This window comes from Phenylobacterium sp. (assembly GCF_041913825.1).
In the GTDB taxonomy this organism is placed as follows: Bacteria; Pseudomonadota; Alphaproteobacteria; order Caulobacterales; family Caulobacteraceae; genus Phenylobacterium.
The window spans coordinates 56,609-110,749 of record NZ_JAYSEO010000014.1; the positions used below are offsets into that span (position 1 = coordinate 56,609).

Here is a 54,141-nt window from a genome sequence, read left to right on the forward strand (position 1 = left end):
TGACGCCTGCGTCATCGATTCCGTTCTGCGGAAATCCAGGCGTCGACCCGGGCCTCCAGCACCGCCATCGGCAGCGGGCCGGCCAGCAGCACGGCGTCATGGAAGCGGCGGATGTCGAACCGGTCGCCCAGCGCCTGGCGGGCCTTCTGGCGCAGCTCCACGTACTTCCGCTCGCCGATCTTGTAGGCCAGCGCCTGGCCCGGCCAGGAGACGTAGCGGGCGAGCTCCACCTCGATGTTCAGGGGGCTGAGCGCCGTGTTCTCGGTGAAGCAGGACCGCGCCTGGTCGAGGCTCCAGCCCTTCCAGTGGATGCCGGTGTCGGCGACCAGACGGCAGGCGCGCCACATCTCGTAGGAGAGCTGGCCGAACCGTTCGTAGGGGGTGCGGTAGATGCCCATCTCGCCGGCCACCCGCTCGGAATAGAGGCCCCAGCCCTCCACGAAGGCGGTGAAGGCGAAGGTCTCGCGGCGGAAGGCCGGCACGTTCTCCAGCTCCTGCGACAGGGCGATCTGCAGGTGGTGCCCCGGCACCGCCTCGTGGGCGGTAAGCGCCGGCAGCTCGTGCAGGCCGCGCTGGTCCAGGGCGTAGGTGTTGACCATGTAGCCGCCGGCGACGCCGAGCTGGGGCGAGCCCTGCCAGTAGCGGCCGGTGGTGTAGGCCTGCTCCAGGTCGGCGGGAACGGGGCGGACGCCGTAGGTCAGTCGCGGCAGGGTGCCGAAGTAACCGGGAAGCTTGTCGTCGATCCGCTTGGCGATCTCCGAGGCCTTCTCCATCAGGTCCTCGCGGCTGGTGGCGTAGAACCGCGGGTCCTTGCGCAGCATGGCGATGAACCCGGCCCGGTCGCCGGTCCAGCCGGCCTCCTTCATCGCCACCTCCATCTCGGCCTGGATGCGGGCCACCTCGCTGCGGCCGATCTCGTGGATCTGGTCGGGCGTGAGGTCGGTGGTGGTGTGGTCGCGGACCACGTAGCGGTAATAGGCCTCGCCGTTCGGCAGCGAGCGGGCGCCGAGCTGCGGCCGCGCCGCCGGCAGGTACTCCCGCTCGAGGAAGGTGACGAACTCGCGCCGCACGCCGCGGAGGGCCTCGACGGCCGTGCGGGCGCGGGCCCGCAGCGCCGACTGCTCGGCGGCAGGAACGGTGTCGGGCAGGGCGGCCAGCGGCTGCAGCAGCGGGTCCTGGTCGACCGGCGCGGCGAGCGCCTCGCGCATCTGCTTCAGCACCACCTCGACGCTGGAGCGGGGCTGGGTGAAGCGGGTCCGGGCGCCGCGGCGCAGGTTCTCGATGTTGTCGCGCCAGTTCTTCGGCGTGGCCTCCAGGCGCGCCACCAAGGCGCGGGCGTCTTCCGTCGTGCGGATCGGGGTGGTCTGCGCCAGGTAGCCGATGGTGTCGTAGAAGCCGCCGTCCGAGGAGATCTGGATGCGGGCGACGTCGAAGGCCAGCGCCTGGAGCTGGCTGTCCACCACCCAGGCCAGCAGGTCGCGGTTCAGCCTGGCGTCCGCCGTGAGGCCGGCGTCGGGGATCGCCTTCAGCCGCTGCTGGAAGCCGGCGAGCGCGGCCTTGCGGCGGGCGTCGGCGGCGGGGGTCACGTCCGGCAGCCTGGCGAGCGCGCCGCGGTCGCCGAGGCGGCCGGCGGTGACCGGGTCGTCGGCCAGCCACCAGGCCTCGTAGTCGGCGACCAGCTTCTGCACGGCGGCGTCCTGTGCGAGCGCCGGCCCGGCCAGCAGCATCAGGACGAAAGCCAGGATCAGGCGACGCATGCGGATCACTCCCCCGTTTTGCGCGGCCAAGCTGGCCCATGGCGGCCGCGGCGCCAAGGCTTGTCGGCGCGCGCGGCGCGCGGCAATGGTGGCGGTTCGTCGGGAGGGCAGTCATGAGCTTCATCACGCGCCGCAAGGCCATCGAGGCGCCGCCGAGCCACGGGGACGGCCAGGGCCTGAAACGCACCCTGGGCTGGCCGCACCTGGTGGCCCTGGGCGTGGGCGCGATCATCGGCACCGGCATCTACACCCTGATCGGCGTCGGCGCCGGCCAGGCCGGGCCGGCGGTGATCCTGTCCTTCGCCATCGCGGGCGCGGTCTGCGCCTTCGCCGCCCTGTGCTACGCCGAGATGGCCAGCCTGATGCCGCAGGCGGGCTCGGCCTATTCCTACGCCTACGCCGGCATGGGCGAGCTGGTGGGCTGGATCATCGGCTGGAGCCTGATCCTCGAATACACGGTGGTCTGCTCGACCGTGGCGGTGGGCTGGTCCGGCTACGCCCAGGGGTTCCTGGTCAGCCGCGGCTGGGGCCTGCCTGAGGCGCTGGCCGCCGGGCCGTGGGGCGAGCCGGCCGGGCTCGTGAACCTGCCGGCGGTGTTCATCACCCTGATGGTCACCGGCCTGCTGCTGGTCGGCACCCGCGAGAGCGCGACGGTCAACTTCTACCTGGTGATCTTCAAGGTCGTGGCGCTCGCCGCCTTCGTGGCCCTCGCCCTGCCGGCCTTCGACCCCGCCAACTTCCAGCCCTTCATGCCCTACGGCTTCAACGCCCACGAGGTGGGCGAAGGGGTGAAGCGCGGCGTGATGGCCGCGGCGGCGGTCATCTTCTTCGCCTTCTATGGCTTCGACGCCATCTCCACGGCGGCCGAGGAGGCCAAGAACCCCGGCCGCGACCTGACCATCGGCATCGTCGGCTCCATGCTGGCCTGCGCCGCCATCTACATGCTGGTGGCGGCCGCGGCGCTGGGCGCCTCGCCGTTCGCGGTGTTCGCCAAGAGCGGCGAGCCGCTGGCCTTCATCCTGCGCGAACTCGGCCACCCGCTGGTGGCGGTGCTGATCGCCGCGGCCGCGGTGATCGCGCTGCCCACGGTGATCATGGCCTTCATGTACGGCCAGAGCCGGGTGTTCTTCGCCATGTCCCGCGACGGCCTGCTGCCGAAGCGGCTGTCGGCGGTCAACGCCCGCGGCGTTCCGGCGGCGGTGACCATCCTGACCGGCGTCTGCGCCGCGGCCATGGCCGGCTTCCTGCCGCTCCGGTTCATCGCCGAGGTGGCCAATGCGGGGACGCTCGCCGCCTTCATCGCCACAGCCATCGCCATGATGATCCTGCGTCGTCAGCGGCCGGACCTGGCCCGCCCGTTCAGGACGCCGCTGTGGTGGCTGGTGGGCCCGCTGGCCGTGCTGGGCTGCCTCTACCTGTTCGCCAGCCTGGCGGCGGTCACCCAGCAGATGTTCCTCGTCTGGAACGTGGTCGGCCTGCTGGTGTACCTGCTCTACGGCCGCACCCGCAGCCGGCTGGCCTGAGGCCCGGTCCCCCGCGAGGGGAGGGGCGCTACTCGTCGAAGCCGGGCGGCCGGTCGGCGAGCTCGCGCAGGTAGACGCCGTACTCGCTCTTGGCCATGCGCCCGGCGAGCTTGAGGAGCTGGTCTCGGTCGATCCACCCCTGGTGGAAGGCGATCTCCTCCAGGCAGCCGATACGCAGGCCCTGGCGCTGCTCGAAGGTGCGGATCAGCTCGCCGGCCTGGATCAGGCTGTCGTGGGTGCCGGCGTCCTCCCAGGCGAAGCCGCGGCCGAGCAGCTCCACGTGCAGCTCGCCGGCCTCCAGGTAGAGCTGGTTCAGCGCGGTGATCTCGAGCTCGCCCCGCGCCGAGCGGGTGAGCGTCTTGGCCAGCTCGCTCGCGCGGCCGTCGTAGAAGTAGAGGCCGGTCACCGCCAGATTGGACTTGGGCGAGGTGGGCTTCTCCTCGATGGAGAGCGCGCGGCCTTCGGCGCTCATCTCCACGACGCCGTAGCGCTCGGGATCGTGCACCGGATAGCCGAACACCGTGGCCCCGTGTTCGCGCGCGCCGGCGTTCTTCAGCATGTGGCTGAAGCCCTGGCCGAAGAAGATGTTGTCGCCGAGGATCATCACGCTCGGCTCGCCGTCCACAAAATCCTCGCCCAAGATGTAGGCCTCGGCGAGACCGCCGGGGGTGGGCTGGACCACGTACTCGAAGCGCACGCCGAGCTGCGAGCCGTCGCCCAGCAGGCGCTGGAAGCCGGCCTGATCCTCCGGCGTGGTGATCACCAGGATCTCGCGCACGCCGGCCAGCATCAGCACCGACAGCGGGTAGTAGACCATCGGCTTGTCGTAGACCGGCAGGAGCTGCTTGGAGACCGCGATGGTCAGGGGGTGCAGCCGGGTGCCGGCGCCGCCGGCGAGAATGATCCCGCGGCGGTTCATGCGGCGGCTCCTTGCATTGCGTTCAGCTTCGCGACCACGTCGGCCAGCGCCGCGCGCCAGGGGCGGAGCTCCACGCCGAACACGGCCTTCAGGCGGCTGGAGTCCAACTCGGCGTTGAGGGCGCGCCTGGCCGGCGTCGGGAAGGCGCTGGTGGGCACGGGCTCGATCTGCGGCGACAGGCCGGCGAGGTCGAACAGGGCCTTGGCCATCTCGGTGCGGGTGGCGACGGTGGGGCCGACGAGGTGCAGCAGGCCCCACTCCGGCGCGCCGGCGGGGGCGCGGGCCAGGCGCTCGGCCTGGTCGAGGAGGAAGGCCGCCACGTCGCCGCTGGCGGTGGCGCGGCCACGCTGGTCGTCCACCACCTTCAGCACCGGCTGGCTCCTGGCGAGCCGCAGCATGATCTGCAGAAAGTTCTGGCCGTAGGCCGAGAACAGCCAGGTCACCCGGCCGACCAGGGCGCGGTCGCAGTTGGCCAGCACCGCCTGCTCGCCGACCAGCTTGGAGGCGCCGTAGACGTGCAGCGGGGCGGGCGCGTCGGTCTCGAGGTAGGCGCCGTCCTTTGCGCCCGAGAACACCATGTCCGTGGAGATGTGCACCATCGGTACGCCGCGCGCCTGGCAGGCCCTGGCCATGGCCTCGGGCGCACGGGCGTTGACGGCGTAGGCCAGGTCGGGCTCGGCCTCGGCCTTGTCGACCGCGGTATAGGCGGCGGCGTTGACCACCAGGTCGATGTCGCCGGCCTCCAGGATGGCCCGGCGGATCGCGTCGACGTCGGTCAGGTCGGCCTCGGCGCGGGAGAGCGCGGTGACCTCCACCCCGTTCCCCGCCCGGTCGAGCACCTCGCGGGCGAGCTGGCCCGTGGCGCCGAACTGCAGGATGCGGACGCTCACGACGCCTTCACCAGCCCCAGGCGCTCGGAATGGAAGCCGCGCTCGCGGATGCCCTCGATCCAGTCGCGGTTCTCCACGTACCAGCGCACCGTCTGTTCCAGGCCTTCCGGCAGGGCGACGCGCGGGCTCCAGCCGAGCTCGCGCTCCAGCTTCGAGGCGTCGATGGCGTAGCGGAAATCGTGGGCCGGGCGGTCGGTGACGAAGGTGATCTTCTCGGCGTGCGGGGTGTTGGCGGGCGCCACCTTGTCGAGCTCGGCGCAGATCATCCGCACCACCTCGATGTTGCGCCGCGAGCTGTCGCCGCCGATGCAGTAGGTCTCGCCCAGCGCGCCCTTGCCGATGACCAGCAGCAGGGCCTCGGCGTGGTCGTCCACGTGCAGCCAGTCGCGCACCTGGCGGCCGTCGCCGTAGACCGGGATCGACTTGCCCTCCAGCGCCCGGGTGATCACCGTCGGGATCAGCTTCTCGGGGAATTGGAACGGGCCGTAGTTGTTCGAGCAGTTGGTGAGCACCACGGGCAGGCCGAAGGTCCGGCCCCAGGCGCGCACGAGGTGGTCGGCCCCGGCCTTCGACGCGGCATAGGGCGAGGTGGGGTCGTACGGCGTCTCTTCCGTGAACTCGCCGTCCTCGCCGAGCGCGCCGAACACCTCGTCCGTCGAGACATGGTGGAAGCGAAAGGCGGACTTCTGCGGCTCGGGCAGGGCCATCCAGTAGTCGCGGGCGGCCTCCAGCAGGACGGCGGTGCCCATGATGTTGGTGCGCACGAAGTCGATGGGGCCTTCGAGCGAGCGGTCCACGTGGCTCTCGGCCGCCAGGTGCATCACCGCGTCGGGCCGATGCTTGGCGAAGATCTCGCGCACCCGGGCCTGGTCGCAGATGTCGGCCTGCTCGAAGGCGTAGCGCGGGTCGTTCGCCACGCCGGCGACGTTCTCGAGGTTGGCGGAGTAGGTGAGGACGTCGAGGTTCACCACCTCGTGGCCGTCGGCGATGGCCCGGCGCACAACGGCCGACCCGATGAAACCGGCCCCGCCCGTGATCAGGATCTTCATGCGGTCTTTCTAGTCTTCTCTGCGGCCCCAGCCGCCGCGGCGGTCGACCATCCCCCGCGCCCTCTTACAACGAAACGGCGCCGGCTCAACCCTGGCCGGGCCGCGCGCCGTTCCGCCGCACGGGTTGAAGCGGGATCGTCGCGGCCCGTAAGATCGTTCCGGGGACCTCCGCGAAGGCGGAGGGCGAGGGGAGCTTGCGCGTGACGGCCACTGGAGACACCGCGGGCGGACGGCCCGCCGCCGGACCGCTGCGGAAGGGGCCGGACCTGACGACCGGGCCGATCGGCAAGACCCTGATCCTGTTCGCCCTGCCGGTGCTGGGCTCGAACGTCCTGCAGTCCCTCAACGGCTCGGCCAACGCCATCTGGGTCAGCCACGTGCTGGGCGAGGCCGCGCTGACCGCCACCTCCAACGCCAACCAGATCATGTTCCTGATGCTGGGCGCGGTGTTCGGGGTGTCGATGGCCTCGAACATCCTGATCGGCCAGGCGGTGGGCGCCCGAGACACGGCCATGGCCAAGAAGGTGGTGGGGACATCCACGGCCTTCTTCCTGCTGCTGTCGATCACCGTGGGCGTCGCCGGCGTGACTCTGACCCCGCACATCCTCGACGCCATGGGCACGCCGGCCGACGCGCGCGCTGACGCCATCGCCTATCTGCGGGTGATCTTCACCGCCATGCCTTTCATGTACTTCTTCTCGTACGTGATGATGGCCCAGCGGGGGACCGGCGACAGCCGCACGCCCTTCTACTTCTCGCTGCTCACGGTCGGCCTGGACGTGGTGCTGAACCCGCTGCTGATCATCGGGCCGGGGCCGCTGCCGACGCTCGGCATCGCGGGTTCGGCGACGGCGACCCTGATCGCCCAGACGGTCACCCTCTTCGCCATGCTGGTCCACCTCTACCGCAAGGGTTCGATCCTGGTGATCCGACCCTCGGAGGCCCGGTTGCTGATCCCGGATCCTGGCATCATCCGGTCGCTGGTGCTCAAGGGCCTGCCGATGGGCTTCCAGATGATGGTCGTCAGCCTGGCGGCGGTGACCATGATGGGGCTGGTCAACCAGTATGGCTCGCAAACCGCGGCGGCCTATGGCGCAGCGGCGCAGCTCTGGACCTACGTCCAGATGCCGGCCATGGCGCTGGGCGCGGCGGTCTCGTCCATGGCCGCCCAGAACGTCGGGGCCGGCCGCATGGACCGGGTGGAGCAGGTGGCCCGCAAGGGCGCGCTCTTCGCCCTGCTGTTCACCGGCACGCCCGTGGTGATCCTGTTCTTCGCCGACCCTATCGTGCTGCGGGCCTTCCTGCCCGGCGACAGCCCCTCCCTGGCCATCGCCCAGCACATCAACAGCTACGTGCTGTGGGGCTTCATCGCCTTCGGGATCGCCTTCATCTTCTCGGGCGTGGTGCGGGCGACCGGCGCGGTGTGGCCGCCGCTGCTGGCCATGGTCATCTCGCTGTGGGGCGTGCGGATCCCGTTCGCCAACCTGCTGGAGCCGAGCCTGGGCGCCGACGCGGTCTGGCTGAGCTTCCCGGTGGGCAGCGTCACCACCCTGTTGCTGGCCGGTGGCTACTACCTGTGGGGCGGCTGGCGGAAGGCCAGGATGCTGGACGTGAAGCCCAGCACCGATGCGCCTGACACCGGTTTCGGCCACCCCGTGGTCGAGGAGGCCGAGGGCATCGCCGACGGCCTTACCCGTTCGTCTCCATCAGGGCCCCGTACGTCAGGGTCCGGAGCTCCCGCCGAATAGGCCAGGTGGAGGACGGGATGAGCTGGGTCATGAAGACCGCGGTCACCTCCTCCACCGGATCCACCCAGAAGGCCGTGGAGGCCATGCCGCCCCAGTAGAACTCGCCGGGCGACGAGGGCAGCAGGGTCTTCGGCGGGTCGAACACCACGGCGAAGCCCAGGCCGAAGCCGACGCCGGCGTTGGTGCTCTCGGAGAACAGCGAACGCGACATCTGCGTCAGGTCCTGGCGGCCGGGCAGGTGATTGGCGGTCATCAGGCGCAGCGTCTTGGGCGCCAGGATCCGGGCGCCGTCCAGTTCGCCGCCGTTCAGCAGCATATTGGCGAACCGCAGATAGTCGGCGGCCGTGGAGACCAGGCCGCCGCCGCCGGACAGCAGGGTGGGCGCGCCGAGGTAGGGGCTCTTGTGCGGATCGTCCTGCAGCTTCGGCCGGCCGCCGGGGACGTGGTCGTAGCAGGCGGCGAACCGGGCGCGCTGGTCCTCCCGCACCGAGAAGCCGGTGTCGGCCATCTTCAGCGGCTCGAAGATGCGCTCGGCGAAGAAGCGGTCGAGCGACTGGCCCGAAACCGTCTCGACGAGGTAGCCGACCACGTCGGTGGACACCGAGTAGTTCCAGGCCTCGCCGGGCGAGAACTCCAGCGGGATCTTCGCCAGCTCGGCGACCATGCCCTCGAGATCGCGGCCGCCGTGCATCCGCTCGATCTCCGCCTTGCGGTAGGCGGCGTCGACATTGGTGCGGCTCTGGAAGCCGTAGGTCAGGCCCGAGGTGTGCCGCAGCAGGTCGACCACCTGCATGGGCCGGGCCGGCGGGGTGGTGAGGTAGGGGCCGGCGCCGGCGGAGAAGACGCCGAGGTCCTTCCAGGCCGGGATGTGCTTCGCCACCGGATCGTCCAGCGCGATCAGCCCTTCCTCCACCAGCATCATCAGGGCGACGGAAGTGACCGGCTTGGTCATGGAGTAGATGCGGAAGACGGTGTCCTCGGCGAGGGCCACGCCGCGCTCCGGGTCCTGCTGGCCGAGCACGGTCTGGTGGACCACCTGCCCCTGCCGGGCGAGCACGAACTGGGCCATGGGCAGGCGGCCCTCGTCCACGTAGCGCTTCAGGTGGCGGTCGATCCGGGCGAGCCGGTCGGCCGAGAAGCCCAGGGTCCTGGCGCGGTTGATCTGGTCCATGGGCGGGCTCCTCCGTTGGCGGCCATTTGCCCCCGGCGGGGGCGCGGCGGCAAGGCCGAAGGCCCTCTCCCGACCCTCCCCGACTTCGCTGCGCTCGGGGGAAATGAGGGGGAGCGACGGCCTAGCGCGCGAGGTCGGTGAAGCTGACGTTGCCGATGGGGTACTGCGCCCAGTCCCTGTAGTCGAAGTGCCACCACTCCTGCTCGTAGACGGCGAAGCCCTCGGCCTCCATGGCGGCGCGCAGCCGGTCGCGGAGCGCACGCTGGCGGCTCGTGCCGCCGACGAAGTCCGGAAAGGCGCGGAGCGAGAACTCGTCGTAGCGGCTCGGCATCTCCACGGGCTTGCCGGTCTTCAGGTCGTAGAGGGTGAGGTCCACCGCACAGCCGCGGTTGTGCCGCGAGCCCTTCGCCGGGTCGGCGACGAAGCCGCGGCTGGCGGGCGGAGTGGCGTCCCAGAACATCTTCGTCACGAACCAGGGGCGATAGGCGTCGTGGACCAGCAGGCCATAACCTTCCGCTCTCAGCCGGCGGGCGGCGCGGCCCAGGGCCTCGGCCGCGGGCCGCTGCAGCCAGGCGCCCGCCCGCTCGTAGAGCGGCACGCCCATGAAGTTGTCCCGGCCGGCGTAGCGGATGTCGAGGCGGATCGCGGGATCGACGGTGGTCAGGTCCACCAGGTCGGCCGGGCGCTTGCCGGTCTCGGCCGGGGGCGTGGCGGCCCGGGCGGCGGCGCGCAGGGCGGCGGGATCGGCCTGCACGGCGCGGCGGATGGCGGCCTGCGCCTCGGCCCCGAAGTCGCGCTTCTCGAGCCGCACCCCGCCCACGGTGGCGGCGTCGCCGAACAGGATGGCCCGCGGCTCGCCCGCCGCAGTGGCGTAGAAGCGGCCCTTCACGCGGACCAGCGGCGCCGCCTTCAGTCCGAGCCCGTCGGCGTGTAGCCGGCCGTCCTTCTCGTAGACCACCAGCGGCCGCTCGGACTCGCCGTAGAGGCCGATGTGCTCGCGGACCGACCGGGGCGGCTCGGGCGGCAGCTCCAGCGCGAGCAGCGCCTGGGGGGCGAGCGCGGCCAGCCCCACAAGGGCCGCAAACAGGCGTCTTCTCATGCCGCCGAGCTTAGGGCGGGCGCCGAGGCTGACAAGCGCCGTTGCGCTGACCCGGCGTCCGCCTGATAGTGTGTCCATACCGGACCTACGAAAACAACGAGCGCCGGCGGGAGGACGAATGGCCTGGGATTTCGAGACCGACCCCGAGTTCCAGAAGAAGCTGGACTGGATCGAGGACTTCATGCGCGAGGAGGTGGAGCCGCTCTCCCACCTCGGGATCGCCGTCTACTCGTCGGTGGGCCGCGAGAAGTTCATCAAGCCCCTGCAGCAGCAGGTGAAGGACCAGGGCCTGTGGGCCTGCCACCTCGGCCCCGAGCTGGGCGGCCAGGGCTATGGCCAGGTGAAGCTCGCCCTGATGAACGAGAAGCTGGGCCGCAACAGCCTGGCCCCCACGGTTTTCGGCTGCCAGGCGCCCGACAGCGGCAACGCGGAGATCATCGCCCACTACGGCACCGAGAAGCAGAAGGCGCAGTACCTCTGGCCGCTGCTGAACGGCGACATCCGCTCGGCCTTCTCCATGAGCGAGCCGACCGGCGGCTCGGACCCGCTGACCTTCCGCACCACGGCGGTGCTGGACGGGAACGAGTGGGTGATCAACGGCGAGAAGTGGTTCTCCACCAACGCCAAGTACGCCAAGGTCCTGGTGCTCTATGCGGTGACCGACCCGGACGCCAAGGACCCCTACCGCCGGACCTCCATCTTCCTGGTGCCCACCGACACGCCCGGCGTGGAGATCGTGCGCAACGTGGCCGTGGGCGCGGGCGGCGAGATCGGCGGCGGCAACGAGGCCTATGTCCGCTACACCAACGTGCGGCTGCCCTACGACGCCCTGCTGGGCGACCGGGGCCAGGCCTTCGTCATCGCCCAGGTGCGGCTGGGCGGCGGCCGCGTGCACCACGCCATGCGCACGGTGGGGGCCTGCAAGAACGCCCTCGACCTGATGTGCCGCCGCGCGGTGTCGCGGACCACCCGGGACGGCCGGCTGAGCGACCTGCAGATGGTGCAGGAGCAGATCGCCGACAGTTGGATCCAGCTCGAGATGTTCCGCCTGCTGGTGCTGCGGACCGCCTGGCTGATCGACAAGCACAAGGACTACCAGAAGGTCCGCAAGGACATCGCCGCCATCAAGGTGGCCATGCCCAAGGTCTACAACGACATCGCCACCAAGGCCGCGCACCTGCACGGGGCGCTGGGCGTCTCCAACGAGATGCCGTTCATGCACATGGTGACGTCGAGTCTGGTCATGGGCATCGCCGACGGGCCGACCGAGGTCCACAAGGTCACCGTGGCCAAGCAGGTCCTGAAGGACTACGCCCCGGACAACGATCTCTTCCCGAGCTACCACATCCCGAAGCTCCGCGAGGAAGCGCAGAAGCGCTACGCCAGCGAGCTGAAGGAGATCCGGGACCACTACGCCGGTCGCGAGCGCAGCCGCGCCGAGCCGGCCTGACGTTGGAGTATCGCAGTGCCTGACACCTGGCCGGTCATGTCCATCGCCGAGGCGCACGCCCGCCTCACCCAGCCGGGCTCCCGGTTCGAGATCGAGGAGGCGGTGATCCGCGGCGTCCCGACGAAGGTCTGGAAGAACGCCCCGCCGACGCTCCGCCACGTCTTCGAGAACGCCCGCAGCTTCGCGGACCGCGAGTTCCTGATCTACGAGGACGACCGGGCGACCTACGAGGGCTTCGCCCGCGCGGCCATCGCGCTCGCCCATCGGCTGCAGGCCGAGGGCGTCGCCAAGGGCGACCGGGTGGCGGTGATCATGCGCAACCTGCCGGAATGGCCGGTGGCGTTCTACGCGGGCGTGCTGACCGGCGCGATCGTCACGCCGCTGAACGCCTGGTGGACGGGTCCCGAGCTGGAGTACGGCCTGGCGGACTCCGGGGCGAAGGTCGCCATCGTCGACGACGAGCGGCTGGAGCGGATCGCCCAGCACCTGGACGCCTGCCCGGACCTGAAGCGGGTCTTCGTCTCCCGGATGAAGGGGACGCCCTCCGACGCCCGGGTCGAGCGGCTGGAGGACGTGATCGGGCCGGTGAACAGCTGGGGCGGGCTGCCCGACCGGCCGCTGCCGGAGGTGGACATCCAGCCCGACGACGACGCCACCATCCTCTACACCTCGGGCACCACGGGCAAGCCGAAGGGCGCGCTGGGCACCCACCGCAACATGACCTCCAACGTCGCCGCCGGCGGCATCTCGGCGGTGCGCAACTTCCTGCGGGCCGGCGAGCCGATCCCGGAATCCGATCCCCACAAGCTGCCGCAGCGGGTCACCCTGCTGGTCATCCCGCTGTTCCACGCCACGGGCCTGTCGGCCACCCTCGGACCCAGCATGAACGCCGGCGGCAAGCTGGTCTTCATGCGCAAGTGGGAGGCGGAGCCGGCCATGCGCCTGATCGAGCGGGAGAAGGTCAACGCCACCGGCGGCGTGCCGACCATCGCCTGGCAGCTCATCGAGCATCCGGCCCGCGAGAAATACGACCTGTCGTCGCTGCAGGCGGTGACCTACGGCGGCGCGCCCTCGGCGCCCGAGCTGGTCCGCAAGATCGCCGAGACCTTCCCGGGCTCGCAGCCGGGCAACGGCTGGGGCATGACCGAGACCACGGCCACCTTCACCTCGCATCTGGGCAAGGACTACGAGAACCGGCCGGACAGCGCCGGCCCCGCCGCGCCGGTGGGCGAGATGCAGATCCGCGACCCGTCCGACGGCCGGACGGTGCTCGCGCCGAACGCGGTGGGCGAGCTCTGGGTGAAGGGGCCGCAGGTGGTGAAGGGCTACTGGAACAAGCCCGAGGCCACGGCCGAAACCTTCGTGGACGGCTGGCTGCGCACCGGCGACCTGGCGCGCGTGGACGAGGAAGGCTTCCTGTTCATTATCGACCGCGCCAAGGACATGCTGATCCGCGGCGGCGAGAACATCTACTGCGTCGAGGTGGAGAACGTCCTCTACGAGCACCCGGACGTGATGGACGCCGCCATCGTCGGCGTGCCGCACAAGACGCTCGGCGAGGAGCCGGCGGCGGTGGTGCACCTGCGGCCGGGCGGCACGGCGACCGAGCAGGCGCTGCGGGACCTGGTGCGCTCGCGGCTGGCGGCCTTCAAGGTGCCGGTGAAGGTGGTCTTCTGGCCCGAGCCCCTGCCGCGCAACGCCAACGGCAAGATCCTGAAGATCGAGCTGAAGAAGGTGGTGGCGCCCGAGCCGGAGCCGGCGTGAGGGCGCGCCCTCTCCCGCTCGCGGGAGAGGGAACAGCCTCGACGGCAGGCTGTCGCCCGCCTACAGGTTCCGGCATGACCGCGACCCGTCCGCTGATCGTGGGCCTGGGCGGCACCGTCCGTCCCGGCTCCTCGACGGAGAGAGCCCTGGCCTTCAGCCTGCGCGCCGCCGAGGCGGCGGGGGCGGAGACGCGCCTGCTGGGCGGCGAGTTCCTGACCCGCCTGCCGGTGTTCGACCCGAGGCCCGGCGAACCCGACCCCGCGCAGCGGGAGCTGGCCGACGTCGTGCGGGCGGCCCAGGGCGTGATCGTCGCCACACCGGGCTATCACGGCTCCATGTCCGGCATCGTCAAGAACGCCCTCGACACCCTCGAGCTGACCCGGGACGACCCGGCGCCCTACTTCCAGGGCAAGCCGGTGGGCGTCATCGTCACCGCCGACGGCTGGCAGGCGGCCGGCACCACCTTGATGGCCGTCCGCTCGATCATACATGCCCTGAGGGGCTGGCCGACGCCGTTCGGCGCGGCCCTCAACGCGCAGCTCGGCCTGTTCGACGAGGCGGGGGACTGCCGCGAGGCGAAGGACGCCTGGCAGCTCTCCACCGTCGCCGAACAGGTGCTGGACTTCGCCAGAATGAAGGCTTCGACGCCATGAAGCGCCCCTACCTCGTCACCCCGTCCGACATCGCCAAGGAGGAAGACTCCGTGTCCTCCGCCATCAGCCCCATCGAGGACATCATCGAGGACGCCCGCAACGGGCGGCCCTACATCCTCGTCGACGCCGAGGACCGGGAGAACGAGGGCGACGTCATCATCCCCGCCCAGTTCGCCACGCCCGAGCAGATCAACTTCATGGCCAAGCACGCGCGCGGCCTGATCTGCCTGTCGATCACCGGCGAGCGGGCCCGGCAGCTTCGCCTGCCGCCCATGGCCACCGACAACCAGTCAGGCCACGGCACCGCCTTCACCATCTCCATCGAGGCCCGTGAGGGCGTCACCACCGGCATCTCGGCGCACGACCGCGCCCACACCATCGCCGTGGCCATCGACCCCACCAAGGGCGTGGACGACGTGGTCTCGCCGGGCCACGTCTTCCCGCTGGTCGCCAAGGACGGCGGCGTGCTGGTCCGCGCCGGCCACACGGAAGCCGCGGTGGACATCAGCCGGATGGCCGGACTCAACCCGGCCGGGGTGATCTGCGAGATCATGAAGGACGACGGCTCCATGGCCCGCCTGCCGGACCTGGTGGCCTTCGCCCAGCTCCATGGTCTGAAGATCGGTACGATCGCCGACCTGATCGCCTACCGCCGCCGCACCGAGCGGCAGGTGGAGCGGGTGCTGGAGACCCCGTTCGAGAGCGCCTACGGCGGCCGCTTCCGGATGGTCATCTACCGCAACGTCCTGGACGGGACGGAGCACGTGGTGCTGACCAAGGGCCGGATCGATCCCGACAAGCCGACCCTGGTCCGCATGCACCGGGTGGACCTCGCCACCGACATGCTGGGCGCGGTGGAAGCCCGCCGCGCCTACGTACCCAAGGCGCTGGAGGCGATCGGCCAGTACGAGGGCGCGGGCGTGGCGGTGTTCATCCGCGACAGCAATCCGCACTGGCTGTCCGAGCGCTATGGCCAGCCGCAGGCCGACCACAGCCAGAACGTGCTGCGCGACTACGGCATCGGCGCCCAGATCCTGCTCGACCTCGGCGTGCGCGACATGCTGCTGCTGACCTCCTCGGCCACCGTCCTGCCGGGCTCCGGCGGCTACGGCCTGAAGATCGTCGGGCGCCAGCCGCTGGACTGACGCCGTCCCTCTGAACCCCACCCGCGCCTCCCGCATTCCGGGAGCATGAGCCAACTGCGCATCGGCTGCTCGGGGTGGGTCTACAAGGACTGGACGGGACCCTTCTATCCGCTCGGGACCAAGGACAAGGACCGGCTCGCCTACTACGCCACGCGCTTCGACACCGCCGAGATCAACGCCAGCTTCTACCGCCTGCCGTCGGAGAAGATGGTCGCCGGGTGGGCGGAGCGGCCGCCGGAGGGCTTCCTATTCGCCTGGAAGGTCAGCCGGTTCATCACCCACAACAAGAAGCTCAAGGACTGCGGCGACTCCGTCGCCCTGGTGTTCGGCCGCATGGCGCCGCTGGCCGACCGCTACGGCCCCGCGCTGATCCAGCTCCCGCCGCAGCTCCGCCGCAACGACGAGCGCCTGGCGGACTTCCTGAAGCTGCTGCCGAAGGGCCGCCGCCACACGGTCGAGTTCCGCCACCCGTCCTGGTACGACCCGGCGGTGTTCCGCATCCTGGCGGACTTCGACGCCAGCCTCTGCATCTCCGACCATCACCACGCGCCGGCGCCCTGGGAGGTGACCGCCTCGTGGGTCTATGTGCGGGGGCACGGGCCCGGCGGCCGCTACTTCGGCCGCTACCCCGACGAGGAACTGGCCCTGTGGACCCGGCAGATCGAGGGCTTCCGGGCCCGCGGCCTCGACGTCTACGCCTACTTCGACAACGACATCAAAAGCGCCGCGCCCTTCGACGCCGAGACCCTGAAGGCGATGACCGGCGCGGTTCCCTACGCCAGCGCGGCCTAAGGGCGTTCCGCGACAACCCGTCGCGGCGGGATTTCGCGCGCCGCGCCCATCTGGGGTGCGCCCACCGGCCGCAAGGCCTCCGGATTGCCGCCGTTCACCTAATCCCTTAAGTAAATGAAGGGGATGGGTTGGCTAGAGTTTGCGTGAGACCGCCCATGCCCATCCTCGCCGAAGACGCCCGAGCCGAGCTGGACGACGCCGGACACGCCGCCGTCCAGGACACGGACGCCCTGACCGGCCTGCGCTGCCAGTGTCCGGTGTGCCTCGGCCAGGCGACGGTGACCGGCGAGCCCGCCGCGGCGGCGGGCGGCGAGACGCTGGGCCCGCAGGCCTACCTCAACGCCGACCAGCGCGACGGCTACGCCAGTAACGGCAAACAGAGCTACAGCATCGACGAGGCCGCCTGGCAGATCATCCGCGGCGACGCGGGTTGGGGCGGGCGCCTCGGCCAGGGCTTCACCGTCACCTACGGCTTCCGTTCGACTGCGCCGGGCACGATGCCGGACGACGCCTCCGGCTTCCAACGCTTCAACGCCGCCCAGATCGCCCAGGCCGAACTCGCCCTGCAGAGCTGGTCCGATGTGGCCAACATCCGGTTCACGCGCGTCGGCGTCGGGACCGCCGGAGAGGGCGCCTACAGCAACAACGCCGCCATCCTGTTCGGGAACTACACGTCGGGTGTCGAGGGCGCCTCGGCCTTCGCCATGTTCCCGGGCTCGACGAGCGCCGGCTCGGCGGCCGGCGACGTCTGGATCAACGCCTCGATCGGCTACAACGCCAGCCCGACGTCGACGAACTACGGCGGCATGGTGCTGACTCACGAGATCGGCCACGCCATCGGCCTCGCCCACCCGGCCGAGTACGACGCGGGCAGCGGCGGCAGCGTCACCTATGCGGTCAACGCCACCTATTACGAGGACAGCCGCCAGTACACGGTGATGAGCTACTTCGGCGAGGGCAACACCGGCGGCAACTTCGGCGGGGTCTACGCCGCCGCGCCGCTGCTGGACGACATCGCCGCCGTGCAGCTCGAGTACGGGGCCAACCTGGCGACCCGCACCGGCGACACCGTCTACGGCTTCAACGCCACCGCCGATCGGCCGTGGTTCGTGGCCGCCTCCAGCTCCAGCAAGCTGGTGTTCGCCGCCTGGGACGCCGGCGGCGCCGACACCTTCGACTTCTCCGGCTATTCCCAGGCCCAGGTCATCGACCTGCGCGAGGGCTTCTTCTCCAACGTCGGCGGCCTCAGCGGCAACGTCGCAGTGGCCAAGGGCGCGGTGATCGAGAACGCCAAGGGCGGCGCGGGCGGCGACCGGATCAACGGCAACGCCGCGGCCAACAACATCGCTGCGGGCGGCGGCAACGACACCGTCTCGGGCGCGGAGGGCCGCGACTACCTGCGGGGCGACGCCGGCAACGACTCCCTCACCGGCGGGGCGGAGTTCGACGACATCAACGGCAACATGGGCAACGACACCGCCTCCGGCGGTCTCGGCGACGACTGGGTGGTCGGCGGCCAGGACCAGGACGTGCTCTACGGCGACGAGGGCGCGGACATCGTCTACGGCAACATGGGCGACGACACCCTCTGGGGCGGCGTCGCGGCCGACCTCGTGCGCGGCGGCCAGGGCCACGACCAGTTGCGGGGCGACGACGGCGACGACTGGCTCTCGGGCGACCGCGGCAACGACACCATCACCGGCGGCCTGGGCGCGGACATCTTCCACGGCTCGCAGGACGCCGGCGTCGACCGGATCACCGACTTCAGCCTCGCCCAAGGCGACCGGGTGCAGCTCGACCCGGGCACCACCTATACGCTCCGCCAGTCGGGCGCCGACACCCTGATCGACATGGGCGGCGGCCACCAGATGGTGCTGGCCAACGTGCAGCTCTCGAGCCTCACCGGCGGCTGGCTGTTCGGGGCCTGACGGCGCGGCGTCGCGCCGCCGTTGCCCCCGCGCAGGCCCCGGCCTAACACTCGGGCCGGGGGGCGCGTGCGATGTCCGAGAGCTATGTCGAGGCGGCGGCGGGCGGCCCCTGGAGCGGCGCAGCCTACCTGAACGCCGACCAGCGCGGCGTGGGCGAGGTGGCGGGCAAGCCGAACTTCTCCATCGACCGCGCCGCCCTGCAGATGACCGGCTTCAACGAGACGGTGCAGCCGGACGGGACGGTGGTGCTGACGCCGGCGCCCGGTTGGTCGTCGAAGGCCGGCCTGCCCTTCACCGTCACCTACGCCTTCCGGGCCACCGCCCCCGAAACCATGCCGGACGACGCCCAGGGCTTCTCGCGCTTCAACGCCGCCCAGATCGCGCAGGCCGAGCTCGCGATGCAGGGCTGGGCCGACGCGGCCAACATCACCTTCGTAAGGGTGGGCGAGGGGGCGAGCGGCGAGGCGGCCTATTCCGACCAGGCCATCATGCTGTTCGGCAACTACAGCTCGGGCGTCGCGGGGGCCTCGGCCTTCGCGTTCTTTCCCAACAACACCGCCATCTCGGCGCGCTCGGGCGACGTCTGGATGAACGTCTCGATCGGCTACAACGCCAATCCGTCGGGGGCGAACCGCGGCGGCATGGTGTTGGCGCACGAGATCGGCCACGCCATCGGCATGGCCCATCCCGGCGACTACGACGCCGGCGACGACGACGGCCGGGCGATCACCTACCAGGCCGACGCCGAGTACTTCCAGGATTCCAACCAGTACACGGTGATGAGCTACTTCCGGGAGGCCAACACGGGGGCCGACTTCGGCGGCCGCTTCCCGGCGGCCCCCATGCTGGACGACATCGCCGCGATCCAGGTGGAGTACGGGGCCAACATGGCCACCCGCTCGGGCGACACCGTCTACGGCTTCAATTCGACCGCCGGCCGGCCGTGGTTCGAGGCCAGCGTCGCCAACCGGCCCGTGTTCGCCGCCTGGGACGCGGGCGGCGCCGACACCTTCGACTTCTCCGGCTACAGCCAGGACCAGCTCATCGACCTGCGGGCAGGGTTCTTCTCGGACGTGGGCGGGCTGGTCGGGAACGTGGCGGTGGCCCAGGGCGCGGTGATCGAGAACGCCAAGGGCGGCTGGGGCGCCGACCGGATCAACGGAAACGCCGCCGACAACGCCCTCTACGGCGGCTCCGGCGGCGACACCCTCGAAGGGTTCGCCGGCCGCGACTACCTGCGCGGCGAGGAGGGATCGGACTCGCTGTCCGGCGGCGGCGAGTTCGACGACCTGCACGGCAACCGGGGCGACGACACCGTGGCCGGCGGGGCGGGCGCGGACTGGGTGGTCGGCGGCCAGGACCGGGACCTGCTGAGCGGCGACGACGGGGCCGACATCGTCTACGGCAACCTCGGCGACGACACCCTGTCGGGCGGGGCCGACGCCGACCTCGTGCGCGGCGGCCAGGGCCATGACGTCCTGCGCGGCGACGCCGGCGACGACTGGCTCTCGGGCGACCGCGGCGACGACACGGTGACCGGGGGTGCGGGCGCCGACATCTTCCACGGCTCGAGCGACGCCGGGATCGACCGGATCACCGATTTCAGCCTCGCGGAGGGGGATCGGGTGCAACTCGATCCCGGGACGGCGTTCCGGCTGATGGCGTGGGGCGGCGACACCCTGCTCGACTTCGGCGACGGCCATCAGATGGTGCTGGTGGGGGTGCAGGCGGCCACCCTGGCCGGCGGCTGGCTGTTGTACGCCTGAGGGCCGGACGACGCCTGGCCGCAGGGGCGGATTCCCGAAATCCGTTCCCACGCGCGCGGAACCGGCCTATATGGTAACCCTCACCGCCCGGCCGAAAGGCCGGGCGCCTTCATTTCCGGACGACCCCCTCAGGGACACCACCATGACCGAAATCCTGATGCCGAAGGCGACCGCCGTCTGGCTGGTGGACAACACCTCGCTCACCTTCGACCAGATCGCCGACTTCTGCGGCCTGCACCCGCTAGAGGTGAAGGGCATCGCCGACGGCGAGGTGGCGCGCGACATCCGCGGCGCCGACCCCATCGCCAACGGCCAGCTTTCGCGCGACGAGCTGGACCGGGCCGAGAAGAACGACAAGTACCGCATGGTGGCCCAGAAGAGCCGCCACGCCGAGCTGCTGAAGCCGGTGAAGAAGGCGCCGCGCTACACCCCCGTGTCGCGCCGCCAGGACCGACCGGACGCCATCGCCTGGTTCATCCGCAATCACCCGGAAGTGCCGGACAGCCAGGTCGCGCGCCTGCTGGGCACCACCAAGGCGACCATCGAGCAGGTCCGCAACCGCCAGCACTGGAACTCGGCCAACATCAAGCCGGTGGACCCGGTGACGCTCGGCCTCGCCACCCAGCTCGAGCTGGACGCGGTGGTGAAGAAGGCGGCCGAGAAGAAGGCCAAGGACGACGCCCGCCGCGGCATCGTCGACACCGAAGGCCCCACCCTGCGTCCGGCGTCGGAGACCGGCGTGGTCGACGTCGAGGACGAGGCCCCGGCGCGCGCCGACCTTACCGCCGCCGACGTTTGGGCGGACCAGGACGACGACGGCGACGAGGATTGAGAGCTGACCGCATCCGTCCCGTCCCCTCGCGGGAACGGGACGATGCGAGAGCACCGGCCAGCTTGGGATCCAAGGGATCAGGCTCTGCGCCCGATCCCGCTCCCCCAGCCGCTCGCCTGGCGTGTTTCCCTCCCCCGCGAGGGAGGGTGGGCCTCAGTGGGCGCGCCCGCGCAGAGACTCCAGCTCCTCCTTGAGCTTGAGCTTCTGTCGTTTCAGTTCCTTCAGCTTGAGATCGTCGGCGGCGGGCCTGCGCAGCTCTTCCTGGATCGCGAGTTCCAGGGACTGGTGGCGAGATCCGAGTTCACGGATCCTGGCTTCCACGGCCATGACGTTACGTCTCCTCGCTGTTGATGCCCCCGAGTGAACACCCGCTTCCCGCGGCTGTCAGATCACATATGTTTGCTGCCGGCTGAGCCGCATCCCTGCGGCGGATCCGGGCGTTGGGAACCTTCCGCATGTCAAAAGTTGAGACGCCGCGGCTGGTGGTCGGGCTCTCCGGCGCGTCCGGAATCGTCTATGGGCTGCGCGTGCTGGACGCCTGCCGGGAGCTGGGCGTCGAGAGCCATCTGGTGGTCTCCAAGTCGGCGGCCCTGACGCTGTCGCAGGAGACCGACCTCAGCCTCGCCGAGGCGCAGGGCCGGGCGAGCGTGGTCTACAAGGCCTCCGACGTCGGGGCGGCGATCGCCTCAGGCTCCTTCCCGACGCTTGGCATGATCGTGGCCCCCTGCTCGGTGCGGACCATGAGCGAGATCGCCACCGGCGTGACCTCGTCCCTGCTCACCCGCGCCGCCGACGTGGTGCTGAAGGAGCGCCGGCCTCTTGTGCTGATGGTGCGCGAGACGCCGCTGCACCTCGGCCACCTGCGAACCATGGTCCGGCTGGCCGAGATGGGGGCGGTGATCGCCCCGCCCATGCCGGCCTTCTACGCCCGGCCCGCCAGCCTCGAGGAGATGATCGACCAGTCGGTGGGCCGCGCGCTGGACCTCTTCGGCCTGTCCTGGAGCCCGGTGAAGCGCTGGGGCCGCGACGTGGGCCCCGCTCCGGGCGAGGCCTGAACCGTGGCGATCTGGGAGTGGGCGCTGGACGCCTACGGCCGCGACGGCGTGGCCGACGCCTGCCTGGCCCTGCAGGACGACCACGGCCAGAACGTGCCCTTCCTGCTTTGGGCGGTCTGGGCCGAGGCGCGCGACCCCGGCCTGCTGGCGCGCGCGGCCGAGGCGGCCCGGCGCTGGGGGGCGGTGGCGGTGGAGCCGCTCCGCCAAGTGAGGCGGGGCCTCAAGGCGGGCTGTCCGCCGGTGGACGACGGCGCCCGCGAGGCGCTGCGCGAGGACGTGAAGGCGGCCGAGCTGCGCGCCGAGCGTTTGCTTTTGGAAACCCTCGCCGGATTATCCGGGACGAAGCCGGGCGGCGCGCCGGCGCTCGCCGCGCTGGAGGCCGCCTCCGCCGCCTGGGGACGGCCCGCGCCGGCCGGCGCGCTGGCCGCCCTGGCGCAGGCATTGGGATAGGATCGACGCCGCATGAACGACGATGAGTTCCCGTCGGAGGAGGCGCTGCGGGCCCGGCTGGCCGAGGTCCGCCAGGACCACGCCGACTTCGACGCCGCGATCACCGCGCTCGCCGCCTCGCCGCTGCCGGACATGATGCTGATCGGCCGCCTGAAGCGGAAGAAGCTCGCCCTCAAGGACGAGATCGCGCGCCTCGAGGACATGCTGACCCCCGATATCATCGCGTGAGCGGCCTCCTCTTCCTCAACGCCGCCCCCGCTTGCGCGCGTACATGGCCGCGTCGGCGGCGGCGAGCAGGGCTTCCGGGTCGGCGGCAGGGTCGATGCGGCTGACGCCGAAGGTGAGGCGGGGCTGGGCCTCGCCGCCGTCGAAGGCCACCGGAGCGCGGTGGACGGCCGCCGCCAGGGCCTGGGCCTTGGTCTCGGCCGCCGCAGGCTCCGCCTGCACCAGGATCACCGCGAACTCGTCGCCGCCCAGGCGACCCACGATGTCGCTCTCGCGGACGTCGGCGGCGAGGCGCTCGGCGACCGCCTTCAGGGCCGCGTCGCCGGCGGCATGGCCGAAGCGGTCGTTCACGGCCTTCAGCCCGTCGAGGTCGAAATAGACGAGGCTCGCGTCGGCGCCGTACCGCTGGATGAAGGTCTGGATGCGGGAGAGCTCGCGCACGAAGGCCCGGCGGTTGAGCACCGGGGTGAGCGCGTCCCGGTCGGCGAGGCCCTCGGCCTCGGCGAGGCGGGCCTTCAGCCGCCCGATCTCGGCCCGCAGTTCGTCGATCTCGGACAGCAGGGTCCCCATGGCGGCCTGCACCTGCGGCGTCAGGTCGGCCTCGGTGAGGCCCAGGAAGTCGGTGGAGTCGGCGCCCCGGGTCGCACCTGAGCCCCGCGCCTTGCCGGCGGCCCCGCCCTTGGCCGGCGCACGTCGGGCCGCGGCCGGCAGGGGCTCGGGTCGCGCGCCGAAGATCTTCATGGCTTCCTCCGCGAAAACCGCAGGCCGCACGGCGACTTGGCCGAAACCTAAGCCACTCGGTTGCGGGCGCAAGGCCGGCGCCTATACTCCGCCGCCTTCCGGGCCGGGGCCCGCCTACGGATTTGACGCACATGAGCGCCGCCACCGCGCCCGTCGCCATCATCATGGGCAGCCGTTCCGACTGGCCGGTGATGAAGCACGCCGCCGAGATCCTGGAGGGGCTGGGCGTCGCCTACGAGGCCAAGGTGGTCTCCGCGCACCGCACCCCGGAACGGATGTACGCCTTCGCCAAGGGCGCCAAGGCCGAGGGGTTCAAGGTGATCATCGCCGGGGCCGGCGGGGCCGCCCACCTGCCCGGCATGACCGCCTCGCTCACCGAGCTGCCGGTGCTGGGCGTGCCGGTGGAGTCGAAGGCCCTGAAGGGCATGGATTCCCTGCTCTCCATCGTCCAGATGCCGGCCGGTATCCCGGTGGGGACGCTGGCCATCGGCGAGGCGGGCGCCAAGAACGCCGGCCTGATGGCCGCCAAGATCCTGGCGATCTCGGACGCGGCCCTGGCTGAACGGCTCGCCGCCTTCACCGCCCGGCAGACCGAGAGCGTCGCCGAGACCGTCGAGTAGGAAGAGCCCGCCATGCCCAGCTTCCCGCTTCCCCCGGGTTCGACCATCGGCATCCTGGGCGGGGGCCAGCTCGGCCGCATGCTGGCCCTGGCCGCGGCCCGGCTCGGCTTCGACGTGGCCATCCTCGAGCGCGACGCCGACAGCCCGGCCGGCCGCTCGGCCACCCAGCTCATCGTCGGGGCCTATGACGACGAGGCGGCGCTCGCCCGCCTGGCCGAGCTCACCGACGTCGTCACCTACGAGTTCGAGAACGTGCCGGCGCGCGCGGTGGAGTGGCTGGCGGCGAAGGGCGTCGACGTGGCGCCGGGCGCCCGCGCCCTGGCGGTCGCCCAGGACCGGGTGGCCGAGAAGAGCTTCCTGAACGAGCGCGGCGTGGCCACGGTCGCCTTCGCCGCCGCCGACAACCCCGTCTCGGCCGTCGAGGCGGTGGAGCGGATCGGCGCGCCGGCGCTGATGAAGACCCGCCGCGAGGGCTACGACGGAAAGGGCCAGCAGTGGGTGGAGCACGCCGCGGACGCGCGCCGGGTGTTCGAGGCGCTGGGCTCCGTCCCGGTGATCGTCGAGGCGCCGGCCGACTTCGTGCGCGAGCTGTCGATCATCGCCGCGCGCGGGCGCGACGGCGCCATCGCGGTCTATCCGCTGGGCGAGAACCATCACGAGCGGGGCATCCTGCGCCGCACGATCGCGCCTGCGAACGCGTCCCAGGCGCTGAAGGACCAGGCCGAGAAGATCGCGCGCCAGGTGCTCGACGGCCTGCAGTACGTCGGCGTCATCGGCATCGAGCTGTTCGAGATGAAGGACGGCCGGCTGCTGGTGAACGAGATCGCGCCGCGCGTGCACAACACCGGCCACTGGACCCAGGACGGCTGCGAGGTCGACCAGTTCGAGCAGCACATCCGCGCCGTCGCCGGCTGGCCGCTGGGGCCGACCGCCGCCCGTTCCCGCGTGGAGATGCTGAACCTGCTCGGCGACGAGGCGGACCAGTGGCGGAAGCTCGCCGCCGAGCCCGACACCCGCATCCACCTCTACGGCAAGCGCGAGGCCAAGCCCGGCCGCAAGATGGGCCATGTGAACCGGGTCCGTCCTCTGGCCTGAGGCCTCCTATGTCAGGTTGACCTGACATGGGGATGATGTAAGGTTCTCCTGACATTGCAGGAGGCCGCCATGGCGCTCGACCCGGCTCACCGCCGCTACCGCTTCCGGACCCTGGCCTTCATGGCCGCCTACGCCGCCCTCTGCACCGCCTGGATCTTCGACGCCTTCGACGACGTCAGGCCGCCCGGCGCCTGGCTGCTGGCCCTGGCTGCGGCGGCCCCGCTGGCGGGACAGCTCTGGGCGACGCTCGCCCTGATGCGGGAGACCGACGAGTACGTGCGCGGGCTGATGGCCAAGCGGTTCATCATCGCCTCGGGCCTGTCCATGACCCTGTTCTCGGCCTGGGGCTTCGCGGAGAGCTTCGCGCGCGCGCCGCATGTGGAGGGCTGGTTCATCTACAGCCTGTTCTGGGCGTGCTACGCGCTGGCCTGCGGCACGGTCCGCACCAGCCGGGCATGAAGAACCGGCTGCGCGAACTCAGGTCCGCCCGCGGCTGGACCCAGGAGGAGCTCGGCCGTCGGCTCGGCGTCTCGCGCCAGGCGGTGATCGCGCTGGAGAGCGACAAGCACGACCCCTCGCTCGACCTCGCCTACCGGATCGCCGCGCTGTTCGGCGAGCCGGTGGAGGCGATCTTCGAGAACCCGCACGCCTGAGGCGTCAGGGGACGTCGGAAAGGTCCGGCTGGCCCGCGGGCGCGGTGCGGTAGCGCATCCGGCCGAGCGTGTGGGCGATGCCGCTGACGAGGTCGCCCGGCCGGAGCCGGGTGGTGGCCTTCCACTTTTCGAAGCGCATGACGTCCTCGATCCGCCGGTCGACATAGACGAGGGCGGCGGCGCGGCCCTGGGCCATGCGGATGGCCAGCGCCGAGCTCAGGATGCCCGCCAGGATGGCGCGCTTGGAATAGTGGTTCTCGTCGGTGGCCACGTCGCCGGCCCAGCGCCAGAGCACGTCGGCGCTCTCCCAGGCGAGCTTGCCGCCCAGGTGGAGGTTCGGCGGCAGCGCCAACCAGCCCGCCCAGCGGCGGGTGGCGGACTCGTCGGCCGCGGCGGCGTCCAGGCGCGCCTCCACCGCCCGGCGGATGCGTTCGCGGATCTTCAGCGCGTCCGGGTCGACGTCGCGCAGGGCGACCATGGCGCGCGCGTCGTGCCGCCGGGAGAACAGGGCGGCGAGGTCGGCCGGCCCGTGCGGGACCAGAAGCTCGGTCTCGCCCTCCGAGAAGCCGCAGGCCCGGCCGGCGGCCTTGGCCATGCGCCAGGTCCAGCCGAACTTCGGCGCCAGCCGGATGGCCTGCTCCAGGATCTGCTGCTCGGCCTCTTGGGCCCAGTCGTCGGCGGGGGCGGTCATGGGGCTTCTCTACTCCTCCGGCCCCCGGCTGCGAAGGCTCGGAGATCGCACGCCGGGCCGACTCCCGCGTGGACAGGGCCCCTGCCTTCTGGTATCTGCCCGCCCTCGAACCCGGAAGGCCCTCGCCTCCGGGCCCAATGTTTTTGTTCGCTCGCCGCCGCCCCATGCCGGGTCACGGGCGCCGGGCGGTGTAGCGACCGACAGGAGAGAGACCCCTGGTTCAGATTTTTGTCCGCGACAACAACGTCGACCAAGCCCTCAAGGCGCTGAAGAAGAAGATGCAGCGCGAGGGCTCGTTCCGCGAGATGAAGCGGCACGTGCACTACGAGAAGCCCTCCGAGAAGCGCGCCCGCCAGAAGGCCGAAGCCGTGCGCCGCGCGCGCAAGCTGGCCCGCAAGCGCGCCCAGCGCGAAGGCCTGATCGCGGCGCCGAAGAAGAGCCGCTAAGGGCTGAAATCGGCCACATCGGTCACTATGTTGAAGGCCGCGCCAACCGGGCGCGGCCTTTTGCATTTACGGTCAAGGCGAGGCCTTCGGTCGCGCACGGTATGGCCTCGCTGGTAGAACGGCGGTCGCCAACCTATCTTGAACGCATCTGCCGGTAATCCTTGCGAGACGGTCCTTAGTCCATGAACCTGCGCAATCTCGTCATCTGGGGCGTCATCGTCGTCGTCCTCGTCGGTCTCTACAGCATGATGACCGGCGGCGGCCGCGCCGCCGGCCAGAGCGAGATCACCTATTCCCAGCTCCTCACCAAGGTGAACTCCGGTGAGGTCAAGCAGGCGGTGATCCAGGGCGCGGCGGTCCAGATCAAGGACCAGGCGAACAAGACCTACACGGCCGTCACCCCGGCCAGCCAGGAAGACCTGATCAAGCGGCTGGAGGCCCAGGGCGCCGACATCGCGGTGAAGCCCGCGGGCGGCTTCACCCTGCTGGGCTTCCTGCTGAACTCCCTGCCCATCCTGCTGCTGATCGGGGTGTGGATCTTCTTCATGCGCCAGATGCAGGGGGGCGCGCGCGGCGCCATGGGCTTCGGCAAGTCCAAGGCCCGTCTGCTCACCGAGAACAAGAACCGCGTCACCTTCGACGACGTCGCCGGCGTGGACGAGGCCAAGGAAGAGCTGCAGGAGGTCGTCGACTTCCTGAAGGATCCGCAGAAGTTCCAGCGCCTGGGCGGCAAGATCCCCAAGGGCGCCCTGCTGATCGGCCCTCCCGGCACCGGCAAGACGCTGATCGCGCGCGCCGTCGCGGGCGAAGCCGGCGTGCCGTTCTTCACCATCTCCGGCTCGGACTTCGTCGAAATGTTCGTCGGCGTCGGCGCGAGCCGCGTGCGCGACATGTTCGAACAGGCCAAGAAGAACGCGCCCTGCATCATCTTCATCGACGAGATCGACGCGGTCGGCCGCCATCGCGGCGCCGGCCTCGGCGGCGGCAATGACGAGCGCGAGCAGACCCTGAACCAGCTTCTGGTGGAGATGGACGGCTTCGAGGCGAACGAGGGCATCATCCTCATCGCCGCCACCAACCGCCCCGACGTGCTGGACCCGGCCCTGCTGCGTCCCGGCCGCTTCGACCGCCAGGTCGTGGTGCCGAACCCGGACATCAACGGCCGCGAGCGGATCCTGCGCGTGCACATGAAGAACGTGCCGCTGGCCGCCGACGTCGAGGTGAAAATCATCGCCCGCGGCACCCCCGGCTTCTCGGGCGCCGACCTGGCCAACCTGGTCAACGAGGCCGCCCTGATGGCAGCCCGCAAGAACCGCCGCATGGTCACCATGCGCGACTTCGAGGACGCCAAGGACAAGGTCATGATGGGCGCCGAGCGCCGGTCCATGGTCATGACCGAGGACGAGAAGAAGCTCACCGCCTACCACGAGGGCGGGCACGCCCTGGTGGCCCTGAACGTCCCGGCCACCGACCCGGTGCACAAGGCGACCATCATCCCGCGCGGCCGCGCTCTGGGCATGGTGATGCAGCTTCCCGAGCGCGACCGGTTCTCGATGTCCTACGAGCAGATGACCTCGCGCATCGCCATCCTGTTCGGCGGGCGGATGGCCGAGGAGCTGATCTTCGGCAAGGACAAGGTGACCTCGGGCGCCTCGTCCGACATCAGCCAGGCGACCAAGCTGGCCCGCGCCATGGTCACCAAGTGGGGCTTCTCCGACCTGCTGGGCGCGGTGGAGTACGGCGAGAACCAGGAGGAGGTGTTCCTGGGCCACTCCGTCGCCCGCAACCAGAACGTCTCGGAAGAGACCGCCAAGGTCATCGACCAGGAAGTGAAGCGGCTGGTGAAGGCCGGCGAGGACGAGGCCCGTCGGATCCTCACCGAGAAGATGGAAGACCTGCACACGCTGGCCAAGGCGCTGCTGGAGTACGAGACCCTGACCGGCGACGAGATCGTCAACGCGCTGAAGGGCGTGCCGCCCAAGCGCGACGAGCCCGAGGCCAAGCGCCCGACGGGCCCGGCGGTCGCGGTGCCGATCTCGCCCCGGCCGGACCCCGAGCCGGCGTAAGGGCAAGGACACCGACGTGAAAGGGGGCGGTCGCCGGAAGGCGGCCGCCCTTTTTCGTGCCGCCCGGCGGCGCGGCGGCTCAGGCGTGGAACACCCAGTCGCCGGTCAGCGTGCTCGCCTGGACGCCCACGAGGATCATCCGGCCGCCGCCCGGCATGTCGATCACCGTGTCGGCCCCCGACTGGCTGACCGTGTAGGTCTGGCCCGGCAGGAGCTGGACGCGGTCCCCCTGGGCGCGGCTGAAGTCGGTGACGCGGTCGACGCCGGCCTCGCCGAAGGTGTGGAAGACGTCGGCGCCCGCGCCGCCCGTCAGGGTGTCGTCCCCGCGGTCGCCGCTGATCCAGTCGTTCCCGTCCTGGCCGGACAGCAGGTCGTTGGCCTGGCCGCCGCGCATCAGGTCCGCGCCCGCGCCGCCCTCCAGGGTGTCGGCGCCCAGGTTGCCGTAGACGATGTCCGCGCCGTCGTCGCCGAACAGCCGGTCGTCGCCCTGGCCGCCCACCACCCAGTCGTTCCCCTGGCCGCCGTGGACGCTGTCCTGGCCCATGTTGCCGTGCACGTCGTCGAAGGCGAGGCCGCCCCAGATCACGTCGTCGCCGTCGCCGCCGCGGATGTAGTCGGACGCGTCGCCCGCGCCGGTGCGCGGGGTCAGCCGGTGGATGTCGCCGTCCAGGCCGATGGCGTAGAGGCGCCCGCGCCCGTCGAGTGCGAAGGAGGCGATCTGATCGAAGTCGCCGCCCCCCGACAGCACGATCTGGCCGTTGCGGTTCAGGAAGTCCTGGGCGGCGCCGCCCTGCTGGGCGACGCTCCACAGATTGCCGCTGGCGAAGTCGGCGAACCAGTAGAGGCCCTGGCCGCCGCCCGGGCCGTGGTAGACGTAGCCGCCCGTGACTGCGACGCCGGAATAGAGCGGCGTGCTGCGGTCGTACTCCAGGATCGGCGGGGTCAGACCCGCGGGCGCGGTCCCGCTGAACGGCATATTGCCTTCCATGAACCGCCAGCCGAGGTTCAGCCCGCCCTGGCCGGCGGGGATGAAGTCCACCTCCTCGCGCGCGCCCTGGCCTACGTCGCCGATCCACAGATCGCCGGTGGCGGTATCGAAGCTCGCCCGCCAGGGATTGCGCAGGCCGTAGAGCCAGACCTCATCGGCCCCGGCCGTCGCGCCGGCGAAGGGGTTGCCGGCCGGAATGGCGTAGTTGCGGGTCGTATCGCCCGGGAAGGCGTCGCCGTTCACGTCGATGCGCAGGATCTTGCCGAGCAGGCTGTCGCGGTTCTGGGCGTCGTTCTCCGGGTCCCCCGCGCCGCCCCCGTCGCCGGTGGCGATGTAGAGGAAGCCGTCGGGGCCGAAGGATATCCAGCCGCCGTTGTGGTTGGTGGCGCCGGGGTGCGGGATGGTCAGGATCGTCCGGGCGGAGCCCGCGTCGGCGTGGTCGGCGTCGGCCCGGCGGTACTCGCGGATCTCGATGTCGCCGGCCGGATTCGTGAAGTGCACGAAGAACCGGCCGCTCGCGGCGTAGTCCGGCGCGAAGGCGAGGCCGAGCAGGCCCTGCTCGCCGCCGGTCGCGAAGCTTCCGTCCGGCAGGTCCAGGAAGGGGTCCGTCTGCACCTGGCCCGAGTTCAGGTCGAGGATGCGGACGCGGCCCGTCTGCTGCTCCACCACGAACAGCCGGTCCGGATCGCCCGGTGGCGAGGCGCCGAACAGCGGCGAGGAGAGGCCCGAGGCCACCCGCACGGCGTCGATCAGGCCGTTGGCGGCGTCGGTGTCGGAGGCGCCGTGGCCGTAGAGAACGTCGTCGCCCGCCCCGCCCATCAGGGTGTCGGAGCCGTCGCCGCCGGAGACGACGTCGGCGCCCGCCGTGCCGTTCAGGGTGTCGCGCGCGCTCGTGCCGTTGACGTCGGCCATGACCTGCTCCTCGGAACTGGGCTCGCAACCCTAACGCGCAAGCTCGGCCGTCGTTCAGGAGCCCTCCCGCAGCAGCCTCGCCGCCTGCCCGACCACCCGGCGGCCCCAGCGCGTCAGGTCGTCGCGGCGGAGCTTCGTCTCGGCCGCGGCCAGCGCCGCCTCGCCGTGGCGCCGCCGCAGGTGCAGGGCCTCCTCGGCGGCCTGACGCTTCAACCGGCGATGGCGGCGCCACGCTCGAATCGGGTTGAGGATCATGCGCGGATCGGGCGCGAACCGCCGCGCTCGCGAATCCGCCCCCGGCTGCTATGGATGGGCAAGCGTGCTGGCCATGTCGACACATTCACCTCCCGCCAAGGTGGCGTCCCGTTCGCGCACTAAGGCGCAGCTTCGTGTCATGGGCGTGGCGAACGTCACCCCCGACAGTTTTTCCGACGGGGGCCGCTACCTGCACCTGGGCGCCGCCCTGGCGCACGCCCGCCGCCTGATCGCCGAGGGTGCGGACATGCTGGACGTGGGCGGCGAGTCCACCCGGCCGGGCGCCGAGCCGGTGCCCGAAGCCGAGGAGATCGCCCGCGTCGTTGAGCTGATCCGCACGCTCAGGGCGGAAAGCGCCATTCCCATCTCCATCGACACCATGAAGCCGGCCGTGGCCCGGGCCGCCGTGGCGGCCGGGGCGACCATGTGGAACGACGTGGCGGCGCTGCGCTACGCGCCAGACGCGCTGGACACCGCCGCCGAGCTCGGCTGCGACGTGGTGCTGATGCACATGCAGGGCGAGCCCCGGACCATGCAGGCCGAGCCGCGCTACGACGATGTGGTCGCCGAGGTGGCCGAGTTCCTGCTGAGCCGGGCGGCGGCGGCCATGGCGGCCGGCGTGGCGCGCGAGCGGATCTGGCTCGACCCTGGCATCGGGTTCGGCAAGCACATGCTGGAGCACAACCTGCCGCTGCTCGCCCACCTCGACCGGATCGTGGCGCTCGGCTTCCCCGTCCTGCTGGGCGTCAGCCGCAAGCGGTTCATCGACGCGATCGACGGCGGCGGCCGCGCGCCCGGCGAACGGCTGGGGGGCTCCATCGCCGGCGCCCTGGCCGGCGCGGTGGCCGGGGTCTCCGCCGTGCGGGTGCACGACGTACGCGAGACGGTCCAGGCGCTGCGCGTCTGGCGGGCCATCGCCGCGGCGCGCTAGCCGCCGGCCGCCCGCACCTTCGGATGGTCGCGCCAGGCCGGCAGGGTGGCCATCCGGGCGAGCGTCGCCTGCTCGGCGGCGGCGCGCGTGCCGCCGCGCTCGCGCATCAGCCAGCGGACCATCCGCTCGAACCGGGTCTCGAAGTCCTGCAGCGCCCCGTGCTCGTCGACGCAGTAGCCGCAGTAGCGCCCGGTCTCGATCGGCATGCCGCAGCTTTCGCACTTGGGGGTCATGGGCGAGCTCCTCTGCGTCCTCGGCGTCCCGGCGCGACTTCGCGCCTGTCGGCGGAACGACGCCTTGACGCGGCGCAAGGCTCCGGCGGCCGCCGTCGCGCCCCGGCGTGAATCCCGATGCATTTGCCGGCCGGCCGCGCTATCGCCACGCCATGCGCTCCTTAGGCCGAGTCCTGATCGTCGCCGGCTCCGACTCGGGCGGCGGGGCGGGCATCCAGGCGGACATCAAGACCGTCACCGCGCTGGGCGGCTACGCGGCGACGGCGGTGACCGCCATCACCGTGCAGAACACCCTGGGCGTCACCGGCGTGCACCCGATCCCGCTGGACGTGGTGGAGGCCCAGGCCCGCGCCGTGCTGGATGACATCGGCGCGGACGCGCTGAAGACAGGCATGCTCGGCGACATCGCCGCGGTCGAGACGGTGGCGCGGATCCTCGACAGCGCGCCCGGCGCGCCGGCGGTGGTGGATCCGGTGATGGTGGCCAAGGGCGGCGCCGCGCTGCTGGCCGAGGACGCGGTGGGCGCGGTGAAGCGCCTGATGGTGCCGCGCGCGGCCCTGCTGACCCCCAACGCGCCGGAAGCCGAGGCGCTGACCGGCCTCGCCGTCGGCTCGGCCGACGACCTGCGTCGGGCCGGCGAGGCCCTGCTGGCTATGGGCGCCAAGGCCGTGCTGATGAAGGGCGGCCACGTGCCGGGCGAGCGGGTCACCGACGTCCTGATGACGCCGGACGGCGAAACGGTCTTCGAAGCCGAGCGCCAGGACACCCGACACACCCACGGGACCGGCTGCACCCTGGCGTCGGCCTGCGCCACGGGCCTCGCCCAGGGGATGCCGCTCACCGACGCCGTCGCCCGCGCCTGGGCCTATGTTCAGGAGGCGATGGCGCATGCGCCGGGCCTCGGCCGGGGACATGGCCCCCTCGATCACGGCTGGGCGCTGCGATGAGCCTGGAGGGCCGCCTCGAGGCGATCGTCCGGGCGACGCCCGGACTGATGCACGTGCTGACCGTGGCCCGGGAGCTCGACCTGCCTGACTGGCTGGTGTTCTCCGGCGCGGTCTACCAGCCGGTGCTGAACCACCTGACGGGGCGGCCGCCGGAGCACGGCATCAAGGACTACGACCTTGGCTACTACGACGCGGCGGACATCTCCTACGAGGCCGAGGACGTGGTGATCCGCCGGGTGGCCGAGGCCTTCGCCCCGCCGTTCCGCGAAATGGTCGAGGTGCGCAACCAGGCCCGGGTGCACGTCTGGTTCGAGGGCAAGTTCGGCGAGGCGTACGCCCCCCTGCCGAACACGCCGGAGGCGCTCGGCCGCTTCGTCTCGCCGCTGTTCGCGGTGGGCGTCCGGCTGGAGGCGGACGGCCGGCTGACCATCCACGCGCCGTTCGGCCTGGACGACCTGTTCGCTCTGCGCCTGCGGCCCAATCCCCACCGGCCGAACAACAAGGGCTTCGAACGCGCCTCGGCGTCGGCCAAGGCCCGCTGGCCGGAGATCGAAATCGTCGGGTAGGCGCTCAGCGCCGATAGACGTCCGGATCGTAGACCTGCATCCAGCGGTCGGCTCCGCTCAGGGGTTCGAAGCCGAACCGGGCGTAGAGGGCGTGGGCGTCGCGGGTGGCCAGGTGCATCCGGCGGAAGCCCTGCAGGTCGGGGTGCGCCGTCAGGTAGGCCATCAGCCGCTTGCCGACGCCCGCGCCGCGCGCCGCCTCGTCCACGAAGACGTCGCAGACCCAGCCGAAGGTCGCGCGGTCGGTGACCACCCGGGCCATGCCCGCCTGAGCGCCGTCCGGCGCATAGGCGCCGACGGTTAGGCTGCCGGCGCAGGCCCTGGCGAAAGTGTCGAAGGGGATGCCCTGCGCCCAGTAGCTCTGGCCGGCGATCCACTGATGCGCCAGCGCCACATCGAACCGTGCGGGATCGTCGCTGAGCAGGTATCCGTCGGCGTCGCGGGTTTCGTGGGGCATCTCGGCTCCCTAACTGACCAAGCTTCGCCATAGGAGACCTTTTCCCCATGCGCCAGTGGACCGTCGATGCGTTCGCCCCGGAAGCCTTCAAGGGCAATCCCGCCTGCGTGGTGGAGCCCTTCGAGGCCTGGCCGGACGCCGGCTGGATGCAGAAGCTGGCCGCCGAGAACAACCAGGCCGAGACCGCCTTCCTCCTGAAGACCGCCGACCCGGCCCGGTTCGGCCTGCGCTGGTTCACCCCGGCCCTGGAGGTGCCGCTCTGCGGCCACGCCACCCTGGCCTCGGGCCACGTGCTGTTCGCCGAGCTCGGCCTCGAGGCCGAGCAGGTGACCTTCGACACCCAGTCGGGGCCGCTGACCGTGCGCCGCTCGGGCGAGCTCTACGAGATGGACTTCCCCGCGCAGCCCCCGAAACAGTGCGAAGTGGCCGGCCTCGCCGAAGCCCTGGGCGTGGAGCCCGTGGAGGTCTGGGCGTCGAACTATGTGGTGGCGGTCCTGGCCGACGAGGACGCGGTGCGGGCCTGCGCGCCGGACCTCGTCGCACTCGAGAAGGTGGCGGGCGAGCACACCGGCAGCCGCGGCAATGTCGGCGTCGCGGCCCTGGCGGCGGGCAAGCCCTACGACGTGGTGGACCGGTTTTTCGCGCCGGGCTCGGGCATCCCCGAGGACCCCGCCACCGGCTCCCTGCACTGCATCCTGACGCCGCTGTTCGCCGAGAAGCTCGGCCGTAGCCGGGTGGCCTTCCACCAGGCCTATCCCGGCCGGGGCGGCGACCTCGACTGCGAGCACCGGGGCGAGCGGGTCCTGCTGCGCGGCCGCGCGACGACGGTGGTGGACGGCACGCTGCGCATCCGCCCCTGAGCGGACGCGAAGACGCCGCCCTGCGGGGGCAGGGCGGCGTCGTGCGCTCAGGCCTTCAGGCCTAGCGGCGGTAGCCCGGACCGTAGCCGTAGCCGTAGTCGCGGTCGTTCCGCTCGAAGCGGATCTGCGTGGCCAGTCGGTCGAAGCGGCGGTCGAGGTCGGCGCGCTCCCGGACGGTGAGGCCGTTCACCCGGTAGCGGGCTTCCAGGCGGCTGAGTTCGCGGAACTCGCGGTGCAGGCGGTTGGCCTCGGCGCGGGTCAGGTCGCCGCGCTGCACGCCCCGGTCGATGCGCCGGTCGAGCTGGGCCTGGCGCTGGTTGATCGACTGCCAGCCGCCGTAGGGCTGGGCCGACGCCGCGGTGGCCGACAGCGCCAGGGCCGAGGCCGCGCCGATCAGGGTCAGGGTGGTGAGCTTCTTCATCGTCAAGGTCCTTTGGCTAGAGGTCCGTCCCTCTGCGTCGGGTCTCCCGCCCATGGGGCGTGAGAACCCCATGGGCGGCGGTTGGTTGCGCCTCAGCGGCGCCAGTCGCGGCCGTAGCCGTCGTCGCGGTCGTAGCGGCTGTAGCGGTGCGACCGCTCCAGGGCGCGTTCGATGCGGTTCATGGTGCTCAGCACCCGCTGGCGCTCGTAGCCGCTGGCGCGGCCGGTCTCGACGCGCCACGCCAGGGGCTGGTTGTCGCGCCACTGGGCGAGCAGGTCGCGCGCCTCGCCGCGGTTCAGCCGGCCTTCACGCGCGGCGGCGTTGATCTGCCATTCGAGCGCGTCGTAACGGCCGGTGAAGCGCTGGCCTTCGTGGCGGTCGTTGCGGTCGTAGTCGCCGCGCCAGGGCTGGGCGGCGGCGGGGACAGCGGCCGCACCGAGCGCAGCGACGGCGGCCATCGAGAGCAGAATCTTCTTCATCTGGTCCTCCGGAACCATCCTTGGGCCGGGAAATCCGGCGTCGATGGTTCGGAGGTAAACACGCGACGCCTGACGGCGATCTGAGCCGGGCGTTGTTTTCCGTTCAGCTAGCTGACGGTCGGTTCAGGCGGCGTGGGTCTGGCCGGACGCGCCGGTGGCGGCGTCGTTGAGGGCGTTGCTGATCGCCTCGTAGAGCTTGGCGATCTCGATGGGCTTGGCCACCAGGCCGTCCATGCCGGCGGCGGTGTACTCGGCGAGCTGGTGGCCCATGGCGTTGGCGGTGAGCGCGATGATCGGCGTCCGCGGCCGGCCCTGCTTCTTCTCGGCGAGACGGATGGCGCGCGCGGCCTCGACGCCGTCCATCACCGGCATCTGGATGTCCATCAGGATCAGGTCGTAGCCGCCAACCCGCCACGCCTCCACCGCCTGCTCGCCGTCGGGCACGATGTCGATGTCGATGCCCAGCGAGTTCATCACCGCCGCCAGCACCTGGCGGTTGGTGGGGTTGTCCTCGGCGGCCAGGAGGCGGATGCCGGCGTCGTGCTCGGCTTCCGCGGCCGCCGGGGCGGCGCTGGCGTCGCCGTGCTGCAGCGGCAGCTCGACCGTGAAGACGGAGCCCTTGCCCTCGCGGCTCTCCACCACGATCGACCCGCCCATCATCTGAGTGAGCTCGCGGCAGATGGCGAGGCCCAGGCCCGTGCCGCCGAAGCGGCGGGTGGCCGAGTTGTCGGCCTGGGTGAACTTCTCGAACAGGCCGGGCAGCTTCTCCGGGGCGATGCCGACGCCGGTGTCGCGCACCACCAGGCGCAGGGCGCCGGTGTCGGGATTCACGTCGACACGCGCCTCCACCGCGCCGGCCGGCGTGAACTTCACCGCGTTGGACAGCAGGTTGCCGAGGATCTGGCGCAGCCGCTCGGGATCGCCGCGCCACCAGCCGGCGGCGTTCGGATCGACCGCGAGCTGGAAGTCCAGCCCCTTGGCCGCCGCCTCGGCGGCGTGGGCCTGGGCGGCGGCGGCGATGGTGGCCTCCAGCTCGAAGTCGTCGCGCGCAAGGGTGAGCTTGCCGGCTTCGATCTTCGAGAGGTCGAGGACGTCATTGAGCACCGCCAGCAGCAGGGCCCCCGACTGGCGGATGATCTCGAGGCGGTCGCGCTGGGTCTTGGCGAGCTCGCCCATGGCCATCACGTCGGCCATGGCCAGCACGCCGTTCAGCGGCGTGCGGATCTCGTGGCTCATGTTGGCCAGGAACTGGGTCTTCAGCACGTTGGCGGCGTTGGCGGCGTCGCGCGCCTGCTCCAGCTCGCGCATGGCGCGCTTCAGGTCGTCCTCCCGCTCGCCGAGCTTGCCCAGCAGGTGGTTGAAGCTCTCGTTGAGGCTCTGGAACAGCTCGTCCTGGGCCTGCACCGCCACGGGCGCGAAGCTGCCGCCGGCGGCCACCTCGTGCATCGCCTCCGACAGGCTCTGCACCGGCGCGATCACCCGGCGGGCCAGGCTGCGGGCCAGGAACAGGGCCACCCCGATCCCGCCGAACAGCAGGGCGAAGGTGAGGGCGATGAACTGCGGCAGGAGGGGCCGCAGCGAGGGCGACTCCACCGTCATGGTCAGCCGCCCGACCCGGCGGCCATTGTCGACCACCTCGGCGCCGATGCGGTGCGACGGCGCCCGCGTGGGCCCGCCGGCCCGGTGGTAGGCGGCGAGCGGCCGGCCGGTATTGTCCGACAGCGTGGCGGAGACCACCCGCTCGCTGGCGGAGAGCGCCGCCATGGGCGCGCGCAGCTTCTTCAGGTCGCCGTCGGCCACCGCCTCGGAGGCGGTCTGGGCGGTGATGTGCGCCAGCGACTGGTGGATCTGGTAGGACTGGGTCTTCGCGACCGCCCACTGCTGCAGCATGAACGTCAGGCAGGCGGCCACCAGCACGACCATGGTCGTGATGAGGCCGACGCTCGCGACGCGGGCGTGGAAACTGGCGACGGGAGCCCGGTCGTTCTGGCCGGCGGCTGGGGTCACGGGGCGCTCGCGTGGGGCGGCAGGGAACCTCCGCAATAGCCCGATAATCCTAACGGAACGCTTCCGCGCGAGCCCGCCGCAGCCGGGGGTTGTTCGCTCCCGACGCGCAATTGCTCGTGCAGCGGGAGAATCTGTGCCCCCCGCGCCACGATGCAACTCCTGGCGGTGAGATTTATGGTCAATGAATCATGAACCGCGTGGATCGAGCTTCACCTTTGATTTACCCTGCTCGACCGTGGGTAGGCTCAAATGAGGGGTGTTCGATGGAGAAGGTTTTCGTGGCCCAGAAGGTGGCGAACAAGCTGTTCGCGACCGAGGCCGCCGTGGACGGCGCGCTCGCCGAGGCCGCCGAGCTGATGAGCGTCATGCTCGCGGCGCGGAAGGACGTGAACACCTCGCTGGTGTTCGCCGACGACGCGCAGGCCAAGCTGATGGACGCGATGAAGGCGCTGAGCGAGGCGCGCACCGCCATGGTGGGCGTGCACAACGAGCTCAACGACGCCAAGCTGCGGCTCGGCATCCGCACGAAGATGAGCGGCATGGACAAGCCGCCGTCCGGCGCGGTGACCACCGAGGTCACCATGCGTGAGGTCGGCTGACCTCAGGGTTGCAACTAATTAACTGGTGTCGCGCCTCTAGTTCCCGCTAGGGGCGCGATGTCATGTCCAACATCAGGATCGGCCTGCTCGTAGACGTCTTCCTCGTGCTCGGCGCGATCTTCGCGCTGTGGAAGGGCGGTCGGGCGGAACGTGCGGCGGCCGTGGTGGTGCTCGCCAACGTCGCCGTGGCGCGCATCTTCGGCTGGATGTCGCCCGAGATCAGTCCGCTGATCTGGCTCTGCAACGACGGCGTCGCGGCGCTCGCCCTGCTGTTCATCACCATCAACTTCGCGGCGCCCTGGATGGGCGGGGTGATGCTGTTCTTCGCCGCCCAGTTCGCCCTGCACTCCTACTACCTGGTGAACCAGCGGCCGTTCGACTTCACCACCGCCCTGGTGAACAACCTCAACTGGACGGGCATCACCTGGTGCCTGATCATCGGCGCGAGCCTGGCCTGGCGCCGGCGGCTCCGCGCCCGCGCCGCAGCCTAGGTCGCCGGGCTGCGGCCCGGCGCCGCTCACGGCGCATTTCGGAACATTTCGCTTGCGCCCCGGCCGGAACGGAGGTTTCTGGCCCGCGGGCCACGCCCTCCCAACGGGGCGCTGCCCATCTGCAAGGATGGGAGACATCGCAGTGACTACGACTCCGCCGAAGCCGGCCATGCGCCCGGCTCGTCCCGAATTCTCGTCCGGCCCGTGCGCCAAGCGCCCCGGATGGACCCCCGAAAACCTCTCCGGCGCAGTGCTCGGGCGGTCGCACCGTTCGAAGCTCGGCAAGTCGCGCCTGAAGGAGGCGATCGACCGCACCCGCGAGGTGCTGGAGGTCCCCGACGACTTCCTGATCGGCATCGTCCCGGGCTCCGACACCGGCGCCGTCGAGATGGCGATGTGGTCCATGCTGGGCCAGCGGCCGGTGCAGCTCCTCGCCTTCGAATCGTTCGGCAAGGACTGGGTCACCGACGTGACCAAGCAGCTCAAGATCGAGGCCGAGGTGCTGTCGGCGGACTATGGCCAGCTCCCCGACCTGACGAAGGTCCGCAAGGACGCCGACCTGGTGTTCACCTGGAACGGCACCACCTCGGGCGTGCGCGTGCCGAACGCCGACTTCATCGCCGAGGATCGCGAGGGGATCGTCATCTGCGACGCCACCTCAGCGGCCTTCGCCCAGACGCTCGACTGGGCGAAGCTCGATGTGGTCACCTTCTCCTGGCAGAAGGCCTTGGGCGGCGAGGGCGCGCACGGCGTGCTGATCCTCGGCCCCCGCGCGGTCGCCCGGCTGGAGAGCTACAGCCCGCCCTGGCCGATGCCGAAGCTCTTCCGCATGACCAAGGGCGGCAAGGTCAACCTCGAGATCTTCGAGGGCTCCACCATCAACACGCCCTCCATGCTGTGCGTTGAGGACTACCTGGACGCGCTGAAGTGGGCGGCGGGGATCGGCGGCCTGGCCGAGATGAAGCGCCGCGCCGACGCCAACCTCGCGGTGCTCGACGCCTGGGCGGCGAAGACCCCCTGGGTGGCCTTCCTGGCCGAGGACCCCGCGACGCGGTCCAACACCTCCGTCTGCCTGAAGGTGGTGGACCCCGAGGTGACCGCGCTCGCCGCCGATGCGCAGGCGGACTTCGCCAAGAAGCTGGCCTCGCTGCTGGAGAAGGAAGGCGTGGCCCTCGACGTGGGCGGCTACCGCGACGCGCCTCCGGGCCTGAGGATCTGGTGCGGCGCGACGGTGGACACCGCCGACGTGGATGCGCTGACGCCCTGGCTCGACTGGGCCTTCGCCACCGTCGCCGCCGACCTGCAGCCGGCCGCCTGACCGCAGGCTCGCGCCTGCTTCCCCAACGACGAGCCTCCCGTGACCGCACGGGAGGACTCCCTCTCCTGAAGGAGACTATCCAATGCCCCGCGTGCTCATCGCCGACAGCCTGTCGCCCGCCGCCGTCGCCATTTTCAAGGACCGCGGCGTCGACGTGGACGTGAAGACCGGCCTGCCCAAGGACGAACTGCTCAAGATCATCGGCGACTACGACGGCCTCGCCGTCCGCTCCGCCACCAAGGCCGACAAGGACGTGCTGGCCGCCGCCAAGAACCTGAAGGTGATCGGCCGGGCCGGCATCGGCGTGGACAACATCGACGTCCCCGCCGCCACCGCGGCCGGCGTGGTGGTCATGAACACGCCCTTCGGCAACTCCATCACCACCGCCGAGCACGCCATCGCCATGATGTTCGCGCTCGCCCGCCAGCTCCCCGCCGCCGACGCCTCCACCCAGGCCGGCAAGTGGGAGAAGAACCGCTTCATGGGCGTCGAGCTCTACGGCAAGACGCTCGGCCTGATCGGCGCGGGCAACATCGGCGGCATCGTGGCCGACCGCGCCAACGGCCTGAAGATGCACGTGGTCGCCTACGACCCCTTCCTGTCGCCGGAACGCGCGGTGGAGATCGGCGTCGAGAAGGTCGAGCTCGACGAGCTGCTGAAGCGCGCCGACATCATCACCCTGCACACGCCGCTCACCGACAAGACCCGCAACATCCTGTCGGCCGAGAACCTGAAGAAGACCAAGAAGGGCGTGATGATCATCAACTGCGCCCGCGGCGGGCTGGTGGACGAGGCGGCGCTGCGCAAGCTGCTGGACGAGGGCCACGTGGGCGGCGCCGCCTTCGATGTCTTCGTGCAGGAGCCGGCCAAGGAGAACCCCCTGTTCGGCGCGCCGAACTTCATCGCCACGCCGCACCTGGGCGCCTCCACCAACGAGGCCCAGGAGAACGTCGCCCTGCAGGTCGCCGAGCAGATGAGCGACTACCTGCTCACCGGCGCCGTCACCAATGCGCTGAACAGCCCGTCGGTCACGGCGGAAGAGGCGCCGCGCCTGAAGCCCTTCGTGGCCCTGGCGGAGAAGCTCGGCGCCCTGGCTGGCCAGATGGTCGACTACGGCATCAAGGGCATCGACATCGCCTACGAGGGCCAGGTCGCGACGCTGAACACCAAGCCGCTGACCGCCGCGGCGCTGGCCGGCGTCATGCGCCCGATGCTGGCCGAGGTGAACATGGTCTCGGCCCCGGCCATCGCGAAGGAGCGCGGCATCTCCGTCTCGGAGTCCAAGCAGGAGGACTCGCCGATCTACGAGAGCCTGATGCGGATCTCGATCGAGACCGAGAAGGGCCGCCGCGGCTTCGCCGGCTCGGTGCTGGCCGGCGCCCCGCGGATCGTGGAGGTGAAGGGCATGGACCTCGACGCGCCGTTCTCGCCGCGCATGCTCTACGTCAACAACCTCGACAAGCCCGGCTTCATCGGCGCCCTGGGCGCCCTGCTGGCCGACGCGGACGTGAACATCGCCACGTTCAACCTCGGCCGGGTCACCGTGGGCCAGGACGCCATCGCCATGGTCGGCGTCGACCAGGACGCCTCCCAGGATCTGCTCGCCAGGATCCAGGCCCTGCCGCACGTCAAGGAAGCGCGGCTGCTGAAGTTCTGAACCATTGGTCCTCCCCCGCCGGGGGAGGGCGGCTACGCACCGGTTGAGGGGGCGCTCGAACCTCTGAGCTGACCCCCTCGTCGCTTCGCGACAGCTCCCCCGATGGGGGAGCAACTGCTTCGCTATCCCCCGCTCAGCGCGCCGAAGATCAACAGCTCGTCGGCGTCGCGCAGCGGGCGCCGGACGTCGCGGGTCTCCTCCATCCCGACGAACAGGCGCATGTGCCGGCGCACCCGGTCCTGCTCGTCGATCACCCGGAATTTCAGGCCGGGGAAGCGGCGGTCCACGTCGTCGAGCACCGCATCCACGGTCGCGCCCGCCGCCTCCAGCCGCGTCTCGCCGCCGGTGTAGGCGGTGAGCTGCGAGGGGATCAGCACCCGCACCATCAGACCGGCGCCGCCACGACCGAGTAGATCTCGGGCAGGTGGCCGGCGATCTGGCGCCAGCTCTCGCCCTCGTCGCCGCTCATCCACACCTCGCCGCCGGTGGTGCCGAGGTAGAGGCCCTGCGGATCGTGCCCGTCGGCGCAGAACGCCTGTCGCTTGACGGTGAACCAGCCCTGCTCGGTCGGGAAGCCGCGGTCCTGCCGCTCCCAGCTCGCACCCCCATCGCGGGTCCGGTAGACGGCCGGCCGGCCGCCAGGGCTGACCCGCGGCCACACGTCCGTCCCGTCCATGGGGAACACCCAGGCGGTCTCGGCGCAGCGGGCGTGCGGCACGATCGAGAAGCCGATGTCACCCACCTCAGGCGGCATGGCTCGGCCGATCCGCACCCAGTCCTCGCCGGGCCGGTCCAGCCGGTAGATGCCGCAGTGGTTCTGCTGCCAGATCCGGTCGGGGTTGGTCGGCGCGAGCGCGATCTGGTGGCTGTCCTGCCCGTACTCGGGATAGGGGTCCGGCAGGAAGTTCGCTTCGACGTTGCGGTTGAGCGGCCGCCAGGTGTCGCCCTGGTCGGTGGTCTCGAGCACCCCGGCCGAGCAGGTCGCCAGATACATGTGGCGGGCGTCGCGGGGATCGATGCAGATCCCGGCCACGATGGCGCCGTCGGGCGTGCCGCCGTCCGGCGGCAGCCAGTCCATGATCCTGGGGTGCTCGTTCAGGCCCGCGACGCTCTCCCAGGTCTCGCCGCCATCGGCGCTGCGGAACAGGCCCGGCGGGGAGGTGGCGGCCCACCAGACCCCAGGCTCCCTGACATGCCCCGGTTCGAGCCAGAAGGTGTGGTTCACCGAGCGGCCGTGCGGGTCGCCCTTGGGGAAGGCCGGCGGCCGGGCCGCCTCGGCCCAGGTCTCTCCACCGTCCGTGGACCGGAAGATGGTCGGCCCGAGATGGCCGGTGGACGCGGCCATGAGCAGGGTGCGGCCGTCCCGCGGATCGAGGACGAGATGGTTGACGATGGTCCCGAGGAAGATCGGCCCCTGCGCCCGCCATGCCTGGCGATCGGGGTCGCTGCGGTAGATCCAGGCGCCCTTGCGGGTGCCGATGAGCAGTTGGGTTGCTTGCCGCATGTGTCACACCTCCCGCCCCAAGGACGTCCGAGGTCGTCGGTTTCCGACAACGCCGGGGCAGCTTCCGGCCGCCGCGGCCCGCCGTCAAACCCGCCCGAACGTGACACATCCTTAAGTTGCCCGCAGGGGGCCGCCCACAGACAGTGGCCAAGCTTGGCTTTGGCCTTGCCGGGGCGCGGGGCGTGCGCCACGATCTACAAACGTAATTTCGAAGTCGGGGTTCTCTTGAAGCGCGTTCTTCTCGCCTTGGCCTCTCCGGCCCTGCTGTTCGCCGGGACGGCCTCGGCCCAGCCTGCCGCACAGTCCCCCAGGTCCCCGCCGGCTGCGCCCAAGGGGGAGGCGAAGACGGTGGGCGAGGTGGTGGTCAGCGGGGCTGCGCCGGACGTGCGCACCTCCATCGATCGCACCAGCTACAACGTGTCCAAGGATCTGCAGTCGGCCACCGGCTCCATCGGCGACGCCCTGCGCAACGTGCCCTCCGTCGAGGTGGACGTGCAGGGCAACGTCAGCCTGCGCGGCGATCCGAACGTCACCATCATGATCGACGGCAAGCCGTCGGGCATGTTCAAGGGCGAAGGCCGCGCCGCCGCCCTGCAGAGCCTGCCGGCCGACCAGATCGAGCGGGTGGAGGTGATCACCAATCCCTCGGCCGCGTTCAACCCGGAGGGCGGCGCCGGCGTCATCAACCTGATCACCAAGAAGAGCCGCAAGCCGGGGTACTCCGGCTCGCTGCGCGGCAACTACGGCACCGAGGGCCGCTGGAACACGGGGCTGAGCGGCGGTTACAACTCGGCCCGCCTGAGCCTGTCCGGCGACATCTCCTACCGGCAGGATCCGCAGAAGTTCTGGTCCCGGGGCGAGCGCGAGGTGGTGGACGCCGCCACCGGCGCCGCGCTCCGCAGCCTGGACGACAGCTCGAACCGCGGCGACGGCGAGATTCTCAACACCCGCGGCAGCCTGGACTACGACCTCGACAAGGCGACCCGCCTCAGCCTCGAGGCGCGCTACGTCGACATGCAGGTGGATAACCAGATCTTCCAGCACTACGAGGTGGAGAACGCCGCCGGCGCGCTGGCCCGGCTGTTCGACCGGAGCGGAACCAACGTCTTTGGCCGCGAGAACGCCGAGGTGTCGGCGACGCTGCGCCGCAAGCTCGCCGGCGAGGACCACGAGCTGGTGGTCACAGGCAGCCTGGAGCGGACCGAGCTCGCCAGTCGTCGGCGGAGCCGGATCGTCAGCCCGGTCCCGCCGGCGCCCGATCTCCACGAGGCGGTGCGGTTCGACAACGTCTTCGACCAGGCGGAGGTGAAGGCCGACTACACGCGGCCGATGCCGCACGAGGGCAAGCTGAAGGCCGGCTACTACTTCCAGGCCGACGCCAACGACTACGACAACTTCGGCGCCCGCGGCGGGGCGGCGGACGATCTCGACGTCGTCCCCTCGCTCACCAACCGATTCACCTACGACCAGACGATCCACCAGGGCTACGCCACCTACGAGCAGCCGTTCGGCGACCTCACCGTCCTGGCCGGGGTGCGCCTGGAGCAGGTGGAGGTGGAGATCGAGGACGTCACCCAGGGCCAGCGGGGCGACAACGACTATGGGAAGGCCTACCCCAGCCTGCACCTCGCCTGGAAGCTGTCCGACGCGCAGCGGGTGACCGCCAGCTACAGCCGGCGCGTCCAGCGGCCGTCGCCGCAGGATCTCAATCCGTTCCGGGTCTACGTCGACGAGTTCAACTACCGGCAGGGCAACCCCAACCTCGATCCGCAGATCACCGATTCCTTCGAGGCCGCCTGGCAGCGGCGGGCCGGCGGCGCCTTCCTGCTGGCCACCGCCTACTACCGCCAGAGCCGCGACGGGGTCACCGACGTGGTCCGCGACCTGGGCGGCGGCGTGCTGCTGACCACCCGCGAGAACCTCGGCGAGAGCCGCGCCGCGGGGCTGGAGCTCACCGCCAATGGACGGCTGACGCCCAAGCTGACCTACAGCCTCAACGGCAACCTGGCCTGGAACGAGATCGACGGCTCGAGGCTCGGGTTCGTGGAGAAGCGGGACGGGACCTCGGTGGGCGGCCGCGCCACCCTGAACTGGCAGGTCACCGACCGCGACTTCCTGCAGCTCAACGGCTTCATGCACGGCGAGCGCCTGACGCCGCAGGGCTATCGCAAGGCGTCGGGCCTGCTGAACCTGGGCTACCGTCGCAAGGTGGACGACCAGCTTTCCTTCGTCGTCACCGTCCAGGACGTGCTGGACTCGTTCAAGGACGTGGTGGTGATCGACACGCCGACCCTGCGCGACCGCGTGGAGCGGGGCGGTAACGTCCGCGGCGTCTTCCTGGGCTTCACCTGGACCTTCGGCGGCCAGGGCCAGAAGCCCCGCGAGCCCGCCTTCGACTTCGGCGGCGGCGGCCCGCCGGGCTAGCGGCCCTGTTCCGGAGCGGGGGGCGTCAGGCCGGCGTGCTGACCTGGGTCACCGGCTGGATGTCGGTGAACTTGGCCACGTCGGCGAACACCTCGCCGGCCCGCGGGCTGGTCATCGAGGCCTGCAGGGCCGCGGCGTCGGCGAAGGTCAGGTGGGCCATGGCCACATAGGGCGGCTTGCCGCCGTCGGGCGTCGGCAGCCCCTGGAAGACCTGCACGCCGGTCAGGCCGGTGGCCCCGAAGGCCTCCTTCACCAGCGGGATATGGGTGGCGTTGTAGTACTCCTGGTCGAAGGACTTCCCGTCCGCGGAGGGGTAGAGGACGCTGAAGATCACGGCCATGGCGGCGCTCCCTTGCGGCCGCCTGTGAAGCCGGCGGCGTTTCGGCGGAGTTAGCCACGCGGCGGCGGCGAGCGCCATGGCGAAGCGGGGATCACGTTCCGGTGCGTCAGCTTGGCGGGGGGCCCGGGGAACTTGACTCCGGGGGCTCCGCGTTCCAGAACAAAACTGGAACGAAAGGAGTCCGCAAAGCCATGTCCGGATCTCGCTCAAGAGAGCTCGCCGCTCTCAAGGCGAAGGTCGCAGCCCTCGAGGCGGGCGGACGGGCGGACTCCGACTCCCTACCCTTCGGCGCGGCGGAAATCGACTCCTGCCTGCCGGGCGCAGGCCTGCCGCTCGCCCGCTGGCACGAGCTGGTCTGCGACGGCATGGAGACCGAGACCGCCGCCGCGCCGGCCGCGGTCGCCGCCCTGATGGCCGCCCCGCTGGCCCGCCGGGGCGAGGCCGTGTGGGTGACCCGCCGGGACGACCTGTGGGCCCCCGGCCTGGCCGGGCTGGGCTTCCCGCCCGAGCGGTTGATCCAGGTCTGCGCCCGCGACGAGGCCGAGGCGCTGGCGGTGATGGAGGACGCGCTGGCCACCGTCGGCGTGGCCGCCGTCATGGGCGAGGTGGAGGCGGTGGACCTCACCGCCGGCCGACGGCTGCAGCTCGCCTGCGAGAAGCTGGGCGCCACGGGCTTCCTGATCCGCCGCCGCCCCTACGGCGGCCAGGCCCGGCGGGAGGCCTCGGGCTCTGCCGCCGCCACCCGCTGGCGGGTGGCCTCCGCGCCGTCCGAACCCGCGTCGGGTGAGTTCGGCCTGGGCGCCCCGCGCTTCCGTCTGGCGCTGGAGCGCTGCCGCGGCGGTCGCACCGGCGCCTGGATCGTGGAGGCGGCGGGCGCCTATTGCATGGAGGCAGGAGATGTCGCGCATCCTCTGCGCCTGGTCGCCGACCTGGGCGATCTTGGCGTGGCGCCGGCGCAATCCGACCGCCGCGCCGCCTGACGGCCAGCCGTTCGCCCTGCTGGAGAACGTGCGCGGCGCGCGCCGCCTCGCCGCCGTGGACGAGGCGGGACTGCGGCTCGGCCTACGCCCCGGCCAGAAGGCCACCGACGCCATGGCGCTGGTCCCGGAACTCGCCACCGCCGACGCCGAGCCGGAAGCCGACGCCGCGGCCCTGACCGCGCTCGTCGACTGGTGCGTGCGCTTCTCGCCGGCCGTCGCGCCCGACCGCCCCGACGGCCTGTTTCTCGACATCTCGGGCGTCGACCACCTGTGGGGCGGCGAGGCGGAGATGATGGCCGACCTCCAGCAGCGGCTCGCCGGCTCGGGCCTGCCGTTCCGCTGCGCCGTGGCCGACACGCCCGGCGCGGCCTGGGCGCTGGCCCACTTCGCCGGCGACGGGACGATCGCCCCGTCCGGCGCCCACCGGGACCTGCTGGCGCCCCTGCCGCCGGCGGCGCTCCGGCTCGACGCCGAGGCCGCCGCCCAGATCGAGCGCCTCGGCCTCCGCACGCTCGGCCAGATCCTCGACCTGCCCCGCGCCCCCTTCGGACGGCGGTTCGGCCAGGCGGCGCTGATGCGGCTCGACCAGGCGCTCGGCCACACCAAGGAGGCCCTGGCCTTCCGCCGCCCGCCCTCGCCCTGGTTCGCCCGCCTGGCCTTCTTCGAGCCGATCAGCGCGCCCGAGGACATGGCTCGGGTGGCGCTCGACGTGACCGCCAAGCTCTGCGCCCGGCTGGAGCGGGATGGGCAGGGCGCGCGCCGGTTCGAGCTCTGCTTCCACCGGGTGGACGGCAAGGCCCTGCCGGTGGCGGTGGGCCTGTCGCTCCCCGGCCGCGACGCCCAGCGCATCGCCAAGCTGGTGACGCCCAAGCTCGAGACGGTGGACCCGGGCTTCGGCGTCGAGGTGGTGACCATCGCCGCCTGGGAGGTGGAGCGGGTCTCCGGCCGCCAGGCCAAGCTCGACGCCCGCCGCGACGCCGCGGTGGAGGACGGCCTGGCACCCCTGGTGGACCGGCTGGTCAACCGGCTGGGCGAGGACCGCGTCTGGCGCGCCGCGCCGGTGGAGAGCCACGTGCCCGAGCTGTCGGTCGGCCGCCGGGGGCCGCTGGCCGCCGCGGGACCGGCGCGGCCGTGGGATCCGGAGACGCCGCGGCCGGTGCGCCTGTTCCGCCGGCCCGAGCCGCTGGAGGGCGTCATCGCGCTGACCCCCGACGATCCGCCCAACCAGTTCCGCTGGCGCGGCCGCACCCACCGCGTCCGCCGCGCCGAAGGGCCCGAGCGGGTGGGCGAGGAGTGGTGGAAGCGCGAGATCGCGGAGGTCTCGGTAGGCCACGTGCGCGACTACTACCGGGTGGAGGACCAGGACGGCGCCCGCTTCTGGGTGTTCCGCGCCGGCCTCTATGAACCCGGCCAGCCGGCGAAGTGGTGGCTCCACGGGCTGTTCGGATGAGCGGCGCAAGATGACCCGCTACGCCGAGCTGCAGGCGACCACCAACTTCTCGTTCCTGCGGGGCGCGTCGCACCCGCACGAACTGGTGGCCGGGGCCGACGCCCTGGGCATGGAAGCCGTCGGGATCTGCGACCGCAACACCCTGGCCGGCGTGGTGCGGGCCTGGTCGGCCATGGAGAAGCTGAAGGCCGGGGGCTCGCAGATCCGCGCGCTCACCGGCTGCCGGCTGGACTTCGCCGACGCCACGCCCAGCCTGCTGGTCTATCCGACCGACCGGGAGGCCTATGGCCGGCTCACCCGCCTGCTGACGCTCGGCCAGCGCCGGGCCGACAAGGGCGAGTGCGTGCTGCGCTGGGACGACCTCCTCGACCACGCCGAGGGCCAGCTCGTGCTGGTGGTCCCGCCCGAGCGGCTGGACGAGGCCTTCGCCGCCGACCTGCGCCGCATCTCAGGCGAGCTGCCCGACGTTTGGCTGGCGGCGGCCCGGCGCTACGGGGCCCGCGACCTGAAGCGGCTGTCGCAGCTCTCGGCCCTGGCCCAGGCGCACGGCGCCCCCATGGTGGCCACCAACGACGTGCTCTACCACGGCCCCGAGCGGCGGCCCCTGCAGGACGTGCTCACCTGCATCCGCGAGACCTGCACCCTCCAGGAGGCGGGCCTCAGGCTCGAGGCCAACGCCGAGCGCCACCTGAAGTGGCCCGAGGAGATGGCGCGCCTGTTCGCGAAGTTCCCGGGCGCGGTGGAGCGCAGCGTCGAGATTGCCGGCCGCATCGGCTTCGACCTCTCCCAGCTCCGCTACGAATACCCCGACGAGCCGGTGCCGCCGGGCAAGAGCCCCATGCAGCACCTGCGCGACCTGACCTGGCAGGGCGCGGCCTGGCGGTTCCCGGCCGGCGTACCCGACAAGGAGCGCCGGGTGATCGCGCACGAGCTCGAGCTGATCGAGAAGCTCGACTTCCCGAACTATTTCCTCACCGTCCACGACATCGTCCGCTGGGCGCGCGAGCAGGGCATCCTCTGCCAGGGCCGCGGCTCGGCGGCCAACTCCTGCGTCTGCTTCTGCCTGGGCATCACCGCCGTCGACCCCACCAAACCCGACCAGGACCTGCTGTTCTCTCGGTTCATCTCCGAGAAGCGCGGCGAGCCGCCCGACATCGACGTCGACTTCGAGCACGAGCGGCGCGAGGAGGTGATGCAGTACGTCTACCACCGCTACGGCCGGGAGAAGGCGGCCATCGTCGCCACCGTCATCCACTACCGGCCACGCATGGCGATCCGCCAGGTGGGTAAGGCGCTCGGCCTCACCGAGGACATCACCGCCGCGCTCGCCGGCACCGTCTGGGGCTCCTACGGCGACGGGGTGCCGGACGCTCACATCCGCCAGGCCGGTCTCGACCCCGACGCGCCGGAGATCCGCCGGGCCACGGCGCTGGCCCAGGAGCTGCTGGGCTTTCCGCGCCACCTCTCCCAGCACGTGGGCGGCTATGTGCTGACCAAGCGCCGGCTCGACGAGACCGTCCCCATCGGCAACGCGGCCATGGAGGACCGCACCTTCATCGAGTGGGACAAGGACGACATCGATGCGCTCGGCCTGATGAAGGTGGACGTGCTGGCGCTCGGCATGCTGACGGCGCTGAAGAAGAGCTTCGACCTGCTGCCGCCGCTGCCCGACGGCACGGTGATCCGCGACATCGCCCACATCCCGCAGGAGGAGCCGGGCGTCTACGAGATGCTCAGCCGGGCCGATTCCGTGGGCGTCTTCCAGGTGGAGAGCCGGGCGCAGATGTCGATGCTGCCCAGGATGAGGCCCAACAAGTTCTACGACCTGGTGATCGAGGTGGCGATCGTCCGGCCAGGACCGATCCAGGGCGACATGGTCCACCCCTATCTGCGGCGGCGCGAGGGCAAGGATCCGGTCTCCTATCCCGCGCCGCATCCCGACCACGGCCGGCCCGACGAGCTGGCCAACATCCTCAGGAAGACCCTCGGCGTGCCGCTCTTCCAGGAGCAGGCCATGCGCATCGCCATCGAGGCGGCGAAGTTCTCCGAGGCCGACGCCGACGGCCTGCGCCGGTCCATGGCCACCTTCCGCCACTACGGCAACGTCGGCGAGTACGGGGTGAAATTCGTCGAGGGCATGGTCGCCCGCGGCTACGATCCGGAGTTCGCCCAGCGCTGCTTCCACCAGATCGAGGGCTTCGGCTCCTACGGCTTCCCGGAGAGCCACGCGATCAGCTTCGCCCTGCTGGTCTATGCGTCGGCCTGGGTGAAGTGGAAGCACCCGGACGCCTTCCTGGCCGCCCTGCTGAACGCCCAGCCCATGGGCTTCTACCAGCCGGCCCAGCTAGTCCGCGACGCCCGCGAGCACGGGGTCGAGGTGCGCGCCCCCGACGTCATGTTCTCCGACTGGGACTGCACGCTCGAGGCGAAGGACGATCCGCGCCTGCCGCACAGGCCGGTGCGCCTGGGCTTCCGCCAGATCAAGGGGCTGAAGAAGGAGGAGGCCGAGCGAATCCCGCAGGCCCGCGCCGCGGGCGCGGCAAGCGTCGAGGACTTCGCGCTCCGCGCCGGGCTCTCGCGTCGGTCGCTGGAGCTGCTGGCCGAGGCCGACGCCTTCCGCTCGCTGGGCCTCGACCGCCGGGCCGCGCTCTGGGCGGTGAAGGGCCTGGCCGACGAGATCGGGGCCGCCGACAAGGCTCCGCTGCTGGCCGGCGGGGTGAAGGAACAGCAGGTGCAGCTCCCCTTCATGAGCCTGCCCAAGCAGGTGGCCGAGGACTACCGCACCACCAGCCTGTCGCTGCGCACCCATCCCGTGGCCTTCTACCGCCGGGACCTGGACGCCCTGGGCGCCGTGCGCTGCGAGGCGCTGAAGGGGATGCGCGACCGCCGCCGCACCGCCGTCGGCGGCCTCGTCCTGGTGAGGCAGCGGCCCGGCACCGCCAAGGGCGTGGTCTTCCTGACGCTCGAGGACGAGACCGGCATCGCCAACGTGGTGGTCTGGAAGGACGCCTTCGAGGCCAACCGGCGGCTGGTGATGGGGGCGTCCTTCCTGCTCGTGGAAGGCCAGCTCCAGAAGGAGGGCGACGTCATCCACCTGGTGGCCCAGCGCTTCACCGACCTGTCGCACCGGCTTGCCGAGATGCGCGACGAGGAAGGCCCCGCCCCCGAGGTCCGCAGCCGCGTCACCGGCCGGCTGATCCGCAGCCGGGATTTCCATTGACCCGGCCCCGGCGCGCCCGAATGCTCCGTAGAACGACAACGGGAGGCTCGCCCATGCTCCGGATCATCCTCGCCGCCGCGGCGCTGCTTGCCGGCGGCGTGGCGTACGCCGCGCCCGTCCGGGCGAGGATCGACACCGGGGCCCTGGTGGGCGAGGCCACCGACCGGGCCCACGTCTTCCGCAACATCCCCTTCGCCGCCGCGCCGGTGGGGCCGCTCCGCTGGGCGCCGCCGCGTCCCGCCGCCGCCTGGACCGGCGAGCGCGACGCCACCAAGGCCGGCCCCTCCTGCCCGCAGCCGATGAACGCCGACGGCTCGCCAAACTCCGGGGGCGCCAATGGCCCGACCTCCGAGGACTGCCTGCAGCTCAACGTCTATGCGCCGCAGGCGGCGAAGAAGGCGCCGGTGATGGTCTGGATCCACGGCGGCGCGCACCGCACGGGCGCCGGCTGGATCTACGACGGCTCGAACTTCGCCCGTGACGGCGTGGTGCTGGTGGCGATCAATTACCGCCTGGGCGCGCTCGGCTACTTCGCCCACCCGGCCCTGACCCGCGCCGCCGGGGCCGAGCCCACCGGCAACTTCGGCCTGATGGACCAGATCGCCGCCCTGCAATGGGTGAAGCGCAACATCGCGGCCTTCGGGGGCGATCCGGAGAACGTCACCGTCTTCGGCGAGAGCGCCGGCGGCATGTCCACCCTGGCCCTGCTGGCCACGCCCAAGGCGCGGGGCCTCTACCACAAGGCCATCGTCCAGTCCGGCCTGGGCTGGTTCGAGCCCGCCACCCTGGCCGACCAGGAGCGCAAGGGCGAGGCCGTCCTGCAGAAGGCCGGGGTCGCGGCCGCCACGGCCGAGGAGCTCCGCGCCCTGCCGGTGGCGACGATCGCGGCGCTGGACATGAGCTACGCTCCGTTCCCGGACGGCCGGCTGCTGCCCGAGACCGCCACCCAGGCCCTGGCCGCCGGCCGCTTCGCCGACGTGCCCCTCATCGTCGGCTCCAACTCCGGCGAGGACTCCCTGATGGGTCCCGGCCCGCTGCCGGCCAGCCGCCTGGCGCAGATCCCGCCGATCGCCCGCGCGCTCTACAAGGAGGAGGCCGCCGCCGGCGACGAAGCCCTGGCCCGCGCCCTGTTCACCGACCGGATCTTCACCGCCCCGGCCCGCTGGGTGGCGGCGAAGGCCGCGCCGGGGCAACCGGCCTTCCTCTACCACTTCTCCTACGTCGCCACCCGCATGCGCCCGGCGGTGACGAGCGCCGCCCATGCCGCCGAGATCCCCTATGTGTTCGAGTACTGGGGCCGGCGCACGCCGATGAGCGTGGTCTCCGACGAGGACCGGAGAATCGCGACGCTGATGCACGCCTGCTGGGTGAGCTTCGCCAAGACGTCGGCGCCCAGGTGCGGCGAGCCCGCCTGGCCGGCCTACCAGCCCACGGCCGACCAGCTCATGGCGTTCGGCACGGACAGCGGCGTGCGGACCAACTTCCGAAAGACCCGCCTCGACGCGCAGCAGGCGATCGCGCTTCCGACGCTGGGTCTCGCCGACCGCTAGACGAAGGCTCGCCGCGGCGGCCGAACTGATTCGCCAAGCGGCGCGTTCTCCGAATCTCGACCTTGGGGATCCGGAGACCGTTATGGCCACCCGACCGACCTGGCAGGGCTACCTGCGCCTCAGCCTCGTGAGCTGCCCGGTGGCGCTCTACACGGCCACCTCGCGCACCGGCGAGGTGCACTTCAACATGCTGCACAAGGACACCCATAACCGGATCCGGATGATCCCCACGGATCCGGAGACCGGGCCGGTGGAGCGCTCGGACATCGTCAAGGGCTACGAGATCGAGAAGGGCCGCTACGTCGTCATCACCGACGAGGAGATCAAGTCGGTCCGCCTGTCGACCACCCGCACCCTCGACATCGAGCGGTTCGTCGGCGAGGACGAGATCGACCGGCTCTACTGGAACGACCCCTACTTCCTGGCCCCCGACGGCGACATGGCCGTGGAGGCCTTCGCGGTCATCCGCGAGGCCATGCGCAAGGAGGGACGCGTGGCGCTCGGCCGTCTGGTCATGCACCAGCGCGAGCGGCTGATGGCGCTGGAGCCGCGGGACCGCGGCATCCTGGCCTACACCATCCGCAACAACCGCGAGGTGAAGAAGCCCGAGGACATCTTCGCGAACATCCCCGAGGCGAAGCCGCCGGCCGCGATGATCGACATCGCGGCGAAGATCATCGACCAGCTCGAAGGCCCCTTCGACCCCAGCCAGTTCAACGACCGCTACGAGGACGCGCTGCGGGCCCTGATCAAGGAGAAGGAGAAGGGCGCCTCGGTCACCGCCCCGCAGCAGCCGCAGGAGGCGGAGGTCATCGACCTCATGGAGGCGCTGCGCCGCAGCCTGGGCCAGACGGCCGGCGGGGGCGAGCGCCGCAAGCCGGCCGCCAAGAGCGCCGCCGGTCGCACCGCCGCCAAGAAGACGACCACCAAGCCCGCGGCCAAGAAGGCGCCCGCCAAGAAGCGCGCCTGACCACGACCTCTTTCGAAACGGGAGACGACAAGATGAGGAAGACCCTGCTCACCACGG

Annotated in this window: 53 protein-coding genes (1 of these 53 running past the window's edge); 34 read left to right on the plus strand and 19 right to left on the minus strand. The window is 71.3% G+C overall.

The genetic code is table 11. The annotated features are described in order from the left end of the window. Positions 1 to 11: 11 nt before the first annotated feature. Positions 12 to 1,757, minus strand: coding sequence for a DUF885 family protein (locus ACE3Q8_RS13475; RefSeq protein ID WP_374470790.1), 1,746 nt, complete (start codon positions 1,755 to 1,757; stop codon positions 12 to 14). A 113-nt stretch (positions 1,758 to 1,870) separates the two neighbouring features. Here ACE3Q8_RS13475 and ACE3Q8_RS13480 point away from each other — a divergent pair, with 113 nt between their 5' ends. Further along, complete coding sequence (locus tag ACE3Q8_RS13480) at positions 1,871 to 3,280, plus strand: amino acid permease (protein WP_374470791.1); 1,410 nt, start codon at positions 1,871 to 1,873, stop codon at positions 3,278 to 3,280. Positions 3,281 to 3,308: 28 nt separating this feature from the next. On the opposite strand, the gene rfbA is transcribed toward ACE3Q8_RS13480, so the two are convergent. The 3 genes from rfbA to rfbB are packed head-to-tail and all read right to left on the minus strand — an operon-like array spanning position 3,309 to position 6,138. After that, a complete protein-coding gene (gene rfbA / locus ACE3Q8_RS13485; protein ID WP_374470792.1) occupies positions 3,309 to 4,199 on the minus strand; it encodes a glucose-1-phosphate thymidylyltransferase RfbA in 891 nt (296 codons plus the stop codon). Beyond that, entirely contained in the window at positions 4,196 to 5,089 is an 894-nt protein-coding gene (gene rfbD / locus ACE3Q8_RS13490) for a dTDP-4-dehydrorhamnose reductase (RefSeq protein ID WP_374470793.1), read from the minus strand. The genes rfbA and rfbD overlap by 4 nt, the downstream gene beginning before the upstream one ends. Then, positions 5,086 to 6,138, minus strand: coding sequence for a dTDP-glucose 4,6-dehydratase (gene rfbB, locus ACE3Q8_RS13495; RefSeq protein WP_374470794.1), 1,053 nt, complete (start codon positions 6,136 to 6,138; stop codon positions 5,086 to 5,088). The genes rfbD and rfbB overlap by 4 nt, the downstream gene beginning before the upstream one ends. Positions 6,139 to 6,338: 200 nt before the next feature. Here rfbB and ACE3Q8_RS13500 point away from each other — a divergent pair, with 200 nt between their 5' ends. Further along, complete coding sequence (locus ACE3Q8_RS13500; protein ID WP_374470795.1) at positions 6,339 to 7,886, plus strand: MATE family efflux transporter; 1,548 nt, start codon at positions 6,339 to 6,341, stop codon at positions 7,884 to 7,886. Here ACE3Q8_RS13500 and ACE3Q8_RS13505 read toward each other — a convergent pair. Beyond that, positions 7,828 to 9,057, minus strand: a complete 1,230-nt coding sequence (locus ACE3Q8_RS13505; RefSeq protein WP_374470796.1) for a serine hydrolase domain-containing protein — start codon at positions 9,055 to 9,057, stop codon at positions 7,828 to 7,830. The two genes, ACE3Q8_RS13500 and ACE3Q8_RS13505, sit on opposite strands and share 59 nt — an antisense overlap. A gap of 121 nt (positions 9,058 to 9,178) precedes the next feature. Next, positions 9,179 to 10,156, minus strand: a complete 978-nt coding sequence (locus tag ACE3Q8_RS13510; protein ID WP_374470797.1) for a M15 family metallopeptidase — start codon at positions 10,154 to 10,156, stop codon at positions 9,179 to 9,181. A 118-nt stretch (positions 10,157 to 10,274) separates the two neighbouring features. Here ACE3Q8_RS13510 and ACE3Q8_RS13515 point away from each other — a divergent pair, with 118 nt between their 5' ends. The 8 genes from ACE3Q8_RS13515 to ACE3Q8_RS13550 all read left to right on the plus strand — a co-directional run bounded on the left by ACE3Q8_RS13515 (position 10,275) and on the right by ACE3Q8_RS13550 (position 20,486). Continuing rightward, on the plus strand, positions 10,275 to 11,606 hold the full coding sequence (locus ACE3Q8_RS13515) for an acyl-CoA dehydrogenase family protein (protein ID WP_374470798.1): 1,332 nt from the start codon (positions 10,275 to 10,277) through the stop codon (positions 11,604 to 11,606). A 36-nt stretch (positions 11,607 to 11,642) separates the two neighbouring features. Then, positions 11,643 to 13,370 (plus strand): class I adenylate-forming enzyme family protein, encoded by a 1,728-nt coding sequence (locus ACE3Q8_RS13520; RefSeq protein WP_374470866.1) that lies wholly within the window; start codon positions 11,643 to 11,645, stop codon positions 13,368 to 13,370. A 74-nt stretch (positions 13,371 to 13,444) separates the two neighbouring features. Further along, on the plus strand, positions 13,445 to 14,023 hold the full coding sequence (locus ACE3Q8_RS13525) for an NADPH-dependent FMN reductase (protein WP_374470799.1): 579 nt from the start codon (positions 13,445 to 13,447) through the stop codon (positions 14,021 to 14,023). Further along, on the plus strand, positions 14,020 to 15,168 hold the full coding sequence (gene ribB / locus ACE3Q8_RS13530) for a 3,4-dihydroxy-2-butanone-4-phosphate synthase (RefSeq protein WP_374470800.1): 1,149 nt from the start codon (positions 14,020 to 14,022) through the stop codon (positions 15,166 to 15,168). Before ACE3Q8_RS13525 ends, ribB begins: the two co-directional genes overlap by 4 nt. A 45-nt stretch (positions 15,169 to 15,213) precedes the next feature. Beyond that, positions 15,214 to 15,960, plus strand: coding sequence for a DUF72 domain-containing protein (locus ACE3Q8_RS13535; RefSeq protein WP_374470801.1), 747 nt, complete (start codon positions 15,214 to 15,216; stop codon positions 15,958 to 15,960). Positions 15,961 to 16,115: 155 nt separating this feature from the next. Continuing rightward, positions 16,116 to 17,888 (plus strand): M57 family metalloprotease, encoded by a 1,773-nt coding sequence (locus ACE3Q8_RS13540; protein ID WP_374470802.1) that lies wholly within the window; start codon positions 16,116 to 16,118, stop codon positions 17,886 to 17,888. Positions 17,889 to 17,959: 71 nt separating this feature from the next. Further along, a complete protein-coding gene (locus tag ACE3Q8_RS13545) occupies positions 17,960 to 19,654 on the plus strand; it encodes a M10 family metallopeptidase C-terminal domain-containing protein (protein ID WP_374470803.1) in 1,695 nt (564 codons plus the stop codon). Positions 19,655 to 19,796: 142 nt separating this feature from the next. Beyond that, positions 19,797 to 20,486: a DUF1013 domain-containing protein gene (locus tag ACE3Q8_RS13550; protein ID WP_374470804.1), complete on the plus strand. Its 690-nt coding sequence runs from the start codon at positions 19,797 to 19,799 to the stop codon at positions 20,484 to 20,486. A gap of 153 nt (positions 20,487 to 20,639) precedes the next feature. Here the strand turns inward: ACE3Q8_RS13550 and ACE3Q8_RS13555 are convergent, their stop codons facing one another. Then, positions 20,640 to 20,813 carry a YdcH family protein gene (locus tag ACE3Q8_RS13555; RefSeq protein WP_374470805.1) on the minus strand — a complete coding sequence of 58 codons (174 nt, stop codon included), beginning with the start codon at positions 20,811 to 20,813 and terminating at the stop codon, positions 20,640 to 20,642. 128 nt (positions 20,814 to 20,941) lie between these two features. On the opposite strand from ACE3Q8_RS13555, the gene ACE3Q8_RS13560 reads away from it, so the two are divergent. From ACE3Q8_RS13560 to ACE3Q8_RS13570, 3 genes are read left to right on the plus strand one after another with little or no spacing between them, the layout of a single operon-like run. Continuing rightward, positions 20,942 to 21,541, plus strand: coding sequence for a UbiX family flavin prenyltransferase (locus tag ACE3Q8_RS13560; RefSeq protein ID WP_374470806.1), 600 nt, complete (start codon positions 20,942 to 20,944; stop codon positions 21,539 to 21,541). A gap of 3 nt (positions 21,542 to 21,544) precedes the next feature. Then, positions 21,545 to 21,991, plus strand: coding sequence for a TIGR02444 family protein (locus ACE3Q8_RS13565; protein WP_374470807.1), 447 nt, complete (start codon positions 21,545 to 21,547; stop codon positions 21,989 to 21,991). A 12-nt stretch (positions 21,992 to 22,003) separates the two neighbouring features. After that, a complete protein-coding gene (locus tag ACE3Q8_RS13570) occupies positions 22,004 to 22,219 on the plus strand; it encodes a YdcH family protein (RefSeq protein ID WP_374470808.1) in 216 nt (71 codons plus the stop codon). A gap of 15 nt (positions 22,220 to 22,234) precedes the next feature. Here the strand turns inward: ACE3Q8_RS13570 and ACE3Q8_RS13575 are convergent, their stop codons facing one another. After that, positions 22,235 to 22,957 carry a GGDEF domain-containing protein gene (locus ACE3Q8_RS13575; protein WP_374470809.1) on the minus strand — a complete coding sequence of 241 codons (723 nt, stop codon included), beginning with the start codon at positions 22,955 to 22,957 and terminating at the stop codon, positions 22,235 to 22,237. 131 nt (positions 22,958 to 23,088) lie between these two features. Here ACE3Q8_RS13575 and purE point away from each other — a divergent pair, with 131 nt between their 5' ends. From purE to ACE3Q8_RS13595, 4 genes are all read left to right on the plus strand, one after another. Beyond that, positions 23,089 to 23,577, plus strand: coding sequence for a 5-(carboxyamino)imidazole ribonucleotide mutase (gene purE, locus ACE3Q8_RS13580; protein WP_374470810.1), 489 nt, complete (start codon positions 23,089 to 23,091; stop codon positions 23,575 to 23,577). A 12-nt stretch (positions 23,578 to 23,589) separates the two neighbouring features. Then, on the plus strand, positions 23,590 to 24,672 hold the full coding sequence (locus ACE3Q8_RS13585) for a 5-(carboxyamino)imidazole ribonucleotide synthase (protein WP_374470811.1): 1,083 nt from the start codon (positions 23,590 to 23,592) through the stop codon (positions 24,670 to 24,672). A gap of 69 nt (positions 24,673 to 24,741) precedes the next feature. Beyond that, positions 24,742 to 25,131 (plus strand): hypothetical protein, encoded by a 390-nt coding sequence (locus ACE3Q8_RS13590; protein ID WP_374470812.1) that lies wholly within the window; start codon positions 24,742 to 24,744, stop codon positions 25,129 to 25,131. Next, the gene (locus ACE3Q8_RS13595) at positions 25,128 to 25,325 is read left to right on the plus strand and encodes a helix-turn-helix transcriptional regulator (RefSeq protein WP_374470813.1); all 198 of its coding nucleotides are present in this window, start codon (positions 25,128 to 25,130) and stop codon (positions 25,323 to 25,325) included. Before ACE3Q8_RS13590 ends, ACE3Q8_RS13595 begins: the two co-directional genes overlap by 4 nt. 4 nt (positions 25,326 to 25,329) lie before the next feature. Here the strand turns inward: ACE3Q8_RS13595 and ACE3Q8_RS13600 are convergent, their stop codons facing one another. Beyond that, positions 25,330 to 26,016, minus strand: a complete 687-nt coding sequence (locus ACE3Q8_RS13600) for a COQ9 family protein (protein ID WP_374470814.1) — start codon at positions 26,014 to 26,016, stop codon at positions 25,330 to 25,332. A 215-nt stretch (positions 26,017 to 26,231) separates the two neighbouring features. Between ACE3Q8_RS13600 and rpsU the strand changes: the two genes are divergently transcribed. Further along, the gene (rpsU, locus tag ACE3Q8_RS13605; RefSeq protein ID WP_374470867.1) at positions 26,232 to 26,462 is read left to right on the plus strand and encodes a 30S ribosomal protein S21; all 231 of its coding nucleotides are present in this window, start codon (positions 26,232 to 26,234) and stop codon (positions 26,460 to 26,462) included. Positions 26,463 to 26,644: 182 nt separating this feature from the next. Further along, the gene (ftsH, locus tag ACE3Q8_RS13610; protein WP_374470815.1) at positions 26,645 to 28,528 is read left to right on the plus strand and encodes an ATP-dependent zinc metalloprotease FtsH; all 1,884 of its coding nucleotides are present in this window, start codon (positions 26,645 to 26,647) and stop codon (positions 28,526 to 28,528) included. A 79-nt stretch (positions 28,529 to 28,607) separates the two neighbouring features. Here the strand turns inward: ftsH and ACE3Q8_RS13615 are convergent, their stop codons facing one another. Then, the gene (locus ACE3Q8_RS13615) at positions 28,608 to 30,428 is read right to left on the minus strand and encodes a PQQ-dependent sugar dehydrogenase (protein ID WP_374470816.1); all 1,821 of its coding nucleotides are present in this window, start codon (positions 30,426 to 30,428) and stop codon (positions 28,608 to 28,610) included. Positions 30,429 to 30,482: 54 nt separating this feature from the next. Beyond that, positions 30,483 to 30,683: a hypothetical protein gene (locus ACE3Q8_RS13620; protein ID WP_374470817.1), complete on the minus strand. Its 201-nt coding sequence runs from the start codon at positions 30,681 to 30,683 to the stop codon at positions 30,483 to 30,485. Positions 30,684 to 30,822: 139 nt separating this feature from the next. Here ACE3Q8_RS13620 and folP point away from each other — a divergent pair, with 139 nt between their 5' ends. Beyond that, entirely contained in the window at positions 30,823 to 31,614 is a 792-nt protein-coding gene (gene folP / locus ACE3Q8_RS13625) for a dihydropteroate synthase (RefSeq protein WP_374470818.1), read from the plus strand. Here the strand turns inward: folP and ACE3Q8_RS13630 are convergent. After that, on the minus strand, positions 31,611 to 31,847 hold the full coding sequence (locus ACE3Q8_RS13630) for a hypothetical protein (protein WP_374470819.1): 237 nt from the start codon (positions 31,845 to 31,847) through the stop codon (positions 31,611 to 31,613). The genes folP and ACE3Q8_RS13630 overlap by 4 nt on opposite strands. 152 nt (positions 31,848 to 31,999) lie before the next feature. On the opposite strand from ACE3Q8_RS13630, the gene thiD reads away from it, so the two are divergent. After that, the gene (gene thiD, locus ACE3Q8_RS13635; protein WP_374470820.1) at positions 32,000 to 32,794 is read left to right on the plus strand and encodes a bifunctional hydroxymethylpyrimidine kinase/phosphomethylpyrimidine kinase; all 795 of its coding nucleotides are present in this window, start codon (positions 32,000 to 32,002) and stop codon (positions 32,792 to 32,794) included. Continuing rightward, on the plus strand, positions 32,791 to 33,360 hold the full coding sequence (locus ACE3Q8_RS13640) for a nucleotidyltransferase family protein (RefSeq protein ID WP_374470821.1): 570 nt from the start codon (positions 32,791 to 32,793) through the stop codon (positions 33,358 to 33,360). Before thiD ends, ACE3Q8_RS13640 begins: the two co-directional genes overlap by 4 nt. 4 nt (positions 33,361 to 33,364) lie before the next feature. Here the strand turns inward: ACE3Q8_RS13640 and ACE3Q8_RS13645 are convergent, their stop codons facing one another. After that, positions 33,365 to 33,814: a GNAT family N-acetyltransferase gene (locus ACE3Q8_RS13645; RefSeq protein ID WP_374470822.1), complete on the minus strand. Its 450-nt coding sequence runs from the start codon at positions 33,812 to 33,814 to the stop codon at positions 33,365 to 33,367. Positions 33,815 to 33,861: 47 nt separating this feature from the next. On the opposite strand from ACE3Q8_RS13645, the gene ACE3Q8_RS13650 reads away from it, so the two are divergent. Next, positions 33,862 to 34,674 carry a PhzF family phenazine biosynthesis protein gene (locus ACE3Q8_RS13650; RefSeq protein ID WP_374470823.1) on the plus strand — a complete coding sequence of 271 codons (813 nt, stop codon included), beginning with the start codon at positions 33,862 to 33,864 and terminating at the stop codon, positions 34,672 to 34,674. A 61-nt stretch (positions 34,675 to 34,735) separates the two neighbouring features. Here the strand turns inward: ACE3Q8_RS13650 and ACE3Q8_RS13655 are convergent, their stop codons facing one another. The 3 genes from ACE3Q8_RS13655 to ACE3Q8_RS13665 all read right to left on the minus strand — a co-directional run bounded on the left by ACE3Q8_RS13655 (position 34,736) and on the right by ACE3Q8_RS13665 (position 37,581). Next, positions 34,736 to 35,095 (minus strand): hypothetical protein, encoded by a 360-nt coding sequence (locus ACE3Q8_RS13655; protein ID WP_374470824.1) that lies wholly within the window; start codon positions 35,093 to 35,095, stop codon positions 34,736 to 34,738. Positions 35,096 to 35,187: 92 nt separating this feature from the next. Next, the gene (locus ACE3Q8_RS13660) at positions 35,188 to 35,574 is read right to left on the minus strand and encodes a hypothetical protein (protein WP_374470825.1); all 387 of its coding nucleotides are present in this window, start codon (positions 35,572 to 35,574) and stop codon (positions 35,188 to 35,190) included. A gap of 123 nt (positions 35,575 to 35,697) precedes the next feature. Continuing rightward, positions 35,698 to 37,581 (minus strand): ATP-binding protein, encoded by a 1,884-nt coding sequence (locus ACE3Q8_RS13665; protein WP_374470826.1) that lies wholly within the window; start codon positions 37,579 to 37,581, stop codon positions 35,698 to 35,700. A gap of 263 nt (positions 37,582 to 37,844) precedes the next feature. Here ACE3Q8_RS13665 and ACE3Q8_RS13670 point away from each other — a divergent pair, with 263 nt between their 5' ends. The 4 genes from ACE3Q8_RS13670 to serA all read left to right on the plus strand — a co-directional run bounded on the left by ACE3Q8_RS13670 (position 37,845) and on the right by serA (position 41,646). After that, positions 37,845 to 38,180, plus strand: a complete 336-nt coding sequence (locus ACE3Q8_RS13670; RefSeq protein WP_374470827.1) for a hypothetical protein — start codon at positions 37,845 to 37,847, stop codon at positions 38,178 to 38,180. 62 nt (positions 38,181 to 38,242) lie between these two features. Then, entirely contained in the window at positions 38,243 to 38,671 is a 429-nt protein-coding gene (locus ACE3Q8_RS13675; RefSeq protein WP_374470828.1) for a hypothetical protein, read from the plus strand. A gap of 142 nt (positions 38,672 to 38,813) precedes the next feature. After that, positions 38,814 to 39,989: a phosphoserine transaminase gene (locus ACE3Q8_RS13680; protein WP_374470829.1), complete on the plus strand. Its 1,176-nt coding sequence runs from the start codon at positions 38,814 to 38,816 to the stop codon at positions 39,987 to 39,989. A gap of 82 nt (positions 39,990 to 40,071) precedes the next feature. Next, positions 40,072 to 41,646 (plus strand): phosphoglycerate dehydrogenase, encoded by a 1,575-nt coding sequence (serA, locus tag ACE3Q8_RS13685; protein WP_374470830.1) that lies wholly within the window; start codon positions 40,072 to 40,074, stop codon positions 41,644 to 41,646. A 122-nt stretch (positions 41,647 to 41,768) separates the two neighbouring features. Here serA and ACE3Q8_RS13690 read toward each other — a convergent pair whose 3' ends face one another. Continuing rightward, complete coding sequence (locus ACE3Q8_RS13690) at positions 41,769 to 42,032, minus strand: MoaD/ThiS family protein (protein WP_374470831.1); 264 nt, start codon at positions 42,030 to 42,032, stop codon at positions 41,769 to 41,771. After that, positions 42,032 to 43,150, minus strand: a complete 1,119-nt coding sequence (locus ACE3Q8_RS13695; protein ID WP_374470832.1) for a WD40/YVTN/BNR-like repeat-containing protein — start codon at positions 43,148 to 43,150, stop codon at positions 42,032 to 42,034. Before ACE3Q8_RS13695 ends, ACE3Q8_RS13690 begins: the two co-directional genes overlap by 1 nt. A gap of 225 nt (positions 43,151 to 43,375) precedes the next feature. Between ACE3Q8_RS13695 and ACE3Q8_RS13700 the strand changes: the two genes are divergently transcribed. Next, entirely contained in the window at positions 43,376 to 45,574 is a 2,199-nt protein-coding gene (locus tag ACE3Q8_RS13700; RefSeq protein ID WP_374470833.1) for a TonB-dependent receptor domain-containing protein, read from the plus strand. A 25-nt stretch (positions 45,575 to 45,599) separates the two neighbouring features. On the opposite strand, the gene ACE3Q8_RS13705 is transcribed toward ACE3Q8_RS13700, so the two are convergent. Further along, a complete protein-coding gene (locus ACE3Q8_RS13705; protein WP_374470834.1) occupies positions 45,600 to 45,914 on the minus strand; it encodes an EthD family reductase in 315 nt (104 codons plus the stop codon). A gap of 191 nt (positions 45,915 to 46,105) precedes the next feature. Here ACE3Q8_RS13705 and ACE3Q8_RS13710 point away from each other — a divergent pair, with 191 nt between their 5' ends. The 6 genes from ACE3Q8_RS13710 to ACE3Q8_RS13735 all read left to right on the plus strand — a co-directional run. After that, the gene (locus tag ACE3Q8_RS13710; protein WP_374470835.1) at positions 46,106 to 46,894 is read left to right on the plus strand and encodes an ImuA family protein; all 789 of its coding nucleotides are present in this window, start codon (positions 46,106 to 46,108) and stop codon (positions 46,892 to 46,894) included. Beyond that, positions 46,812 to 48,344, plus strand: coding sequence for a DUF6504 family protein (locus ACE3Q8_RS13715; RefSeq protein ID WP_374470836.1), 1,533 nt, complete (start codon positions 46,812 to 46,814; stop codon positions 48,342 to 48,344). The genes ACE3Q8_RS13710 and ACE3Q8_RS13715 overlap by 83 nt, the downstream gene beginning before the upstream one ends. 10 nt (positions 48,345 to 48,354) lie before the next feature. Continuing rightward, complete coding sequence (locus ACE3Q8_RS13720) at positions 48,355 to 51,564, plus strand: error-prone DNA polymerase (RefSeq protein ID WP_374470837.1); 3,210 nt, start codon at positions 48,355 to 48,357, stop codon at positions 51,562 to 51,564. A 53-nt stretch (positions 51,565 to 51,617) separates the two neighbouring features. Further along, complete coding sequence (locus tag ACE3Q8_RS13725) at positions 51,618 to 53,114, plus strand: carboxylesterase/lipase family protein (protein WP_374470838.1); 1,497 nt, start codon at positions 51,618 to 51,620, stop codon at positions 53,112 to 53,114. An 82-nt stretch (positions 53,115 to 53,196) separates the two neighbouring features. Beyond that, a complete protein-coding gene (locus ACE3Q8_RS13730) occupies positions 53,197 to 54,084 on the plus strand; it encodes a Ku protein (protein WP_374470839.1) in 888 nt (295 codons plus the stop codon). A 32-nt stretch (positions 54,085 to 54,116) separates the two neighbouring features. Continuing rightward, a protein-coding gene (locus ACE3Q8_RS13735) for a hypothetical protein (RefSeq protein ID WP_374470840.1) crosses the window boundary here: on the plus strand, positions 54,117 to 54,141 show its start. Its footprint extends 308 nt past the window's final position; 25 of the gene's 333 nt are visible here — the first part of the coding sequence; its start codon is at positions 54,117 to 54,119; the stop codon falls past the right edge of the window.

Excerpts from the sequence above, each read along its gene's own strand:
- ACE3Q8_RS13505 (WP_374470796.1), bottom strand. The coding sequence starts at position 9,057 with ATGGACCAGATCAACCGCGCCAGGACCCTGGGCTTCTCGGCCGACCGG.
- ACE3Q8_RS13730 (WP_374470839.1), top strand. The coding sequence starts at position 53,197 with ATGGCCACCCGACCGACCTGGCAGGGCTACCTGCGCCTCAGCCTCGTG.
- ACE3Q8_RS13675 (WP_374470828.1), top strand. The coding sequence starts at position 38,243 with ATGTCCAACATCAGGATCGGCCTGCTCGTAGACGTCTTCCTCGTGCTC.
- ACE3Q8_RS13600 (WP_374470814.1), bottom strand. The coding sequence starts at position 26,016 with ATGACCGCCCCCGCCGACGACTGGGCCCAAGAGGCCGAGCAGCAGATC.
- ACE3Q8_RS13475 (WP_374470790.1), bottom strand. The coding sequence starts at position 1,757 with ATGCGTCGCCTGATCCTGGCTTTCGTCCTGATGCTGCTGGCCGGGCCG.
- ACE3Q8_RS13655 (WP_374470824.1), bottom strand. The coding sequence starts at position 35,095 with ATGAAGAAGCTCACCACCCTGACCCTGATCGGCGCGGCCTCGGCCCTG.
- ACE3Q8_RS13645 (WP_374470822.1), bottom strand. The coding sequence starts at position 33,814 with ATGCCCCACGAAACCCGCGACGCCGACGGATACCTGCTCAGCGACGAT.
- ACE3Q8_RS13705 (WP_374470834.1), bottom strand. The coding sequence starts at position 45,914 with ATGGCCGTGATCTTCAGCGTCCTCTACCCCTCCGCGGACGGGAAGTCC.
- rfbB (WP_374470794.1), bottom strand. The coding sequence starts at position 6,138 with ATGAAGATCCTGATCACGGGCGGGGCCGGTTTCATCGGGTCGGCCGTT.
- ACE3Q8_RS13720 (WP_374470837.1), top strand. The coding sequence starts at position 48,355 with ATGACCCGCTACGCCGAGCTGCAGGCGACCACCAACTTCTCGTTCCTG.
- ACE3Q8_RS13615 (WP_374470816.1), bottom strand. The coding sequence starts at position 30,428 with ATGGCCGACGTCAACGGCACGAGCGCGCGCGACACCCTGAACGGCACG.
- ACE3Q8_RS13715 (WP_374470836.1), top strand. The coding sequence starts at position 46,812 with ATGTCGCGCATCCTCTGCGCCTGGTCGCCGACCTGGGCGATCTTGGCG.
- thiD (WP_374470820.1), top strand. The coding sequence starts at position 32,000 with ATGCGCTCCTTAGGCCGAGTCCTGATCGTCGCCGGCTCCGACTCGGGC.
- ACE3Q8_RS13515 (WP_374470798.1), top strand. The coding sequence starts at position 10,275 with ATGGCCTGGGATTTCGAGACCGACCCCGAGTTCCAGAAGAAGCTGGAC.
- ACE3Q8_RS13640 (WP_374470821.1), top strand. The coding sequence starts at position 32,791 with ATGAGCCTGGAGGGCCGCCTCGAGGCGATCGTCCGGGCGACGCCCGGA.
- ACE3Q8_RS13630 (WP_374470819.1), bottom strand. The coding sequence starts at position 31,847 with ATGACCCCCAAGTGCGAAAGCTGCGGCATGCCGATCGAGACCGGGCGC.
- ACE3Q8_RS13690 (WP_374470831.1), bottom strand. The coding sequence starts at position 42,032 with ATGGTGCGGGTGCTGATCCCCTCGCAGCTCACCGCCTACACCGGCGGC.
- purE (WP_374470810.1), top strand. The coding sequence starts at position 23,089 with ATGAGCGCCGCCACCGCGCCCGTCGCCATCATCATGGGCAGCCGTTCC.
- ACE3Q8_RS13520 (WP_374470866.1), top strand. The coding sequence starts at position 11,643 with ATGTCCATCGCCGAGGCGCACGCCCGCCTCACCCAGCCGGGCTCCCGG.
- ACE3Q8_RS13540 (WP_374470802.1), top strand. The coding sequence starts at position 16,116 with ATGCCCATCCTCGCCGAAGACGCCCGAGCCGAGCTGGACGACGCCGGA.
- ACE3Q8_RS13535 (WP_374470801.1), top strand. The coding sequence starts at position 15,214 with ATGAGCCAACTGCGCATCGGCTGCTCGGGGTGGGTCTACAAGGACTGG.
- ACE3Q8_RS13620 (WP_374470817.1), bottom strand. The coding sequence starts at position 30,683 with ATGATCCTCAACCCGATTCGAGCGTGGCGCCGCCATCGCCGGTTGAAG.
- ACE3Q8_RS13670 (WP_374470827.1), top strand. The coding sequence starts at position 37,845 with ATGGAGAAGGTTTTCGTGGCCCAGAAGGTGGCGAACAAGCTGTTCGCG.
- ACE3Q8_RS13725 (WP_374470838.1), top strand. The coding sequence starts at position 51,618 with ATGCTCCGGATCATCCTCGCCGCCGCGGCGCTGCTTGCCGGCGGCGTG.
- ACE3Q8_RS13585 (WP_374470811.1), top strand. The coding sequence starts at position 23,590 with ATGCCCAGCTTCCCGCTTCCCCCGGGTTCGACCATCGGCATCCTGGGC.
- ACE3Q8_RS13595 (WP_374470813.1), top strand. The coding sequence starts at position 25,128 with ATGAAGAACCGGCTGCGCGAACTCAGGTCCGCCCGCGGCTGGACCCAG.
- ACE3Q8_RS13545 (WP_374470803.1), top strand. The coding sequence starts at position 17,960 with ATGTCCGAGAGCTATGTCGAGGCGGCGGCGGGCGGCCCCTGGAGCGGC.
- ACE3Q8_RS13710 (WP_374470835.1), top strand. The coding sequence starts at position 46,106 with ATGTCCGGATCTCGCTCAAGAGAGCTCGCCGCTCTCAAGGCGAAGGTC.
- ACE3Q8_RS13590 (WP_374470812.1), top strand. The coding sequence starts at position 24,742 with ATGGCGCTCGACCCGGCTCACCGCCGCTACCGCTTCCGGACCCTGGCC.
- serA (WP_374470830.1), top strand. The coding sequence starts at position 40,072 with ATGCCCCGCGTGCTCATCGCCGACAGCCTGTCGCCCGCCGCCGTCGCC.
- ACE3Q8_RS13575 (WP_374470809.1), bottom strand. The coding sequence starts at position 22,957 with ATGAAGATCTTCGGCGCGCGACCCGAGCCCCTGCCGGCCGCGGCCCGA.
- ACE3Q8_RS13695 (WP_374470832.1), bottom strand. The coding sequence starts at position 43,150 with ATGCGGCAAGCAACCCAACTGCTCATCGGCACCCGCAAGGGCGCCTGG.
- ACE3Q8_RS13555 (WP_374470805.1), bottom strand. The coding sequence starts at position 20,813 with ATGGCCGTGGAAGCCAGGATCCGTGAACTCGGATCTCGCCACCAGTCC.
- ACE3Q8_RS13560 (WP_374470806.1), top strand. The coding sequence starts at position 20,942 with ATGTCAAAAGTTGAGACGCCGCGGCTGGTGGTCGGGCTCTCCGGCGCG.
- ribB (WP_374470800.1), top strand. The coding sequence starts at position 14,020 with ATGAAGCGCCCCTACCTCGTCACCCCGTCCGACATCGCCAAGGAGGAA.
- ACE3Q8_RS13660 (WP_374470825.1), bottom strand. The coding sequence starts at position 35,574 with ATGAAGAAGATTCTGCTCTCGATGGCCGCCGTCGCTGCGCTCGGTGCG.
- ACE3Q8_RS13525 (WP_374470799.1), top strand. The coding sequence starts at position 13,445 with ATGACCGCGACCCGTCCGCTGATCGTGGGCCTGGGCGGCACCGTCCGT.
- ftsH (WP_374470815.1), top strand. The coding sequence starts at position 26,645 with ATGAACCTGCGCAATCTCGTCATCTGGGGCGTCATCGTCGTCGTCCTC.
- rfbA (WP_374470792.1), bottom strand. The coding sequence starts at position 4,199 with ATGAACCGCCGCGGGATCATTCTCGCCGGCGGCGCCGGCACCCGGCTG.
- ACE3Q8_RS13650 (WP_374470823.1), top strand. The coding sequence starts at position 33,862 with ATGCGCCAGTGGACCGTCGATGCGTTCGCCCCGGAAGCCTTCAAGGGC.
- ACE3Q8_RS13550 (WP_374470804.1), top strand. The coding sequence starts at position 19,797 with ATGACCGAAATCCTGATGCCGAAGGCGACCGCCGTCTGGCTGGTGGAC.
- folP (WP_374470818.1), top strand. The coding sequence starts at position 30,823 with ATGGGCGTGGCGAACGTCACCCCCGACAGTTTTTCCGACGGGGGCCGC.
- ACE3Q8_RS13510 (WP_374470797.1), bottom strand. The coding sequence starts at position 10,156 with ATGAGAAGACGCCTGTTTGCGGCCCTTGTGGGGCTGGCCGCGCTCGCC.
- ACE3Q8_RS13570 (WP_374470808.1), top strand. The coding sequence starts at position 22,004 with ATGAACGACGATGAGTTCCCGTCGGAGGAGGCGCTGCGGGCCCGGCTG.
- ACE3Q8_RS13480 (WP_374470791.1), top strand. The coding sequence starts at position 1,871 with ATGAGCTTCATCACGCGCCGCAAGGCCATCGAGGCGCCGCCGAGCCAC.